Raw genomic sequence first — 42523 nt, 5'->3', positions numbered from 1 at the left:
CGGCAGGCCCGGCGCTGCGAGATGTCGTGATCCCGCATCGCTCTGAGCGCTGCCTCTCGCCGCTTGGTCAGCGTCGTCAGTTCTTTCCCAAAAGATCTTTCAGGACCACGTTGTCGAGCATCGTATCGGCCAGCAGGCGCTTGAGCTTGGTGTTCTCGTCTTCCAGCGCCTTCAGCCGGGCGGCTTCTGACACCTCCATGCCGCCGTATTTGGCTTTCAGCTTGTAAAACGTGGACGGGCTCAGCCCGTGACGACGGCACAGTTCGGCCGTCGGCATGCCCGCCTCTTGCTCCTTGATCATCCCGATAATCTGCGCCTCGGTAAAACGGCTCTTTCGCATTCGTCTGCTCCTTCAAGGTTGGGCAGACTCTACATCATGATGAGGGATTTCGCGGGGGGCAGGTCACGTCCTTAAGACGGGTCGAGGGCGCTCAGAGAAGCGCTTATAACTGCATCTGCGTTCAGGCTGTCGCTGGGGAACCTGAAGGAGCGTTTTCTTGTTTAGGCGGCTTGATCAAGAAGAACAGCGCATACAATACCGGCACCGCGACCAGTGTCAGGATCGAGGCGAACGCGAGGCCACCCATGATTGTGACAGCCATCGATGCGAAGAAGGCGTCTGATATGAGCGGAATCATACCGAAAATCGTTGTGCCCGCAGCCAGCACGACGGGCCTCAAACGGCTGACCGAGCCATCGATCACCGCCTGATAGTCCTCGACATCTTCGGCGCGTTGCTGATCGATTTCTTCCACCAGCACAATGGCGTTCTTCATCAGCATCCCGGAAAGGGACAAGAAGCCGAGAAGCGCCGTGAACGTGAACGGGAGCCCCGTGAACAGCAGACCGAGAACCATGCCTGTGACCGACATCGGTACGACGAGCCACAATATCAGCGGCTGGCGCACCTTGTTGAACATCAGGATCGAGATCGTCAGCATCACAATGAGGCTGATCGGAAGCTGCTTGCCGAGACTTTCGTTGGCCATCTGCTGGCTTTCGTATTCGCCACCCCACTCCATCGAATAGCCGTCGGGGAGCCGCATCGCTTCGATCTCGTCGCGCACGCTGTTGAAGGCTTCGTTCGCAGTCAGATCCGGTCGCGCGCCGCCAAGAGCCGTGATCGTTCGCGCCCGGTCGCGCCGGTGGATCAGCGCCTCGACGAGGCGGGGCTCAAAGCTGGAGACGAGGTTGGCCATCGGCACATAATCATTTGCCCCCGGCGACCAGACCGAGAGGTCGCGCAAACGGTCCAGCCCGTCGCGCTCGACCTCGGGAAGCCGCAGATACATAGGGATTTCGGCATCGCCTTCGCGCAGGGTGCCCACCCGCAGGCCCGAGGTGCCGTATTGCACGGTGTCGGAAATCGATCCGCGAGTCGCACCGGCCAACCGCATGCGAGCCTCGTCGACGATGGGTTCGACGAGAATTTCGCGCTGCCGCCAGTCTGTGCGCGGGTTTTTGATCGTGCCGGCCTCGTCGAAGATCGCAAGCGCGTTATCCGATAGCTGCCGGAGGACAACTGGATCGGGTCCGGAAAACCGGACGGCGACATCGGCCCCGGCAGGCGGACCGAAGACGATCTCCTCGACGCGGATAAGAGCATTGGGGAATTGCGCCGGCAGTTCACGATTGAGACGCGCCGCAACATCGGGGATGAGTGTGGCATCGGTCGCACGCACGATCAGCTGACCGTAGCTCGCATCGGCCTGCTCAGGGTTGTAGGTCAGCATGAAGCGGCTGGCCCCTCGCCCGACAAGCGTCGTCACGTCCGTCACGATCTCCTCGCCTAAGATGATCGCCTCCAGCCGAGCGATTTCTTCATTCGTGACTCGAATGTCCGTGCCTTGCGGCATCTGGAATTCGACGTAGAATATCGGGGTGTTCGACGCCGGAAAAAAAGCCTGTTTGACCTGACCAAAGGCCATGACCGACCAGACCGTGATTCCGACGATCGTCAGGACGACGAGCACACGGGCGCGCAGCGCCAGCCTGAGGAAACCGCGGTAGGCCGAATAGACGAAGCCGCGATAGGGGTCCTTGGAGGTGTTTTTTGGCGCCTTCAGAAGGAGCTTCCCAAGATAGGGTGTAACGGTCACGGCGAGGATCCAGCTCATCAGCAACGAAATCGCGATAACCGCGAAAAGCGAAAACAGAAATTCGCCGGTGGCATCTGGCGACAGTCCAATTCCAGAGAACGCCATGATCCCGATCACGGTAGCCCCAAGCAGAGGAAATGATGTCGCGGTCTCGGTATCGGCGGCGGCGTCTTCGGCGGACTTGCCCCGTGCCATGCCAATCAGCATGCCTTCGGCGATCACGATGGCGTTGTCGACCAGCATACCCATAGCGATGATCAGCGCCCCAAGACTGATCCGTTCCATCTCGATGCCGAAGACAGACATGAAAAACAGCGTGGAAAACACCGTTAGGCCCAGCGTGGCACCCACCACCAGACCCGCGCGCCAACCCATGGTCAGCATCAGCGCCCCGATGACGATGGCCACGGATTGACCGAGGCTGACAAGAAAGCTCGAGACCGCTTCGTCGACGACCTTATGCTGTTCATAGATCGGTACGATCTCGACGCCGTCCGGCAATTCGGTCTTCAGTTGGTCCAGTCGTGCCTCGACCGATCTGCCGACCTCGACAACGTTGCGGTCCACGAGCGCCGAGACCCCAAGAGTGAAAGCTCGCGTGCCATTGTGACGCACGATCTGGCTCGGCCGCTCTGTCTCCTCTCGGACCACGCGGGCGATGTCGTAGAGCGCAATCTGCCCGACCTCTCCGGGGGCGCCGAGCCGCAGCGCCTCAATGCCCTCGACGCTGACATAACCCGGCGGAACGGACACACCTAGCCGAGACAGCCCTTCGCTGATCTCGCCGTTGGAGAAAACCTGGTTCTCGTCGGCGATGATACCGAGGATCTGGTCCGGTGGCAGCCCCAGTTCGGTCAGGCGCGCCGAAGGGACCGAGATGATGATCTCCTCTTCCGCCAGCCCCTGAACCTCGATCTTGGCCACCCCGTCGACGGTGACAAAGCCGCGCCGCAGTTTAGTCGCGAGGTCTCGCTGTTCCGAGGCGCTCAACCCATCGGCCGTCACAGCGTAGAACATGCCGTAGACGTCGCCGAAATCGTCATTGATGATCGGAGACTGCGCACCGGAGGGGAACTCTCTTTCGATGTCGCGGATGCGGCGGCGCATTTCGTCCCAGACCTGTGGGATCTCGTCGGGCCCATAGGTCATCTCGATCTCGACCGTGATCTGGGCCATGCCCGGCATGGATTTCGATTCCACCCGGTCGAGCTGCTTCATCTGTTGGAGTGCGCTTTCCACGACATCGGTGACTTCCTCTTCCACCTCCATCGCCGTCGCGCCCGGATAGGGCACGAAAACGAGCGCCGTCTTGAGCGTGAAACTCGGGTCTTCGAGGCGTCCGACCGTGTTCAGCCCCCACAAACCGCCGAGAAGGCAAAAGATAATTGCCAGCCAAACGGCGACCGGACGTCGGATGCTTGCGCGGGAAATACTCATTGTCATGGTTTCGGTTTTCCGGTCCAGGATCGTTCAGAGGCCGCGAACCGCGACTGTTTCGTTTTCCTTCAGGCGCCACCACCCGCCGGACACAACCAGTTCGTCTCCGGAGAGCCCCTCAAGCACGACGATTTCGTCGTCGTTCGGCAGCCCCAGGCGGATCGTCTTACGGGACACCCGGCCGGTCCCCTCGTCATACAGCCAGATGGACGGCTCGCTCCGGCTCGTCGTGTCGATCGCCGAGACCGGGACGACTACCAACCGCGATTGCGCACCCTCCGCGGCGGCGGCTACGCGCACATTCGCCGTCATTCCGGGCAGCAATCTCGGGTCGATGGCGCCCTCGATTGCAAACTCTACGTCATAGGTTTGGGCTGTGGGGTCTGCATCGGTCACGAATGTCCGCAGATACAGAGTTGCGTCATACCCCGGCACGGCGGGGAAAGAGGCGGTTACCCTGAATGCATCGGGCTGGGCCCGTGCCATCGCAGCGAGTTCCTCGGGCAGCGAAATCCGCACCCGCATTTCACTGATGTCCTGCAACCTGGCAATCGGAGCCGCAGGGGTGACGTTCGAAAACTCCTCCAGAAAGATGCGCGCGACAATGGCGTCGAAGGGCGCGGTGATCGTGGCTTGAGCCAAGCGTCGCTCCGCTTCACGCAGGGCGACTTCTGCCTGAGCAAGCTGCGCGCGGTTCGTTTCAAGTCGGGCGTCGGTCGCCACCCCTTTCTCGGTCAGACTCAACGCACGATCGTATTCGGATTTTGCGAGGTCGAAAGAGGCCTGCGCCCGATCCACGGCCAATTCGAAATCGACTGGGTCGAGCGCGGCAATTAAATCGCCTTTCTCAACCCGAGTCCCGGCATCTACCGTGAGGTCGGAAAGCTGACCCGAAACCTGAAAGGCGATATCCACGGTCCGGGCGGGCTCCACGCGGCCTGCCAGGCTGCGCGCTCTATCGCTATCGCGAAGCTCGGCACGCGATACTTCGACCGTGACCGGCTGGGCCATATCTTGCTCGGCGCTTCCTTGCGCATCGGCACCGGAAACCTCATCCGTAGTCTGCGCGAAGACCTTGGATGCGATGTCCGGGTTGAATTGCACAAGAAGGACAATGGCGAGAAGGAGGGCGACCAATCCAGCGGCACCTCCTAGGAAGTATCTGGTTCTATTCAAGCTCATTTATCATGTCCCACAATCTGTCGATGGCGGCGTCTTGCTGATCGGCATCACCATCCGCGAGGCGAAGGAGCCTCTGGAAACGAAGACCCTGGATCGCCAAAAAGAGAACCATCGCCGCAGTGTCGTCCTGCGCGTCCGAACGGATGCGCTCGACATCACGGGACAGCTCTCTTCTCAGCGGGTCCAGAAGATTCGGATCCGACGCCGAAACCGCGAGAATAGCCATCGAAAGGTCATCATCGGTGCTTCTGGCTTGCAGAACTGTCTCGAGATGACCGCGCAGGGTGCGGGAACTGTGCCCTTCCGGGACCGACGCCAGACGTTCGCGGTGCTCCGCGAGCATTTCGTCGAGCAGCCCGGCCAGAAGCGCTTTCTTGGTGGGGAAGTTGTACAACACCCCACCCTTGCTGAGGCCGGATTCCCGAGCGACGGCGTCGATCGTGATCTTTCCCGCGCCTTCTCGCAGCGCAATCGCCCGCGCAGCGCCGAGAATCTTTGGCGAGGCGTTCTTCGGTTGCTTTTCCACTTGTGCAGTCACCCTGTACCGTCCGGTCGGTTAAGTCATTGGGCGAACTAATGCGCTGCCCCGTATTTGGCAAGCGAGCTCAATCTGAAAATTTGTCTCTGTGGCCGCTACCGTAAAGTCGCAGGAATGCAGCGACCGCTTCGCGCGCATGTTTCTCGCGGTGGACTGGTCGTTTCACTGCGAGAAGGCGCGGCATAAGTAGCCCCGAAACGCAAAGGTGTATGAAGTGATCGGACGCGCGCCGGGCGTCATCGACATCGAGCGCGCCTTCGCGCGTAAGGCGCTCCAGAACCCGCCCGACGAGTTCGCGGGCCGGTTTCGGGCCTGCGCGAAAATACACCTCACCCACTTCGGGAAGCGCCTCGGAGGCGCCGATGCACGTTCGCAGGAGACGGATGTAGGTGTCGTCCAAGATGAGGTCGACCATGCGCAGGGCGAGTTCTTCCAACCGGGCGCGCGGCTCCAAAGACGCGGTCAAGGGCCGGAGGATTTCGTCCGCAAGCCGACCGCACTCGGATTCAACCACGCTCAGGAACAGTTGCTCCTTGGTCGGGTAATACGAATACATGGTTGCCTTCGACACTTTTCCCTCGGCGGCAATCGCATCGACCGTGGCTCCTTCATAACCGCATCGGAAGAAGACCTCGCGCGCACCAACCATGACGTCGGCCAACTTTCTCTCGCGCATCTCGTTCTCTCTATCCCAGGCAGGACTAGGCGGTTACAAGCTTTACTGTACCGTCTAGTGAGTATAGTAGATAGAAGTTGATTTAGCAGCAAAGCGTAAAGCTGTGCGGATCTACCCCACCAAGCGCCGCTTGGCGGCTTTTTCTAGCGCCGTTTTCAATTCGTCATGAGCTTCGGGTCTGATTCTGCCTGAGTTGTTCTCGGGCGCGGGATTATCCCGCGAACAGGAGGGGTACCGTCATTCTGCCGCGCTTGCGGTCCCGACAAAGGCACCCTCGGCCTCCCAGCGGCGTGCGATCGAGCCAAGCTTGTCCAGCACGCCGCGCAGTTCCGCGCCGCGCTCAGTCAGTCCGTATGTGACAGCGGGTGGGATGGTCATGGCCTGCTCGCGCCAAACAACGCCAGCATGTTCCAGCATTCTCAGCCTCTCGGTCAGAACGCGAGTGGAAATTCCGGGCACCAAACGCTTGAGCGCGCCGAAACGCTGCGGTCCCTGCTCGGACAGAACCCAGAGTATATAGATCGTCCAAGGGCCTGTAATGACACGCAGAAGCGCCTCCATCGGGCATAAGGGGGGCTGGACGCTCTTCATCGTGGATTATCCTCGCGGTTAAAGTAATCTAGTTACTTTTAAGTGCCTACTTTCACGAACAATGCAAGACACCTAAAGGTACTTAGAGCGGAAACTGCGGCTGAACAAGCCCTTGCAAACAGGGAGTGCGGTGATGAGTGACAACGTGGCAAAGTATGTCTACTGGATCGCGACCGGCCTTGTGGCGCTGGTCTATCTGGGTGCGGCGACTTTCTACATCTCATCCCACGATATGGTCGCGGGCATGTATCGCGAGGTGTTGGGCTATCCCACATACATCATCTGGCCGCTCGCGATTTTGAAGATTGTCGGCGCGGTGGTGATTCTCTGGCGCCCTTCGGCGATGCTGGCGGACTGGGCTTACGCGGCGATGTTCTGGCATCTGGTGTTGGCGTTCGGGGCGCATGTCGGCGCGGGCGATCCAGGCTGGCCACCGGCTCTTGCGACCTGGGTGCTCCTGATCGCCTCGTGGATGACAGCCAATCGCGTGCGTGCGGTAAAGTCGGCATATGCGCCGACGTTTCCGACAGAGACGAATTAATCCGATGCGGAGTTGCCACGGCGCTGGCCATCCACCCTCGGGCTTGGGGTTCAAAAGGACGACAGAATGACCGAAAGGCAGCCGACAGTGTTTGTTCCCCATGGAGGCGGCCCTTGCTTCTTCATGGACTGGAACCCGCCTGACACCTGGGACAGGCACCGCAGATTCCTTGAGGCTTTGCCTGCGAGCCTGCCGGCAAAGCCCAAGGCGCTTCTCGTGATCTCAGGCCATTGGGAGGAACGGGTGTTTACCGTGCAGACCAACTCCGCGCCGCCGCTGCTGTTCGACTATCAGGGGTTTCCCCCCCATACTTATCAGCTGACCTGGCCCGCGCCAGGCGATCCTACGCTGGCGGCCCGTGCAAGCGAGCTATTGAAGAACGGCGCGGGTTTTGAAACCCGGGCCGACGCTACGCGTGGCTTCGATCATGGGGTGTTTGTTCCGCTAAAGGTGGCTTTGCCTGAGGCCGACATACCTACCGTCCAACTGAGCCTGCGCGACGATCTCGACGCTGAGGCGCATCTTGCTGCTGGTCGCGCGTTGGCGCCCTTGCGAGACGAAGGTGTTCTGATCATCGGGTCCGGCAACACCTATCACAACATGGGCAAGATGATGCGGGCGATGAGGGGCGGACCCGATGGCCCGGTGAACGGCGGCGACTTTGACCGATGGCTCACGGGTGCGGTGACCCATGAAGACCCCGGGGCGCGCCGCGCCATGCTGGCTGCTTGGGATCGGGCACCCGGCGCACGCGACGCCAATCCGCGCGAGGAACATCTAATTCCATTGCACGTCGTGGCCGGCGCCGCGCTTGCGGATCGGGGGGAAAAGACCCTCGAGGATCACGTATTGGGCGCGGTCGAAAGCGCGTTCAGATTTGGATAGGACCAGATATGTGCTTCGAACTTCCCTTGCGGCAGGGTCCGCGCCCCGAAACCACCGAGTGCGCCCCGCATGAGCAAGTGTCGCAGAACTCCTCGGCCGAGATTCACGCATTGTTCAAGCAGAAGGCCTTCGCCCTGCCCTTCGTCGAGCGTTGCCGATCGGGTATTTCGGTCCCCGGCGCCGAAGCATTAGTCCTGCCGCGGCCGCATGCCTGCGGCCCGCGCGAAGCCTTCATGATCGGACGCGAATTTGCGCATGTGCATCCCGCCTATGACGGGTCGTCGCACATGATGCTGCCGCTGGCGGCGGTTGAGGAACTCATCGCGAAGGGATGGGGCGAACAGCACCCGATGGCCTCGGCCGGATACATCCCGGCCAATGCGATCATGGCCTTTGCTCCACGCGATGAGGCAGAGGTCGATGTGATGATCAAAATCCTGACCACAAGCTGGGGTTTCGCGCGCGGCAAGCTGGCGAATCCCGCCCCCACCCAAATCCACGATTGATCGCAAGCGCGCTTGCAGAAACATCAAGATAAGAGAGATACCATGTCCAACATCCAGAACGGCCCCTTCATCGTGACCGGCGCGTCCGGACAACTTGGCCGGCAGGTAGTCGACCTGCTGGTTCAGGCAGGTGCCGGGCCGGTCATCGCGATCTCGCGCACTCCCGACAAGCTTGCCGATCTGGCGGGAAAAAGAGTCGAGGCGCGCGAGGGCGATTTCAACGACCCGGCTTCTCTTGAAGCAGCCTTCGCGGGCGGCAAGCGTCTCCTCATCATCTCCACCGACGATCTGGAGCCGGGCAAGCGGCTCGCAGCTCATTCCAATGCGATTGCTGCGGCCAAGATGGTAGGTATCGACCACATCGTCTATACCTCCTTCGCAGGCCCGGTCGCGGAAAGTCCGATCGGATTCGCTCAAGACCACGAAGGGACCGAGAAGCTGATCACGGAAAGTGGGGCGGATCATACGATCCTACGCAACAATATGTACACCGACTTTCTGTTGATGGGCGGCCAGCAGAGCGTCGCCATGGGCACGCATTTCTCTGCCGCAGCAGATGGCAAGACCGGATATGTGACACGCGCGGATTGCGCCCGTGCCGCAGCCGCGGCGCTAATGAAAGCTACGGGAAGGGAGACCCTCGATATCACCGGGCCGGAGACGGTCAGCCAGGCCGAGGTCGCGGCGATCTTGTCCGAAATTGCGGGTAAGGAAATCCCCTATGTCGCCCTGCCCGCCGAGGATCTGGTGCAGGCGATGATCGCAAATGGACTGCCGGAGTTCATGGCGAGGGTCTTTGCCTCCTTCGACGAAGCAATCGCGCAGGGCTATCTCGATGTGGCCAGCGGCGATCTCGAATCGCTCACCGGCAAGCCCGGACAGTCGGTGGCCGATTTCCTGGCCGCTAACCGCGCGGCGCTTCTTCAGGCGCCGCAGGAACAATAATGCTGGAAAATGTCATGAGGCTTTACAACGCGAACTTCTCACCGAATGCGCTGCGTGTACGGGCGGTGGCGCACGAACTGGGCGTGGAACTCGAAATCGTCGAGGTCGACATCCGTGCCGGGGACAACCGCGCGGCGGAATTTCTTGCCCGCAATTCAAATGCAAAGGTGCCTGTTTTGGAGGACGGGAATTTCGTGCTCTGGGAGTCCCGGGCGATCTGTGCCTATCTGGCCGGGATCCGGCCCGAGGCAGGGCTCTATCCTGATGGCCTCAAGACGCGGGCCCTCGTCGATCAGTGGGCCTGGTGGCAAGCCATCCACCTTGGCCCGGCGATGCAGAAGTTGTCCTTTGAGCTGTTCCTCAAAGAGAAATTCGGCATGGGCGATCCTGATCCTACTGTGGTCGAAGCGGAACGGAAAGCCACCGATCAGTTCCTTGCCGTTCTGGAAACCGGACTCGACGATAAGGATTGGATTGCAGGCGCACTCAGCCTTGCCGACTTCTATCTGGCGACGACATTCATGTATCGCGACCAAGCGGGGATTTCGCTGGACGAATTCCCCAGAATCGCGGGCTGGATCGGCCGGCTTGAAGCGCGTGACAGCTGGCAGAAGGCCGTAGCACCGCTTCTTGCGCTCTTCGCCTGACATCGCGCTCGCCGCGATGATTGAACGATCATCCCGATTTCGGACCAACCCTCTTCGGCATCCCAATAGTTTGCGATTTTTTACATCGCGTCCAACACCGACCCTCTGCCAGCTTTGGCCAGAGCGATCCGGCGGTCGTCGAAACTCCTTTGCGGTCAATGATGGCAGAACAGCATGTCCGGCAAAGCGAGGACTAACACCGGCTGACACGGGAAAAACGAGACTATTGAAGCGACCCGCCCCGCCCCAGCAACCGTTACCGAATGGCCGAGATGCAGCGTTGCCACGACCATGCGACGGCTGGTCGGGCTGGCTCCGGAGGAGACGGCACGGCCAGCGGTACGTCGCAGGGAGAGGCAGCGTTTCAGCTCGGGGAGGGCGGCTGCATGCAAGGGCATCGCATACGACCAGGTTCCGGTGAACGTGCTGGCCGGCGAGACGCGCCAGCCCGAGCACCTCGCCCGCCATCCCTTCGGCAAGGTGCCGGTGCTCGACATCGACGGGATGCGCCTGCGCGAGACCGAGGCGATCGCCCGTTATCTCGAGGCGCGCAACCCCGATCAGGCGATGTGGCCGGCCGATCCCAAGCGCCGCGCCAAGGCCGACGAGACGGCCGCGCTGATCGGCAACTACGGCTATGGCGCGATCATTGGCTTTGTCGCCTACCACCTGTTCCCTGATCTGGTCGGCGGCAAGAACGAAGATGCGCGGCGGCAGAACCTTGACGCCGCGGTGCGCCTTGCCGGGCTTGTGATCGAGAACCGGGGCGGTTCGCTCTGGCTCGCGGGGGATGCTCCGGGCTATGCTGATTATCTGCTTGGCCCGCTGGTCGCCTATGCCACGATGACAGAGGATGGCGGCGCGCTGATGGCGGTGCCGGGCATGTCCGACTGGTGGACGCAGCTGGCCGCCGATGCGGCCTTCACGGCCACCGCCCCGAACCTGGGCTGAACCGACCAAGGAGGTTATAATGATCACGCTGACGATCAACGGCGCGCGGCGCGAGGTATCTGCCGCGCCGGACACGCCGCTTCTGTGGGTGCTGCGCGACGAACTGGGCCTGACTGGCACCAAGTTCGGCTGCGGCGTGGCGTCCTGCGGCGCCTGCACGGTGCATCTGGACGGGGTGCCGGCGCGGTCCTGCCAGAGCGCGGTGGGCGATCTGGAGGGGGTGGAGATCACCACCATCGAGGGCGCGTCCGATGCCGCCGCAAAGGCGGTCCGCGCCGCCTGGGTCGAGATCGAGGTGCCGCAATGCGGCTATTGCCAGTCCGGGCAGATCCTGTCGGCCGCGGCGCTTCTGGCCGGGACGCCGAAGCCGACCGACGCCGACATCGACGCGGCGATGGAGGGCAACCTCTGCCGCTGCGCCACCTATGCGCGGATCCGCAAGGCGGTCCACCGCGCCGCTGAGATCATGGAGGGCTGACCATGCTGGACCGGATCATCGCGGGGGCCGTTCCCGCCGTTCGCGCCGCGCCGCTGTCGCGCCGTGGCTTCCTGAAACTTTCCGCCGGTGCCGCGGGCGGGCTGATGCTGGGCGCGGCGCTGCCCGTAGGGCGGGCGGCCGCCGAGGGGGCCGCCGAAGGGCTAGCCACGCCCTTCGTCCATATCCGCCCCGACAACAGGGTGGTGGTGATCGTCAAGCACCTCGACAAGGGCCAGGGCACGGCGACCGGGCTTGCCACGCTGGTGGCCGAGGAACTTGATGCCGATGCCGCGCAGGTCACGACCGAATTCGCCCCCGCCAATACCGCGCTTTATGCCAACACGTTGATGGGGGTGCAGGGCACCGGCGGCTCGACTGCCATGGCCAATTCCTGGCAGCAGTATCGCGAGGCGGGCGCCACCGCGCGGGCCATGCTGGTGGCCGCCGCGGCCGAGACCTGGGGCGTGGATCCTGCCGTCGTCACCGTGGCGGGCGGCCGGGTCAGCGCCGGGAACAACAGCGCCACCTTCGGCGACCTGGCCGAGGCCGCGGCGCGTCAGACGGTGCCCGGCGAGGTGACGCTTAAATCGCCCGATCAGTGGGTCTATATCGGCAAGTCTTTCCCCCGCGTCGATGTGACGCGCAAGACGGAAGGCAGCACGGGCATGTTCGGCATGGATGCGCGGATCGAGGGCATGGTCCATGCCGTCAGCCTGCGCAGCCCGCGCTTCGGCGGCACGCTTGCCACGCTCGACGACAGCGCCGCCCGCGCCATGCCCGGCGTGATCGACGTGATCCGCCTGCCCGACCGCGCCACCGTCATCGCCGAAACCACCTGGGCTGCGATCCGGGCGCGCGACGCGCTGGTGGCCGAGTGGGATTTCAGCGCGGCCGAGAACCGTGGCACCGAGGAGCTGCGCGCCGAATACGCGGCGCTTCTCGACCGCGAGGGCACGCAGTTCCACGCGGCCGAGCCCACGGGCCGAGAAGCCGCGCAGGTGATCGAGGCGGATTATTTCTTCCCCTATCTCGCCCATGCGCCGATGGAGCCGATCGACGTGACGGTCCGCTTAGACGGCACGGCAGCCACCTTCTGGACCGGCTCGCAGATCCAGACCCTCGATCAGAACATTGGCGCGCAGGTCCTGGGCATCGCCCCCGAGGCGGTGACGATCAACACGCTCTGGGGCGGGGGGTCGTTCGGGCGGCGGGCGATCTATGACAGCCACTACGTCGCCGAGGCGGCGATGGTGGCGAAGGCCTGGCTCGACGCGCATGGCGAGGCGCGCCCGATCAAGCTGGTGTGGACGCGCGAGGACGACATCCGCGGCGGCTACTACCGCCCGATGCACATGCACCGGGTCCGCGCCGGACTGGACGCCGAAGGCAACATAGCCTTCTGGCAGCACCGGGTAGTGGGTCAGGGCATAATGCTGGGAACGGCCTTCGAGCCTTTCGCAGTGAAGGACGGGGTGGACAGTTCCTCGGTCGAGGGGCTGGGCGAAAGCTCGCCCTATGCGATCCCGGGCTGGACGGCGGACGTGCATCATCCGCGCGTCGGCGTGCCGGTGCTGTGGTGGCGCTCGGTTGGCCATACCCACACCGCCTATGTCGTCGAGACGATGATGGACGAGCTGGCACAGGCGGCCGGTGCCGACCCGGTGGAATTCCGCCTGCGCTACCTTGCCGATCCCCGCGCGCGCGGCGTTCTGGAAATGGCCGCCGACAAGGCCGGCGCCCTGCCCGAGGGGCTGACGCGCGGCATCGCGGTGCACAAGAGTTTCGGCTCCTATGTGGCCGAGGTGGCCGACGTGAGGATGCGCGAGGACGGCAAGGTCAAGGTCGTGCGCGTGACCTGCGCGGTCGATTGCGGCGTACCGATCAACCCCTCGAACATCCGCGCCCAGATCGAAGGCGGTCTGGGCTACGGCCTGTCGGCGATCCTTCGCGAGGAGATCACCCTGACCGAGGGCGAAGTGGACCAGTCGAACTTCTACGACTACACGCCCCTGCGCATCACCGACATGCCCGAGGTCGAGGTGCATATCCTGCCTTCTACCCAGGCCCCCACCGGTATCGGAGAGCCCGGCACCCCGCCGATCGGCCCCGCCGTTGCCAATGCCGTGCGCCGGGCGACCGGGCAGGCGGTGCGCGAGCTGCCCTTTTCGCGGCACGGCCTGGCCTGACCCCGGTCGTAGGGCCGCAACGCCACGGGCGCACCCGGACCGGGTGCGCCCTTCCTTCTCATGCCAAAACACGGATGCAGATCATGCAGCTCAACACCAATTTCACGCGCCCGACGGTTGTCCACGGCAGCCGGCTCGATTGGGTGCCTAGCCCGGCCGCGGGGGTCGAGCGCAAGATGCTTTATCGCGACGGTGCCGAGGTCGCCCGCGCCACCTCGATCGTACGCTATGCCCCCGGCAGCGCCTTTCCCGAACATGTCCATACCGGCGGCGAGGAAATCCTGGTGCTGGTCGGCACCTTCCAGGACGAGCACGGCGACTATCCCGCCGGGAGCTATTTCCGCAACCCACCGGGCACTCGCCACAGCCCCGCCGCTGCCGAAGGCTGCGAGATCTTCGTGCGGCTCTGGCAGTTCCGCGCTGGCGATACTGCGCAGATCGCGTTGCCGCCCGGACAGGCTGAGGGTGTCCTCTTCGACGACGGGTTCGAACGGGTCGGCATCGAGACCTGGGACGGCACGATCCGGCGCGACAACCCGCGCGGGCTGGAAATGATGGTGCTGTCGGGCAGCCTGCGCGTCGGGGGCGAGGAACTGACCGCACAGAGCTGGCTGCGCCTGCCTGCCGGGCTTGCCCTGGTGGCCGAGGCCGAGGGCGCGGGGGTCTGGCTCAAGGATGCGCCGCTACAACACGCCGATGTGCTGCCCCTGCCGGGTGCGGCGGCATGACCGAAGGCCGCATCGCTGTCGTTGGGGCCGGGCTCGCTGGGCTGAACGCGGCCCGGCTGCTGTGGCGGGCCGGCGCGGATGTCCGGCTCTACGAAGCGCGGCCGCGCCTTGGCGGGCGTATCCTGACCGTCGGGGCGGATGGCGCACCCGGTGCCGGCTTCGATTTGGGCCCGTCCTGGTTCTGGCCCGACATGCAGCCCGAGATCGCCGCGCTGGTGGCGGAACTCGGCTTGGCCTGCCAGAGGCAGGATGAGGCTGGGCAGATGCTTTTCGAGCGCCATCCGCAGGAGCCACCTTTGCGCGTGCCCCATCCCGGTAGCGTCGCGTCCTGGCGGATCGCGGGCGGGACGGGGGCGCTTACGCAGGCGCTGGCCGCCGTGATCCCGCGCGACCGCATCCGCCTCGGCGCGCCGGTCCGGCGGCTGACGCGGGCCGAGGATGCGGTCGTCCTTACCCTGCCCGAGGGCGAGGTGCGGGCCGATCACGTCATCCTGGCACTGCCACCCCGGCTGATCGCGCAGGGCCTGACGCTCGATCCGGCACCCTCTCCGGGCGTGCTCGATCTGTGGCGCCGGACGCCGACCTGGATGGCTCCCCATGCCAAGTTCCTCGCCGTCTATCCGAGGCGCTTCTGGCGCGAGGCCGGCCTTTCGGGAGGGGCGCAAAGCCTGGTCGGCCCAATGACCGAGATCCACGACGCCACGAGCAGCGCGGGCGAGGCGGCGCTGTTCGGCTTCGTCGGGCTTTCCGCTGCCGGGCGTCAGCAGATCGGCGAGGCGGCGGTGATCGCGGCCTGCACCGCGCAGCTTGTGCGCCTGTTCGGATCGGCGGCCGCCGAGCCGCGGTCGGTGCGGCTGAAGGACTGGGCGGCGGACGTCCTGACCGCGACCCCGGGCGACCTGACTGACCCTGGCCATCCGGCGCCACAGGTCTTCGCCCTGCCTGCGCCCTGGTCGGATCGTCTGACCCTTGCCGGCAGCGAGACCGCGCCCCGCAATCCAGGCTACCTGAACGGCGCGGTAATCGCCGCGCATGCGGCGGCGGGCCGGGCCGCGGCGCTGTGCTCGGTCTGACCTCGGCCGGTCCGGCGGGCGCTCAGGTTCTGGCCCGCCACATGAACCAGGTCGGTACGAGCGCCAGAACGAAGATCGCGAACACTACCATGAAGCCGTCCTGAAACGCAGCGTTTGATGATTGGATCACCACGGTCTGCCCCAGAAATGAGGCTGCGGCCGGTAGGAGCTGCGTGTCTGGCAGCCCTGACGAATGCATCAGGCCGGCGACTTCGCGCAGAAGTTCCATCGTGGTGGTATTGTCGCTGGTTTGCGTGGCTGCAAAGGCATCGGCGTGCATGACTGTGCGCCGCTCAATGAACACAGTGAGCAAGTTGACCCCGAAGGCGCCGCCGAGCTGGCGGATGAAGTTCGATGCCCCAGAGCCCTGCCCCAGGAGATGCCGGGGCAATACTTTCAAAGCTCCTGAGGAAATTGCCGGGAACACCAGCCCTAGACCCACCCGGGAAATCACGGTCCACCAGGCAAGTGTCCAGAATGTCGTGTTGATATTCGCATCCGCCATCAGCCACGAGGACCAAGCGAAGATCGCCATGCCGATGCCGATCAGGATTGCGGCTGGAACCCTGTCGGACAGGCGCCCTGCGATCGGGAAAACGATAAGCATCACGAAGCCCGACGGCATCAGCAGAAGACCCGCTTGCGTCGGCGTCATGCCCTGGATCTGCTGGACAAAGACGGGCAAGAGATAGGTCGAGCCAAAAAGCCCTGCCCCCATGATGAAGGACACCACCGAGGCTGAAACGAAGGCAAAATTGGCAAAGAGCCGCATGTCGAGCATGGGTTTGTCGGTGTGAAGCTCCCATAGAATGAATCCTGCGGCCGAGGCTGCGGACACCATAAAGCCTACAAGTGTCATGTTCGAATCCCATCCCAGACGCTGAGCATTCGACAATGTGCTGAGGATGACTGCGAGAAAGACCGCAAGGATCGCGACGCCCGGGAAGTCGAAAGCGGGAAGCGGCCCGGTCTGCTCTCGACCTGGCAGAAAAAGGTTTGACAGCAGGATGGCGACCCCGGCGAAGGGAAGGCCCAGATAGAAGACGAAGCGCCAGTCGAAGGCGTCCATCAATACGCCGCCGATCCAGGGCCCGAGAGCGGGGGCGAGCACCACACCCACCCCGTAGATACCCATCGCCGCACCACGTTTGTCAGGGGGGAAGACCTTGAACAACATGATCATCGCCAGCGGCTGGACAATGCCTGCTGCGGCACCCTGGACGACGCGCGCCAACGTCAGCATGGTTTCATTCGGAGCAAGACCGCCGACGACCGAGCCGGCCAGAAAGACGCCCATCGCGGCATTCATGGTCAACCGCATGCCGAAGGCGCGGTCCGCCCAGTCGGCCAGCAGCATCGTGGCGGTCATGGCGGCAAGGAACCCCGTCGAAATCCATTGCGCCTGCACCGCGCTGATCCCGAAGGCGCCCATCACCGCCGGGATGGCGACGTTCACGATCGTGGTCGAGAGAACCACCGAGATGGTTGCCACCATGATAGTGCCGGTGGCGTACCACTTGTAGGCCGGACCATACCGCTCGAAAAAGCGATCAACCTGCGACATCGACATAGATCTCAACCATCATGCCCGGTCGCAGTTCCACACCATCGGCATCGATCGAGACGCGGATCGGCAGGCGCTGGGTGACCTTGGTGAAGTTGCCCGACGGGTTCGGGCTGGGCAGCAAGGCAAGCTGGCTGGTCGCCGCGCCGCCCATGCCGATCACCTCGCCCTCGAAGGTCCGACCGGGGAAGGCGTCGACAGTGATGCTGGCTCTGGACCCCACACGCAACCTGGAAAACTCGGTTTCCTTGACGTTGGCATCGATCCAGACATTCTCGGGCGCGTGATACATCACCAGTCTTGTTCCGGGGGTTACATACTCGCCGACATCAACGAAGGTCGCGTCAACAATACCGTCGAAGCTGGCGTCAATCGTACGGTGCGCGAGATCGATTTCCTTCAGCCGACGTTCCGCCTCGATCGCGACGCGCCCTGCCCTGACAGAATCGATCTGAGAGTCCAGTACAGCGATTTGGGCTGCGTCTGCTTCGACGATTGCAAGATCTGCCCGTGCGGCTTCTGTTGCGGCATAGGCTGCGCGCTCCTGTTGTGTCGCTGTGGCGAGGGCCGCGTTCACCTCATCAAGCGATTGTTGCGACGAAACATTCTGCTCGGCCAGTTTAACCACACGGTCGTGGCGGGTTTGCGTATTCTGCAGCACGGCAAGCGCGGCTTCATGGTTGGCTTCGGCAGCCGCGATGCCGGCATTGGCTGCTTCTCGCCGCGCAGCAAGCTGCTCGGTCAGCATGCCCTTGCGGTTTTCGAGTTCAGAAAGCTGGGCATCTGTCGCCGCCAGCTTTGCGATGACGGCATCGAGTTGCGGCTGCGACGATTCCTGGTCGATCGACGCTAGAACAGTTCCCGCAGCGACCGAATCCCCGACAAGCACCGGAAGTTCGGTCACGCGGCCAGCGACTTCGCTCGACACGGTCACGACGCTCGCTGCGATGCGGGCATCGTTGATATGGACCTGAGTGAACCGTGCTATGATCCACGGGGTTCCCAGCCAGGCCACGACCCCAAGGACTGCCGCCACGACCAACAGCCGGGTCCATTTAACCCGGCTGCGCCGCGCAGCCGGTTTTGGCAAATCCGGCACGGAGGTCTCGCCTGTCTCCTTTGCTTCGGGTGCTGCCGGTTTGATCTCATCCATTTTCGTCATTACCCATCTTCTCCAGCCGGGATGCAATCTGCGCCAGGACGCGGGTCGCGGTGCGAAGATCGTCCGCAGGAATGTCCTCAAGAACTTCCAAGCGACTATTTGCGGCGATCGACTTCATCCTCTCAAGAATCCTCATCGCTGCTTCAGTCAGGACCAGTTTCTTGGCGCGTCGGTCCTCGGCACTTGGGTGGCGCTCGACAAACCCCATTCTTTCAAGACCGTCCAGCAAGCGCACCAGGGTCGGCCCCTCGATGCCAAGGACGCGCGCCAGTTCGATCTGGGTCGCATCCTCGTGCCGGGACAGTTCTAAAATCACGCCCCAGCGTGCTTGTGAAAGACCCAGATGACGAAACTGTACGTCGAGCCTGCGCTTCCACTGGCGCGACACAATTGCCAGAGCGCGTGTGAAGGTCTCCGCCATGTCTGGTGCAGCAGTCATCAGCTCTTGCTTCTGGTTGTCTTGCAAAAAGATAGGAAGCTAATTAGTATGCAAGCAACCGTCTTGCAAGACTAAATTCGAGCCCGGAGGCCAAGCCGTGTATTCCAGAATCCTGCTCTGCTATGATGGCTCTCGCGAAGGGCGATTGGCGCTACGCGAGGGCGCGCGCCTTGCGCAGATCACGGGCGCTGCCGTGACTCTTCTGGCGGTGGTCGAGACAGCCTCGGGCAATGTCTACGCGATCGGGGCCGATACCGTTGCCCTGGGCCAGCAGAAGGCCGATCTGGACGCAATCCTGGAGGAGGGCCGCCAGCGGCTGACGGGGATGGGGCTTTCGCCGCAGGTCCGGATCGAGTTCGGCGATCCCGTCGCAACCATCACCAGGGTATCCGTTGAGACCGAGGCGGATCTTGTCGTTGTCGGACACCACCGGCACGGTTTCTGGACGCGCTGGTTGAGCCGCTCGATCGCGGCCGAACTAAGTGACAGTCTAGGGTGCAGCCTGCTTCTGGCGCAGAAGGTTGTCGAGGATTCGGAACTTTTTGGGAAGGCGTGAAAAGGATGGTGCCGCCGCTACGGCTTGTGCGTCATCTGGCGGTCCTAACCCGCGCTCACGATCGCTTCACCCCCTTCCAGAGGTGGCAGAGCCGCTGACCACGCCGACCCAGCGCGTGCCCGCCGGAAACCTTCGGCATAGAGGGCGCGCATATAGGCGGTATTGAACTCGAGGGTGTCGACATCGTCGGGCGCGACCATGTCAATAGAGGTGACATGGAAGCCGATTCCGGCAGCGTGTGCAAAGTCATGGGTCGCGTTGACCTGGCGCAGCATTTGGTACTTCAGCAACGTCGAAACCGAGCGGGCGGTGATCGCGCTCGGTCGCACCGCCACGACGTTGAATTCCGGTTCGAGATTGACATTCATCAGCATGTGGATGTCGGTCAGCGCCGCCCCGACCGCGCGCTGTCCCTGGAACGAGAACAGCACAGTCTCGGGCAATGTGAAGACGTTCGACACGACGGCACCGTCTCCGTGCAGTTCCTCGAAGGTGCGGCCGTCAGCGGTCTGCCCGCGAATACGGATCGGCGGAAATGCACCCGGGATCGCGGCCGAGGCCATCAGGACGTCCTCAAACAAGGACAGAGCGCCCGGATCGCCGCTGCCCGCAATCGCACCCATGTTCCAGATCACCCCGAGCTGGGCGTCCAGATCGGTCGTGAATACGAAGAGGCGTCGGCCTCGGGCATGTTCTTGCGCGACTCCACGCAGCAGCGAGGGTGAGACGAAAAATTCGACCAGTTGGCGCAGCGGCTGGGGATCGACAAGCGCACCCCGCGTAAGCAACCCCAGCAGCGAGGGCTTGCCGCCGATGCCCTCGGCAACGCCGCCGGTATAGAGATTGCGCAGCGTAACATCATGTTCGGGGCCCAGAAACGCGAGCGGTGCGATCAGCGCCCCGGTGCTGACGCCGCTTATGACCGAGAAGGTCGGTCGCGTTCCGGAAGCGGTCCAGCCCGCCAGGACACCCGCGCCAAAGGCACCGTTTGCGCCACCCCCGGAAATGGCCAGGTAATGCGACCGTCCGTTCTCGCGAAACCTCGGGCCCAGGTCCGGTGGATAGTCCTCTATCGCCGCGTCCGTGCGGATGCGATAGGGTGCACCCAGCAACGGTGTCGCGGCCCTGTCATCCGGGCGGTATGGGATGCGCGGTTCTACACCGCAGGCGCTTACCGCCGCAGCTCCCATCAGTGCGAGCGTCGCCCGCCTTGTCGGTATGCCCTGCCGCCTTTCGGTCACCTCAGGAGCCCGTGGAACCGACGCAGTGCAATGGAAAACATAGCGGTGCCGATCAGCGCCAGTGCCAGAAGTTGCGGCCAGACCACCGAAAGCCCCGCGCCGCGGAACAGGACCGACTGCGAAAGGGCGATAAAATGCGTGTTGGGCGCCGCGAGCATTGCGTACTGCACCGCCTCGGGCATGGATTCGCGCGGGGTCATGCCGCCCGACAGGATTTCCAGCGGCAAGAGGACTAGCAACAGCAGCATGGCAAATTGCGGCATCGAGCCGGAGATCGTGGCCAGCAGGATACCCAGAGAGGTGGTGGCGAAAAGATGCAGCGCCACCCCGACAAGAAACAGGGTGACCGAGCCGGCTATCGGCACCTCCAGCACCCCCTGGACCATGAAGTTCAGCGACAGCCCGGTTGCCACAAGCACCACCGCGCCCATGCTGAGAACCTTGCTTGTCATGATCTCGGCCGGCGTGACAGGCATCACCAGCAGGTGTTCGACCGTGCCGTGTTCGCGTTCGCGGATCAGGGCTGCGCCCGACAGGATGATCGAAAGCATGGTGACGGCACTGATCACCGCTGTAAGGGCGCCGAACCAGCCGGGGTCCAGCGCCGGGTTGAACCGCGCCCGCACAGCCAGATCGACCGGAGGCGCAGCCGCAGCGGCATCGCGGGCGGCCCAACCGGTAATTTCCTGATCGACGATCGCCTGGATATAGCCGGCGCCGGTGAAGGCCTGGCTGACCCGTGTGGCATCGACGTTCAGTTGCAGCTCCGGCCGGTCGCCCGCCAGCAGGTCGCGCTGGAAATCGGGGGGGATCACCAGCGAGAACGTGTCGATCCCGGCATCCATCCGCGCATCCATCTCGGCCAGGCCAATCTGCGCCGGCGGCACGAAATAGGGTGCGAGGAAGGCATCTGCCATGCGGCGCGTGAGCGGCGAGGCATCCTCGTCCACGATGCCGATGGTGGCGCGGTTCAGCGTCTCGGGCATGGCGGTGGCGTGGGTGTATATGTCTAGCGTGAACGCGTAGACCACCAAAACCATGAGAAGCGGGTCGTGCAACAGGCCGCGCAATTCTTTCACGGCAAGATGTATCACATGTCTTGGTCGCAACCCCTATTTCTCCTGCTTGCGAACGAACACCGCGCCGAGCGCCACCACCACCGGCACCAGGGCAAGCATCGGCAAGAAGGATCCCCCTAGATCGCCTAAGCCGAGCGCCTTGGCGAAGGTGCCGCGTGAAATCGTGACGAAATGGCTGGTCGGGAAGACCTCGCCAATCACCCGGCCCATGCCTTCCAGCGACGACACCGGGTCGATAATGCCGCCATATTGCGTCGCCGGGATAAGCGTCGCGAGCGCAGTGAAGAACAGCGCCGCCACCTGGCTGCGGGTGAAGGCGGAAATCAGCAGCCCGAGCCCGGTCGCCAGCACGACATAGACCAGCGCACCGGCAGACAGCGCCAGAAGGCTGCCCTTGACCGGTACGCCGAAGACCAGGACTGCCAGCGCCAGCAGCAGCAGGTAGTTGACGAAGCCGAGGGCGACATAGGGCACCTGCTTGCCCAGCAGGAACTCGAGCCGCCGGGCAGGCGTGACATAGAGGTTGACGATGGAGCCCGTCTCCTTCTCGCGCGAGACGGACAGCACGGCCAGCATGGCCGGGATCAGCATGAGCAGAAGCGGAATGACCGCGGGGACCATGGCGGCAAGGCTTTCCACATCGGGATTGTAGCGAAAGCGCACCTCCAGCGCATAGTCGCCAGCCACGGCGTCCTCTCCGTAGGCTTGGCGGAGCTGGTCCGTTAGCCAATGCACATGCATCCCCTGGACGTAGCCGCGCACCGTCTCGGCTCGCATCGGCATCGCGCCGTCGAACCAAGCGCCGATCTCGACCGGGCGGTCCCGGGCGAGGTCGGCGGCAAAGCCGGGCGGGATCTCAAGTGCAAGGCTGATTTCGCCCGCGCGCATTCGCGCGTCGAGATCGTCGTAGCCCGTCAGAGGGGGCGCTTCGTGGAAATAGCGCGATCCGGCAAGGTCGTTGACATAGGACTGGCTGAGAATAGTCTGATCGAGGTCGAGCACCGCGAATTTCAGGTTCTGAACATCCATGGAGATGCCGTAACCCAGCACGATCATGAGGATCACGCTGCCGACACTGGCCAGCGTTAGGCGGATTGGATCCCGGCGCAGCTCCAGCGCCTCGCGCCAGGAAAAGCCGAACAGTCGGGCCAGGCTGAAGCGCCCGGGCGGTCGGGTCTCTCGGCCGTTCGGCTGTGCAACAATGGTCGCGGGTGGATGGGCTGCGCCGTCATCCGCAGCCCGACGAAGATGGTGGACAAAGGCATCGTCCAGCGTTGCCGCACCGACCTCCTGCCGGATTGTTTCGGGCGCGCCCGAGACCAGCACACGGCCGGCGTGCATGAACGAGACGCGATCACAGCGCGCGGCTTCCGACATGTAGTGCGTGGACAGGAAGATCGTCACGCCGTCCTTGCGCGACAGGTCAGCCAGCGCTTGCCAGAACTGGTCGCGCGCCACCGGATCGACGCCCGAAGTTGGCTCGTCGAGGATCAGGATCTCGGGCTGATGGATCAGCGCAACCGCCAACGACAGCCGCTGCCGGACCCCTAGCGGAAGAGCTGCGGGCAGGCTGTCCAGCACGTCCTCTAGATCGAAGCGCCGCGCCAGTTCGGCGATGCGCGGGGCGATCTCGGCCGGGGCCATGTCGAACAGCCGCCCGTGCAGGTCGAGGTTCTGCCGCACCGTCAGTTCGGAATAGAGCGAGAAGCTCTGCGTCATGTAGCCGATGCGCTTGCGCGTTTCCATGTCGCGGGCATCGATCTTGCGGCCATAGAGGCGCGTGCTGCCCTCGGACAGTTCCAGAAGCCCGGTCAGGACCTTCATCGTCGTGGTCTTGCCGCAGCCGTTCGACCCGAGGAAGCCGAAGATCTCGCCCGGCTGAATGCGGAAGCTGACGTTGTCAACTGCGGTGAAGTCGCCGAAGCGGACGGTCAGATTCTCGGCCTCGATCACAGGGCCGTTCACAGCTTCGCGCTTGCGCGGCGGGATGACCAGTTCATGATGGCGGGCGCGCCGTTCCTCGGGCAGAAGCGCGATGAAGGCCGCGTCGAGATCCTCCGAGCCGGTCTGGGCCAGCAGGTCGGCGGGACTGCCGGTGGCCAACACCCGCCCTTCGTCCATCGCCACGAGGTGATCGAAGTTCGCAGCTTCCTCCATGTAGGCGCTGGCCACGATCAGGCTCATGCCGGGGCTACCAGCACGGATGCGGCCGATCAGCGCCCAGAACTCCCGCCGCGACAGCGGATCGACGCCTGTGGTCGGCTCGTCGAGGATCAGCAGGTCGGGTTCGTGGATCAGCGCGCAGCACAGGCCCAGTTTCTGCTTCATGCCGCCCGACAGCTTGGCCGCCGGGCGGTTGGCGAAGGCGTCGAGATCGGTCGCTTGAAGCAGGTCGGCGATCCGGCGGTCCCGTTCCGCCCGGCCTTCGCCGAAAAGGCGCCCGAAGAACTCCACGTTCTCGCGCACCGAAAGCGTCGGGTAGAGGTTCCGCCCCAGACCCTGTGGCATGTAGGCGATACGTGGGCAGATGCGCGCCCGGTGGCGGGCGCGCGCCATGTCGCCCTCCAAGACCTCAAGCCGCCCTTCCTGAAGCTTGCGGGCCCCAGAAATCAGCGCAAGCAGGCTGGACTTCCCCGCCCCGTCCGGGCCGATCAGCCCGACGACGCAGCCTGCCGGAAGATCAAGCGTCACCCGATCAAGTGCTGTGACCCGGCCGTAGCGAAGCGACAAGCCGTCGGCCCGCACGACGGGGGCGGTCGGCGTCATTCGAGGACGCGCCCGTCGGCCTCAGCAGGCCAGGGGGCAGCGGGGTCGAGCCGGACCCAGGTGACCCCGGGCAGGCCGGTCTTGGTGTAGTCGGCATATTTCGCCAGCAGTTCCGGCGCGATGCGGGCGCGGACGCGGAACATCAGCTTATCGCGCTCGACCTCGGTCTCGACGGTGCGGGGCGTGAACTGCGCCACGTCCGAGACGAAGTACACCTCGGCCGGCACGACGATGCCCGGGGCCGCGTCCATGATGAGCCGCACTTCGGTGCCCAGCCCGATCCGGCCGACAGCCGCGGTCGGCAGGAAGAAGGTCATGTAGACCTCGCCCAGATCGACCATGTTGACGATCCGGCCGCCCGCGCCGACCACCTCGCCCTCGCGCGCCACGATGAACTGCACGCGGCCGTCGCGCGGTGCCGTCAGGGTGCTGTCCTCGATCTGGACGTCGATCGCCTCGACGGCGGCCGTCGCTGCCGCGACCGCCGCCTCGGCGCCGATCACCGAGGCCTTGGCCGAGGTCACGCCGGCCCGCGCCGCCGCCAGGGCGGCCTCGGCCGAGGCGACAGCCGCCTGGGCCCCGAGCGCGTTCGACCGATCAAGTTCCAGGGCGCGCTCGGACGTGACGTTTCCAGCGGTCAGCGCCTCTGACCGTTCCAACTGGCGTCGGGCCACGACCTCCGCCGACTCTCGCTGAGCCAGAACCGCCTCGGCGGCCCGTACCTCGGCCGCACGCTGTTCGACCAGCAGCCTGGCATTCTCGACCGCGATCTCGGCTCTCTGGCGCTCGGCCTCGGCCTGATGACGCGCAGCCTGCAACTGCCGGACATCCAGTTCAGCCAGCGGATCGCCGGCTGCGACCAATTGTCCCTCACGCACCTGGATGCGCGCAATCCGCCCCGGGCGCGTGGCCGCCACGTCGATCTCCACCGCCTCGATTCGCCCGTTTCCACGAGCAAATCCGTCGGGGGTCGTCCCGGTGCCGTCGCCGCGCCAGAGGAAGAACCCCGCCCCAACAAGGGCCAGCCCCGCGATTAGTACAAGAACGGAATTGAAGCGTGTCATCAGTCCCTCGCCCGACCGGAAACCGGCATTCCAACGAATCTGCCAGGTCGCCTTGACCCCATGTGGAGGCGACGCTGTCTCGCCGCTCACCTATACCGACCGGATGGTACAGTCTTGATGCAGGAATAGAAAAGCGCGCGCCGGAATGCAAGTCTGCGGATCCTTGCCGCGGCGCGTGCGATTGCCGCGCGCGAGGGCGTTGCGCACACCTCCTTCGAGGCGGTCGCCCGCGAAGCGGGGCTGTCGAAGGGAGGTGTCCTCTACAATTTCCCGACGAAGCGCGGCCTCATGGCGGCGCTCTTGAAGGAGATGCTGGCCGAACACGATGCGCTCGAGGCCGGCCTGCCGCAGGATGCGCAGCACCGCACGCTGCGCCGGCATCTGGCATCGCTGAACGGCCTGGACACTGCGGATTCGGACCTGTCGATGTCGATACTGGCGGTCGCTGCGGCGCGCGCTGGACGCCGATCTTGCGCGCATCGAGGCCGAGGCGACGGACGCAAACCTTGGTCGTCTCGCGGTCGTCGGCCTCTGACGGCGGGCGCTTTGGCCGTCGTCCAACGAACTGCGGAACGGGAGAATGACCGGCATGGCATCCGACACGGTTGATGCAGCACGCATGAGTATTGCGCGGGGCGCCATTCGTCGCCCCGTGGCCGTCTGGCTGGCGATCCTGTTCTGCCTGTTCGGTGGGCTCTGGGGGCTTGCCAATGTCGGCCGGCTCGAGGACCCGCCGCTACCAGCGCCGCCGCGACAGGTTCCGCGTCAACCTGACCAAGGCGGCTGGACTGTAACTGGTCAGCCGTCGTTCAGATAGGCCATAAGGTCTTGATGGGTATGCAGGATACGGATGATCTCGACCCCCTGCCCTTCCCGCCGGTAGATCACCAGATGCGACCCGCTGGGATGGATGCGCACCGGCGGCGTGAATTCTTCCCGCTCCCGGGCCATCTCTTTTCAGCGAGCTATGCTGGGAAATGGGTGACGGTGTTTGAGAAGGCGGCGTATCGTGGCGGGTGTCGAAGCCTGCCAGAACTTCCAGAAGGAACGATACGCCTATGACGAAGAATACCGACATCATCGCCCTGCGTCAGCCGGAATCTGTTGACGATCCGCTGACCGAGATTGCCCGGGATGGGGCGCGCCGGATGCTGGCCGCTGCACTTCGGGCAGAGGCTGACGCCTTCGTCGCTCAGCATGCCGAAGAGGTCCTGCCGGATGGCCGGCAGCGTATCGTCCGGCATGGGTATGGGCCGGAGCGAAGCATCCAGACCGGGATCGGCGCGCTTGATGTGCGCCGCCCGAAGGTGCGAGACCGCGCGGCCGGACCTGCTGACGAGAAGGTGCGGTTCAGCTCCGCCATCCTGCCGAAATGGGCGCGGCGGTCGCGCAGCCTCGATGCCCTGCTGCCAGTCCTCTACCTGCGCGGCATTTCCACCGGCGACTTCCGGGAGGCGCTCTCTGCGATCTTGGGGGCGGAGGCGCCAAACCTGTCGCCGGGCGTAATCTCGCGCCTGACCGGGGAATGGCAGCAGGAACATGACCGCTGGCAGCGCCGTGATCTTTCGGCGCGGCGGTATGTCTACATCTGGGCGGACGGCGTCTACCTCCAGGCCCGGATGGAGCCGCAGGCCGAGTGCATGCTGGTCATTCTGGGCGCCACGCCCGAAGGGAAGAAGGAACTGGTCGGCTTCCAGATCGGCGTTCGGGAAAGCGCGCAGAGTTGGCGCGAGTTGCCGGTCGACATCAAGGCCCGCGGCCTTGCCGTCCCGCCGGAGATCGCCGTGGGAGACGGGGCCATGGGGTTCTGGAAGGCGCTCGACGAGGTCTTCCCCGGCACGCGTCATCAGCGCTGTTGGGTCCACAAGATCGCCAACGTGCTGAACAAGTTCCCGAAATCGATGCAGCCGACGGTGAAGGCCGACCTGCGCGAGATATGGCAGGCCGAGACCCGCGCTAAGGCCAAGGCCGCCATGGACATCTTCGCCGAGAAATATGGGATCAAATACGAGAAGGCGGTAAACTGCCTGACAAAAGACCGCGACGCGCTGCTGGCGTTCTATGACTTCCCGGCCGACCATTGGGATCACCTGCGCACGGGCAACCCAATCGAAAGCGTCTTCGCCACCGTCCGGCACAGGACCGTCCGAACCAAGGGGGCGCTGTCGCAAACGACAGCGAAGCTGATGGTGTTCAAGCTCGTTCAGACCGCCGCCAAAACATGGCGCCGCCTGAAGGGCGCGAACCAGTTGCCTTTGGTCATCGAAGGCGTCACATTCACCGACGGTGTCGCCGAGAACGACACCGAAAACCGCGCCGCGTGATCAAGCCGCATCACCCAGATTTCAGCATAGCTCTGGATAAGCTGCAAGCAAGTCAAAGAGCGCGAACAGGCCATCTGCGTAGCGCTCGGCTTGACTCATGTCCCATTCCGCCGCGCCCTGGATCCAAATGTCCGCAAGATCGGCTTCCGCTGCAGGACGGATGGTCCATCTGCTATTTTCCGGCATGCTTCGCGTGCATCCGGGCCTTGAACGCGTTGCAGTCAAACGACTTTGCCGGGCCGCTGGCGATTCCGGCATCAACCGCTGCCTGGATTTCAGCGATTGCATCGTGCCGCATCCTGTCGCGCCGGATCAGGTCACGGACATAATCGCTCGAGTTGGCGTAGCGTCCCGACTTCGCCTGATCCTCGACCCAGGACTTCATCGGATCCGGCAGCGAGATGTTCATGGTGCCCATGGCTGTCTCCTTCGCGGCGAGGATATGGCAAGCTTTGCCATCAAGCAACCGTCTCCCCCTGCCCTGCTCGGCCAATCCGTCAATTGACGACATGTTCCGCTGTTGCAGAGAGCTAGTGAAAGGGAAGCCCTGGTGCTGGGCTTAAAAGGATAGAGAGAGTCTCTTCCGGGTCCGGCCTCAAGGTCCCTTGCCATGGCTAAGACCACAAACCACTCGAAATCCGCCACTGCGAAGAAGAGCGAAACCACCAGATCGGTCGCGCCTGACGGCGCAGCCGACATCCGGATAATGCCGCTCGATTAGCTAGAGCCAAGCCAGTTGGACGTCCTTAAATTGGCCGCGAACGCCAAGGACGAAGCAGAGCTTTTCGCCAGCAACCGCGAGACTGGCATCAAGCAGAAACCGGTGATCCTTGCGTATAGAAGACGCATCTTGTTGTCGATGCCGGTGGACGTCGGCTCAAGACTTTGTAACAGTTCGCAAAGAATTGCGTGCTTCCGGCAGATGTGCGACGGGCAGCTAAGAGACCTGATCGACATATTGCATGAACGGTTTAGGTCGGTCACGTTGAAGGACGCCCTCAGAAACGCTCATTCCGTTTTCGGCGAAGCCCCCTGCCCTACCGCACCTCACGAATCTCGCTAGTCAGAACTTCCGAACGCAGCAGCCTCGAACGCATCGCGCGGGCGCTCATCGCAGCAGGCAAGCCGGTGCTTGGCAATTTGGCCACGACCAATTTGCAATGGCGTGGGATCAAATGGCTTGGTCCGGCAAATTCGCTATCACTTGCGGGCATTTTTGCAGCAGAGCGAGGACGATCCTGATCCGCCGCAATGGGCCCCTGCCCCGCTGGCGATGGTCACCGACAATCGCGGCTAGGTCGCTGGATGCGCGCGCACCCTACTAGACCCGTCCACCAGCAGTTAGGCCGCGATCAAGCTCCCCAAACGGATCCTCGGGTAGCTTCAGGGCCACGCCATCCGTTTCTGGTCCGGCAAGCGGCGTCCCGATCTCATCTTCGGCGAAGGTCTCAGGAGCGCCTCCTCGATCGGCAAAGCTATACCGGAGTTTGCGCTCGCCTTCTGTCTGACCGCTAGCCATCTTTGCCCCCTGCCCCGGCCTGTCGAAGTCGAATTCGCACGGCGACGTACTCGAGACCACCATCGGCCTCCCCACGGGCAGTCAACTGGAATCCGTCTCAATGAGATGCTCTGGTCCTTGACCTCGAACTGCATCAAATTCACCAGCGCCGACATCGAAACCGGCAAGGGCGTCGGCTCCATCTCGACCCTGACCTTCGATCTCGACATCACGGTCGAACCCGTCGGGAGCGCGAACCCGATGGCCCCCACGCACCGCGTCCTCGGCCGTTCCCCACGAGGCAAGCTCGTCGAGTGCGGCGACATCTGGAAGAAGCAGAACAATGAGGCCGGCGCCGACTACTACATGCTGACCATCCGCGACCACGGCTTCAACGCCAACCTCGGCAAGGCCGCGAACCAGGACGATCTGCCCTGCAGGACGTCATCCCCTGGGGGGCCGAAGGACGCCGCCTAAATCATCGGCCAGACCGCTTCGGCGGCCTGGCTGCACCAGGCTTCGACTTTTTGCACGCGTGCAAAATCACCTCGGCGGCTCAGGTTGTCGTCCGCATTTTCGCTCGGTGTAGCCCATATTGTGCGCCGGAAATCCGGTAGGCGTACAATATCTGTACATTTCCTTAAAAACCGTGCTATTTACAACTCGGTGCGATTCCGTGAGAGAATCGAAAAGAGAGCGGTGCAATGGGCGGCAGTATAGAACAGTTCCTTCAAGAGCTCGAGCGGGGCCTTGGCCGGACCATGGTTTCGGTCAATAAGGAGTTGACGATGCGTGAGCGCATCAAACGCTCTTGGTCGATGCGCCAATGTGCTCGCTTCCTGAACATTAGCCATCAGCATCTGACGAAGTTCGCTAAGGACAATGAGGATTTTCCTGCCGGCAAGCATGTAGGGCGCGAGCGTGTTTTCACCCTGACGGAGCTGATGCACATCAGGGCTTTGATGGCTGCCTCATCAAAGCGGCCTGAGCATTTTCTTGCTTGGCGCAAACCCGACGATCCTTTGCCCGTCATTTCATTTGCAAGTCAGAAAGGTGGAACTGCGAAGTCGCTTAGTGCTGCGCACTTCGCTCAGTACCTGAGTCTGCACTACGGCATGCGAGTCGGCGTCATGGACGCTGACCCCCAGAGCACGATCACTCTCTACTTTGTCGGCGGCGAAGAAATGCCAACTTTGCCAGATGACGAAACTCCGACGATGGTTGACTTCGCGGGGCTGTTTCAGACCGACGAGGCCATCGCTTACACTGACTATGATGCGGAGACGCTTGACGGGTTCTTCAAGAAAACCTCCTGGCCGGGCGTGCGGCTAGTACCTGCACATGGCGAAACCTCCGAAGGCGAAATTCAGATCGCGAGGTTGCTGCGAGCGGGCACCCCGGAGAAGCGGTTTTACAGGTTCCTAAGAGACGCCATAGATCGGTGGAAAGAGGGGCATCCACCGGTCAGCCGTCCTAATGAGCTTGTGAGCAACGGTAGGGTCGACCAAGCGAAGCTTGAAAGTGCCCTGAACGAGACCTTGGATTGCATCATTATCGACTATCAGCCTGCGCTGACACTGTTCCAGCTGAACAATGTGATGGCGTCTACTTCGTTGATTATCCCGCAGACGATGAAGGGGTTCGACATTGCGACCTTGTCCACCTTTGTGACTGGTCTCCTCACCATGCTGCGCCACATTTTCGCGACGGATCGGATCGATATGGGCGGTGCGGCGCATATGCTGTTGCCCACGATCGTTCAGAGAACAAATGAGCAAGATCTCACACAGGTCGGCAACCTGCTCGAAAACTGCCCAGATGAGGTGCTGCCGGTATTCTATCTTCGCTCCGATGCTATTTCGAACGCGTCGGACGTTTATCAGTCCGTCTACGAGTACGACCCAGATACGCCAGGCAAGCGAAAAGGCATCAACAGGTTCATCGAGAATGCGGACGCAGTGAATGACGCCATCGTCTCACGCCTCTGGCCAGGTCTTGAGCGTGGCTATGCCGAGGATTGGATGCAGAACTTCTACAATTTCGAGGAGGAAGCCGAATGAAGCGAACATTGAGCAGCTCGGTCCTCAAGAAAAAGTCCTCGCGCCCAGATGAGGATGTGTCTGCGGCTCCTGGATCTGGTGCAAGCGAACAGCTCCACGAAGACGAAGCGAAACTGGTTGGTGGGGTTAAGCCAAGACTTGGCGGCTCTGGCAGTGCTTGGAAGGCTGGAGCGCTTTCAGACGCCAGCCAGATGCTTCAAGTTGAGCGTGCACAGGTCGTGGAGCGCATTCTCGCGGGTCGACATGAGTTGCAGATTGATCCGTCTCAAATTGTGGACGTGATTGGATCGGACCGGCGTGAAGATTGGCGGGACCAAGAGGCATTCGAGAAGCTCAAAGAGAGTATCGAGAAGAATGGTCAAGATACGCCCATTCATGTTCGGCCAGCGGATCCTGACTGGCGACCGGATGAACGTGAGCCCGAGAACGTAGAAGGCGTGACATTCCAGTTGATCGTGGGTCGGCGACGCCATGCGATCCTTGAAGCTTTGGGATTGCCTGTCCGCGCCATTCTGATTCCACAATCCCATCGGGGTTTCCGTGAAGAGCAGTTCGAGATGCTATTCATGCGCTTCCGGGAGAATGAGGAACGTGAAAACCTCAGCGCTTTCGAGCGTCTGGTTTCGATAGGCGAAATGTTCGAGCGGCTACAAGATGCCAAACCGGACGAGAAGATAACTGCAACCGAGTTCGCCAAACGTGTGGGTGTCCATAACAGCGCGGTATCACGTGGTCGCGCTGTCTATGCCGCTAGAGGTGAGATTTTGCACGCGTGCAAAGATGTCTACAATCTTAGCCACCGTGACCTCGAAAAGGTTCTTGGCGACCTGACTGAAAAGCCGTCCAAGCCTGCAAAAAAGAAATCGCAGAGCCCAAAGAGACTCACGGTACAGCGAAAGATCGGTTCGCGGAAATTGAGTGTTACAGGGCAGGGCGGGAAGCTCTCAGTCGCTGCCACGGGGCTAACATTGGACGAGGACATTCTCAAAGGTTTGAGTGATGTCATCGCTGAGTACTTGGAGAAACACGGATCGAAGTAAGAGGCAGGAGCCGCGGAGACGGTGGTCTTCGATCCAAACGAGGTAAGAAACAGGAGCGGATATGCTTTGAGATAACGGCAAAAGAAAAGCCCCCAAGCTGAGGGCCTGAGAGCTTATCAAGATTAGTTTGGTCGCTATCAAGATAGTTCTCCGGCGAATCACTGTCAACAGCAACGCTCCTGAGCGAACGGGATTCTTTTGCCCTCCATCAAGCAGAGGAGGCGAGAACTATCCATGAAACATACAGGTTGGCGCAAGCCGACACCGGGTCTTGGCATTGCAGAGCAGCTTGCCCAAGCCGGTGAACAGGTAGCTATACCCAAAACGCGGGCCTTCGTGGCCGTCAAGCGGGTAGGAGCCTACATTGGCCTCAAGGCCGGAGACATGATGCTCCTCGACACGCTCGGGGCCTTCACCCAGGCCCAGGATTGGGAGGAGGGGCAGCGCCCGATCGTCTGGGCGTCAAACGCCTATCTGATGGAGCAGACCGGGTTCTCGCTCTCCGCGCTCAAGCGCCATGCACGGCGTCTGGCCGAGATTGGCGTGATCTCCTTCCAGGACAGCCCCAACGGCAAACGCTGGGGGCGCAGGGATGCCGAGGGGCGCATCGTCGAGGCCTATGGCTTTGATTTGTCGCCGCTGTCGGCGCGTGTCGAGGAGTTCGAGGAGCTCCATGCCGATTTGCAGGCCGAGCGCGAGCTCTGCCAGCGCCTGAAGCGCCAGATCACGGTGGCACGCCGTATGATCCGCGCTCGGATCGAGGCCGCCGTCAGCAGCGCGCTACGAGGGCCTTGGACGCAATTCACGGGTCTCTTCGAGGAACTTCTGGACCGGCTTCCTCGCCGCCGCGAAGCTTCCCAGCAGCTTGCCCGGCTGCTGACGTGGTTCAAGGAGCTTCAGGAGCGTGTTGAGGCGGCCTATCTCAAGGCAACCGAGGTTGTCCAGTCTGTGGAAAACACGCCGGAAACCAAGGAACAAGCTTCTGAGAAGACTCAAGAAATGAACCCCAGGGAGGTCATTTTTGACCCTCATATACTAATTACAAACCAACTTGATCCTGTAATCTGTAATTCCTCAGGAGATGAGGAAGTCGCGGCCGTGGTGCCCAATGCTCAGCCCGAGGATCAGGTTGATAGGGAGCTGGAAGAATGGGTTGCCGAGGTGCGCAAGAAACGCGCCGCACTGGATCTACCGACTGTCATGCAAGCCTGTCCTGAATTCGCGTCCTGGGCGCGCAATATGGGCGGGTTCCTGAAGGATTGGGGCGATCTGCATCGGGTTGCCGGGCAGCTCAGGCCGATGATCGGAGTGTCCGAGCATGCCTGGAACGTGGCGCAGGACCGTTTGGGCAAACAAGTGGCGACAGCGGCGTTTGCACTTGTGTTTGAGAAGCATAGCGCAGGTGAAGTTTCCTCGCCGGGCGGCTATCTGCGCGGCATGGTCGAGAAGGCCGGGGCAGGGGAGCTGCATCTTGAGCGCAGCTTCTACGGCAGGCTCAGCGGGCAGGCGGCGTGATGGAGCAGGGGGTCAGAGACCGGCGGCCTTGGTCAGGTTCACCCGGAACCGATCGCGCCGGCGCTGGTAGCGGCGGGTCATCTCGGCAGAGGCGTGTCCGAGCTGTTTCTGGACATAGCGTTCGTCGACCTCGGCGGAACTGGCAAGGCCGGCACGCAGCGAGTGGCCAGAGAACAGCGCCAGGCGCTCCTTCTCGGGCAGTTCGGATCGGATACCGGCATCCAGAACCGTGCGCTTGATCAGCCGCGCGACATGCTTGTCGTTGAGCCGTGTATCGAGGGCGCGCTTGCCATCGCGAGAGGTCCCTACAAAGACAGGGCCGAAGTCGATCTTCGCAAAGTGCAGCCAGTGCTCGAGAGCATGCACGGGGCAGGTCTGATCCTTAGAGCCGCGGCCGATCTCGACCTCGCGCCAACCTGTCTTCGCATTGAGGGTCAGGAGGGCGCCTTTCTCCATGATCTCAATCCAGCCGCCGGAATCTGCCGTGTCATCTTTATGTACATCGAGGCTCACGATTTCCGAGCGGCGGAGGCCTCCGGTGTATCCGAGCAGCAGGATCGCGCGGTCCCGCAGCCCGCGAAGATCGTAGGACAGGGTGGCAACCATTGCGAGGATGTCCTCGGCCTGGATCGCTTCCTTCTGCACCGGCGGGCGCGCGTGCTTGCGCTTGATCCCCGCCAAGACCGAAGCAATGTGGCGGTTCTTGCGATCGAGAGTGAACCCCCGTTGCGCATAGTTCCATGCCAGACCTGAGAGGCGACGCTCGATGGTGCTGACCGAGAGGGTAGGGGACCCGTTGGTCGGCGCGGCCAGGTCGGCCAGATACAAGCCGATCATCTCTGAAGACGGAGGTAGGGGCTCCGCACCCTTCAGCCTGCACCAACGCGCGAAGTGCTTCCAGTCGGCGGCATAGGCCTTGTTCGTGTTCTCGGCCGTCGAGGCTTTGGCGTAGTCCCGAGCGGTGTCGACCAGGCGGTCGAGTGTGCCGGAACCGGCGACATGCACGGGCAGGGTAATCCGATCGTCATCCTCCCTCATAGTAGAACCTCTCTCGTTGAGCTGAAGGCCTTCGGCCGGACATGGGTGCGCGCAGGTCGACGAGAGAGCATGCCAAAATACCAGGAAGCGTCCGAACCACCGCCAGTCTCACGAATACTGCTCCACCCAGTCTCATGAACCCCGGCTCGAATTTGGTCCGCTTCGGGCTGGTTTGGCATTTAGTCAGGAGTCCAGTGTTTGAGCTAAAGCCTTGCCCACCAATGAAATATGAACGAGGTCGACGAGAGGGGCGATTTCGGGCGAGTCCAGTGATGAAACATGAGCTGAAGACCATGTTTCGCAGCATATCACTATCACGTCCGATAATGCAAACTTATTGGACATGATCTGGAGCCACAGGGTGGGGCGGTTTGCACATCATATTGTGGACGAAAGCGCCGCGAGAGACTAGTGTTGTTATATGACATACCAGCCGACAGCCATCTCGAACGACTTGGACAAGTTACCGCACCTGCCGGGCTGGGTCACCTCAGGACGTGCGGAAACCCTTGAAACTGTGGCCTTTCGGTCGGGGTCGGCGCTGACGGTGCTCGATTATCTAGTCGGTGATCCCAGGCATGGTGTGCCCGTGAAGCTGCTCGCCAACCGGTTGGCGCTGAGCGCCGCAACGGCGACCTCGAAACTGGAAGGGCGGCTGGCGCGGGAGGCGGACATCCGCGACGCTTTCCACCTGACGCCGCCAGGCGAAGCACGGGGTCCGGATGGCGATCTGTTGGCGTTCTGGCGCGAAGGCGTCCGGCTTCGTGCAGGCCGGACGGGCGAGATCGCCGACTTCGTTGGTGCGGAGTTCGCGGGCGAGGTGGGCGCTTGGCTCGACGTGGGATTGGAGCGCGCACGGACCCATGGCCCGTTGTCGGGTTGCGTCGCCGCCCTGCGCGCCGTGCTCGAAGTCGACGACCGGGCAGAGCGCACCGCCTGCCTTCTCTCGGACGTCGTCCTGGCGTGGGCGCAGAACTGGAAGCAGGTACTGTCCGTGACTGCGCAGCGTTTGACAAAGGCGGTTCTGCGCGACCTGACCGCAAAAGGGCAGGGGGCCGATCTCGCAGTCGAGGTGCGGATCTTCGAGGCTATCGAAGAGTCGATCCGGGTGGCGCGGGATCTGGCCCGACGCGCCGAGGCCCTTCGCGCCGTTGCGCCGAAGCTGCGGGCCAAAGGGTCGGACGCGGCGGTCGAGCTGTTCCTGACCGAAGATGCGGTAGCCCCGGCGTCGATGCTGTCGCCGCGTATTCGCGGGACCTCGATCTCCATGACCGATCGCGCCGCGCGGCGTTTCTGCGATCGGCTGGTCGAGCTGGGTGTCGCACGAGAACTGACCGGGCGGCCGACCTTCCGACTCTACGGGATCGCATCATGACGGTCGCGACCCGGAAGCGGAAACCGGCGGAGGAGGGCGGCGCCGTCTTTGACCGGGATCTGGACGACCTGCCGCAGGAGCTGCGCTGGCGCGAATGGATGGGGCGGATCGAAGCGGTGCTGTTCGCCAGCGCCTCGCCGGTCGGATGTGAGGATCTTGCGCGTGTAGTGGGGCAGGGGGCCTCGGTCGAGATGTTGATCGAGGACATCCAGGCCGAGTTGAACGGCCGCCCTTACGTGCTGGTACAGGTAGCCGGCGGGTGGATGTTCCGGACTAGGGCCCAGTTCGCGGACGCGATCAAGGCCGCCGCTGATCTTGGTGAGCAGTCGTTGGCCTTCACCGAAATGGAGATGGGCGTGCTCTGCGCGATCGCCTATCATCAGCCGATCGACCGGGCGGGGCTGGCCGACATCTTCGGCAAGGAGGTCAGCCGCGATCTGCTGGCCCGGCTGCGCTACAAGGATCTGATTACGAGCGGGCCCAGGTCGCCGCGTCCCGGAGCGCCGCATACCTTCGTGACCACGGAGACTTTCCTGGTGACGTTTGATCTGCAAAGCTTGCGTGACCTGCCAGAACTGCAACTCCAAAGAAATGAGGGTTGAGTGGCATTGAATGGCGAACACGAATGACAACCGAATGGGAGTGGATCGTCCCCTTCAAGGGGCGAAACCACTCAGGGTCCGTCGAACAGAACTTTCTCTGCAGAGCAGGTAATGTCTACGTGATGGACAATCATCGTGCGGCCCTGTGGTGCTGGCTGCAGGAACTCGATCTCACCGCACCCCATTCCCTCATGCACATCGACCGTCATCCCGACGCGCTTCAGAGCCGTTTGGACGAGTGGCTTAAGCATTTGCCAAGTTGGACCGCTGGGATCGATGCTTATCTCGAAAAGACCTATCGGAGCGACGACTTCGATTGTCCTGTCATCCGCTGGGACAACTATCTCTCCATCTATTTGCGGGAGTTCGGGGACAGCCTCACAAGCTTCCGATGCCTAACCCATGAAGATGGGGACTCACCCAACTTCGGCCGTCCGATGTACAGTTCGCCATGGGAACTACCCGAGAATCTCTCGTATTGGCTTGCCGAGCGGGAAGCGCCATGGATCGTCAACATCGACCTGGACTATTTCTACTGCCAGTTCGTGTCTGACATTCGCAAGATGGTCTCCGATGACTACATTGATGCCGTCGCTTCAGGCCTCAAGGATGCGATGGATCGTGGCACGATCGGAGTTCTTACCCTTTGCCTGACGCCGGATAGCTTTACACCAGGCTGGGCGGCGACTGAGGCTCTGGCTGCCCGGATTCTGGAGCGGCTGGATCTGGAATTCCAGCTTCCGAATGCTGTCGAACCCACATAACGAGAATGATATCGCCCGCCGGAGATTATCGAACCCCCAGCCCTTTGGTACCCTAGTGCAATGAGCCGCATCGACCCCGCCAACTTCCGACAGGACAGCATTTCCGACAGGTACGTCTGCACAAAGTGCTTTGGCGACGAAGATCTCAAGGACGTCATCCGGAATGATGGGGCCCCCGGCAGGTGCAGCTATTGCAACGCGCGTCGCCGGAAGGTTTTGCCCCTTGAAGAAATCGCGGAGTTCATCGAGGGTCGGATGGGAACATTCTACGGTACCGCGGTCGACCAGCTGCCCTACAATTCCCGTGAAGGTGGTTACCTGGGGTCGCATTGGGATACACAAGAGCTGCTTTTCGACGAGATTGGTCTGGCTATCGAAGCTCGGGATCACGACCGGCTGATGGACGATCTGCTCGGCGAGATCGAGGACGATGTCTGGTGCGAGTACGACTGGCTTTCCCTCGAATTCGACGACAGCATGGCGTTTAGCTGGCGCGATTTCCGGCGCGTCACGATGTCGGAGCGAAGGTTCTTCTTTCACTCTGTCGGCGCAAGCGATGTGTCGCACCCGGATGAACGCTCTGCCGGCATGTTTCTCGTGGAACTCGCAGAGCTTGTCGAAGAACTGGGATTGGTGCGCTCGGTACCTGTCGGGCAATCGTACTATCGGGTGCGAAATCAGACCGTGCCGCCGTTCGAACCCTCGGCTGCCGCCCTTGGCCCGCCGCCCGCCCGCATCTGTCTGCAGTCAAACCGAATGAACCCGCCGGGGATCCCCATGTTCTACGGGGCTGAAGATGCGCCTTCCGCGATCGCCGAGGCCCGCGCTGGCGAGCCTGTCTTAGCGCGTTTCCAAACCGAGATCCCGATCATCCTGCTCGACCTTGCCGAGCTTCCACGGATCCCGGGGTTTTTTTCGAATGCGCCCCGGAGGTATCTTCAAGGCCTGTCGTTTCTGCGCCAACTGACTCGAGGGATGGCGGAGCCGGTCGAGCAGGATGATCGAGTGAATGTCGACTACATCCCGACCCAGATCGTTACAGAGTTCTTCAGGGACTGGACATTCTCTGCAGGAAGCCCCGACGGCATCCGCTACGTTTCGGCTTTGGGGGCTGCGGCTGCCAATGTCGGGCTGTTTGCCGGTCCTGAAAATGTCGTCGATGCTGATACGTCCGAAGATGGTGCTTGGCTGCGGCTCGTCGAAGTAGAACTTCTGTGACCTGTCCTTCCGGCTCCTCAGGAGATGGAGGTTTCTTAGCGGCACTTGATCCGCGTCGTCACCATCCGGTGGAACGCAATGCCGCCGCTATCGCACCCGACGCAGCAGGTTGTCGATGAGCTGATTGGGCAAGAAGACCGCCTTGTCGTTCCGCCAAAGCGTCAATGCCGTTTCAAGCAACTTGGGATCGCAAAGGCTGTCCCTCAGTAGTTGCTCGACCACCCATAGAACGCCATGCGCGGCGATCCCGTCGTCCTCGGCGACGCGCCGCAGCAAACGGTCTCCGGTGAGCAAGATGGCTTCCGCATGCACCCGTGCCGTCACGAGACAGAAGCAATCGTTCGCTGACAGTCGCCCGTGCTGCTTCTTGATGTCGAATGCCTGGCCAACTTGGGCCGGCGGCAGGTCGTATGTCGCCATGCCGCTGCCGTCGAGGATCGCCCATTCCTGAGGTGTGAAATCCAGGATCTCGCTCGCGCGCACGGGAAGCGGTACGATGAACTCGTAGGGTAGGGCGCATAGGACGTGCAGCAACCGACCCTTCCGAAGATCGATCAAACAGCTGGCATCGTTGACGATCACGCGGGCCACGAGACGAACTATCCCCTGATATTCTCTTCAACGGTGGACAGCGATAGGTGCAGCATCTGAGCGGCGCGTACCGGCGAGATCAATTCCTCACCGAGCGCTCGCCAGACCAGGCGCTCAAACCGCTGCGGATGCTCGAAAGCACCGAACCCCTCATCATCCCGTATCTCGTCCGGTTCGCTGGTGCGCCAGCGCCGTGCATAGGTCCGAAACGCGTAGTCGATCATCGACTGGGGCAGGATGCCAACCTGTCCGAGACGCATTAGCATCGCGGCTGCCGACACGCCATAGAGCCGCTTCAGTCGCATGATCTCCAAATAGGTCATGCCGCTGCGCGAGGGACCGGCCTCCTCGATCAGGTGATCGGTGGGTATCAGGAACGCACCGGCGAAACGGTTCATCGCCTTCTCGAGCTTGATCGCCGAGTTTCCGGTCGCCCGAATGACACGGTGCGCCAGTTCATGTGCCAGATTGAACCGCCTGCGCTCGATATTGGTGCGGCTTGAAACCACCACGACATCGGTGGAACTTCGACCCTCGCTGCGCCGCACCTCGCAGGCCAACCCATCGAAGCGCTCGGCGAAATCGGCTTCGATGACCTTGATGCCCTTGTCCTCAAGCAGCCGCGACATGCTGGGAATTGGATCGTTTCCGAGCTTCCAATGCCTTCGCAGCTTGCGCGCGAGCAGGTCCAGATCTTCGTACCTCTCGACAACATCGGTCACCAGATCGCCGAACGGGTCGTCTGGCGGTGCGATTTCCAGGATGTCCTCGATCGCCAGGTAGTCCTCCAGCCGCTCGATGACGACGGCTTCCGCATGAGCGCGGTCCCTTGCGGAGGTGCTGGAATGCTTGCGGAATTCGACGCCGACAAGCTCTTCGACCTGACCCCCCATCAGGAAATCGAGCGACACGCCCAGAGCCTTGCTCAGACCGACCAACACCGAGGAGGACGGATTCATCTTGTCCGCCTCGTACTTGCTGATGGCCTGCGCGGTGATCCTTGGCGAGGTGCGGTCGGCAAGCGCCTGCATCGACAAACCCGCCTTCTTGCGGGCCAGTCGCAACCGTTGTCCAAACATGGTCTGCTCCCGTGAAAACGTCGGTTGATAAACGACATTTCTTGATGTATATATCAACACAAGATTGACGAATCGTCAAGGAAAAAAGGTACTTGGAGATCAAAATGACCAAGAAAAATCAGCATGTTGTTCCCCACAAGGACGGTTGGGCCGTGAAAGGCGCGGGAAACGCAAAGGCAACGGCCATCCACCCGACGCAGCAATCCGCGATCACCCAGGCGCGTGACATCGCCCGCAATCAGGGCACGGAAATGCTCATCCACGGAACCAACGGTCGCATCCGCGAGCGCAACACCTACGGCAAAGACCCCTACCCCCCGGAAGGCTAAGTAAATCATGAGACGTATCCTGTGCATCGATGGCGGTGGCATAAAAGGCACCCAACCCGCGGCCTTTCTGGCGGGTTTGGAAGAAGACCTTGATGAACCGATTGGCCGCTACTTCGACCTGATTGCGGGAACGTCAACCGGGGGCATTCTCGCGATCGGCCTCGCCCTCGGCATCCCGGCCAAAACCCTCCTCGAACTCTACGAAAATCGCGGGCCGACGATCTTCGGGCAAGCGGGGGACAAGAACTGGCTCGGACAAAAGGCCCGGGACGCGCGTGCCGCCCTGCGTCACCTGGTCAAGCCCAAGCACGAAGCATCCACGCTTCGGGACGAGCTCCGCGCCGTCCTCGGTGACAAGCTCATCGGCGAAGCGGAGACCCGGTTGCTCATCCCGGCCTGGGATGCCGATCAGCGCAGCGTCTACATCTACAAGACGTCACATCATCCGCGGCTCACCAAGGATTACCGGAAGCCGGCCCTCGACGCCGCGATGGCGACGTCAGCCGCTCCGACCTATTTCGCGCGCCACAAGACGGTGGATGATGTCGGGCTCCTCGATGGCGGCACCTGGTGCAACAATCCGGTGGGCGTCGCGACCGTCGAAGCGATTTCGATGCTTGGCTGGTCTCCGCAGGACCTGCACATCCTAAGCCTCGGCTGTGTCGACGAGGTCTACATGCTGCCTGAATCCCCCGGCAAGGCCGGTCTCGGGTTGAAGGCCCTGAGTCTTTTCATGGACGGGCAATCCCGTGGAGCGCTCGGCATTGCCCGTCATCTGACAGGCGATCCGCACGACCGGACGGCTGTGTACCGGTACTCGCCGAGCGTGCCGGAGGGTTTCTTTTCCCTCGATGACACCACCAAGATTCAGAGGCTCAAGGGGCTTGGCGCCTCGAGTGCCCGGCACGCGAGCCCCACACTGACCCCCATCTTCTTCCAGCAACCTGCCGAGCCGTTCGTGCCCGTGCATCAACTCGAACGGAACGCGGCATGAACCAGATCTTCTCGCACCTCCTCACCGATACCGCCATTCAGCGGCGGGCGCAGGTCTTCACGATCCTCGAAGAAATCTGCCAGGAGCTGGAATGGACGCAGACCCAGTTCGAGAAGGCCCGCACCAGCTACGAGGCGGTCGCGAACTGGTTGGCCGGATCGAGCGACCCGATGCTTGCTTCCCTCCATGTCTACCTGCACGGTTCCGGCGCGCTTGGAACTTCGATCAAACCGATCGGGCGCGACGAGTTCGATGTCGACCTGATCAGCTTCATTCTCGGCCTTGGCCCGGCAATCGCACCGGCACGCCTGAAGGCTGCGATTGGCAAGCGCCTGCGCGAACATGCCTACTACGCGTCGATCCTGGAAGAAAAGAAGCGCTGCTGGCGCCTGAACTACGCCGGTGACTTTCACCTCGACATCTCCCCGACCATTGCCAACCCGAACTGCATGAACGGCGGTGAGCTGGTGCCCGATCGCAAGCTGCGAGACTGGCATGCTACGAATCCTCGGGCCTATCGGGCCCTCTTCGACGAACGGGCTGCCCTGGTTCCGAGAATGACGCAGTCGATCATCGCGGCACAACGCGATGCGGCGACGACAGAGCCTTTCCCGGTACGTCAGTCCGTAAAGGGCATTCTGCGGCGGACCGTGCAGCTTCTGAAGCGTCACCGGGATCTGGAATTCCTGCATGTTCAGGAGGAGATCGCGCCGATCTCGATCATCATCACGACCCTGGCCATGCGATCCTATGAGGTGTGCG

At 62.5% G+C, this 42523-nt stretch carries 41 protein-coding genes and 1 pseudogene; 24 read left to right on the top strand and 18 right to left on the bottom strand.

The annotated features are described in order from the left end of the window. From M4578_RS19760 to M4578_RS19735, 6 genes and pseudogenes are all read right to left on the bottom strand, one after another. Window positions 1-340: pseudogene (locus tag M4578_RS19760) on the bottom strand (transposase); the annotation flags it as partial. Between the two features lie 121 nt (window positions 341-461). After that, the gene (locus tag M4578_RS19755; protein WP_083545804.1) at window positions 462-3542 is read right to left on the bottom strand and encodes an efflux RND transporter permease subunit; all 3081 of its coding nucleotides are present in this window, start codon (window positions 3540-3542) and stop codon (window positions 462-464) included. Window positions 3543-3569: 27 nt separating this feature from the next. Continuing rightward, window positions 3570-4673 (bottom strand): efflux RND transporter periplasmic adaptor subunit, encoded by a 1104-nt coding sequence (locus M4578_RS19750; protein WP_237267656.1) that lies wholly within the window; start codon window positions 4671-4673, stop codon window positions 3570-3572. A gap of 31 nt (window positions 4674-4704) precedes the next feature. Continuing rightward, window positions 4705-5256, bottom strand: coding sequence for a TetR/AcrR family transcriptional regulator (locus M4578_RS25750; RefSeq protein WP_027264295.1), 552 nt, complete (start codon window positions 5254-5256; stop codon window positions 4705-4707). A gap of 67 nt (window positions 5257-5323) precedes the next feature. Next, window positions 5324-5932 (bottom strand): TetR/AcrR family transcriptional regulator, encoded by a 609-nt coding sequence (locus M4578_RS19740; protein ID WP_036051549.1) that lies wholly within the window; start codon window positions 5930-5932, stop codon window positions 5324-5326. A 237-nt stretch (window positions 5933-6169) separates the two neighbouring features. Then, the gene (locus M4578_RS19735; protein WP_027264294.1) at window positions 6170-6523 is read right to left on the bottom strand and encodes a winged helix-turn-helix transcriptional regulator; all 354 of its coding nucleotides are present in this window, start codon (window positions 6521-6523) and stop codon (window positions 6170-6172) included. 133 nt (window positions 6524-6656) lie between these two features. Between M4578_RS19735 and M4578_RS19730 the strand changes: the two genes are divergently transcribed. The 10 genes from M4578_RS19730 to M4578_RS19680 all read left to right on the top strand — a co-directional run bounded on the left by M4578_RS19730 (window position 6657) and on the right by M4578_RS19680 (window position 15463). Next, window positions 6657-7064, top strand: a complete 408-nt coding sequence (locus M4578_RS19730) for a DoxX family protein (protein ID WP_036051544.1) — start codon at window positions 6657-6659, stop codon at window positions 7062-7064. A 66-nt stretch (window positions 7065-7130) separates the two neighbouring features. Further along, window positions 7131-7949 carry a DODA-type extradiol aromatic ring-opening family dioxygenase gene (locus M4578_RS19725; protein WP_027264292.1) on the top strand — a complete coding sequence of 273 codons (819 nt, stop codon included), beginning with the start codon at window positions 7131-7133 and terminating at the stop codon, window positions 7947-7949. 8 nt (window positions 7950-7957) lie between these two features. Next, window positions 7958-8455: a luciferase domain-containing protein gene (locus M4578_RS19720; protein WP_036051542.1), complete on the top strand. Its 498-nt coding sequence runs from the start codon at window positions 7958-7960 to the stop codon at window positions 8453-8455. Between the two features lie 42 nt (window positions 8456-8497). Beyond that, window positions 8498-9400 carry an SDR family oxidoreductase gene (locus M4578_RS19715; RefSeq protein WP_027264291.1) on the top strand — a complete coding sequence of 301 codons (903 nt, stop codon included), beginning with the start codon at window positions 8498-8500 and terminating at the stop codon, window positions 9398-9400. Continuing rightward, complete coding sequence (locus M4578_RS19710) at window positions 9400-10047, top strand: glutathione S-transferase family protein (protein ID WP_051372683.1); 648 nt, start codon at window positions 9400-9402, stop codon at window positions 10045-10047. Before M4578_RS19715 ends, M4578_RS19710 begins: the two co-directional genes overlap by 1 nt. Before the next feature lie 291 nt (window positions 10048-10338). Then, the gene (locus tag M4578_RS19705) at window positions 10339-10998 is read left to right on the top strand and encodes a glutathione S-transferase family protein (RefSeq protein ID WP_081710583.1); all 660 of its coding nucleotides are present in this window, start codon (window positions 10339-10341) and stop codon (window positions 10996-10998) included. 19 nt (window positions 10999-11017) lie between these two features. After that, the gene (locus tag M4578_RS19700; RefSeq protein WP_027264289.1) at window positions 11018-11476 is read left to right on the top strand and encodes a (2Fe-2S)-binding protein; all 459 of its coding nucleotides are present in this window, start codon (window positions 11018-11020) and stop codon (window positions 11474-11476) included. A 2-nt stretch (window positions 11477-11478) separates the two neighbouring features. Beyond that, window positions 11479-13662, top strand: a complete 2184-nt coding sequence (locus M4578_RS19695) for a xanthine dehydrogenase family protein molybdopterin-binding subunit (protein ID WP_027264288.1) — start codon at window positions 11479-11481, stop codon at window positions 13660-13662. A gap of 83 nt (window positions 13663-13745) precedes the next feature. Next, the gene (locus M4578_RS19690) at window positions 13746-14390 is read left to right on the top strand and encodes a cupin domain-containing protein (protein WP_027264287.1); all 645 of its coding nucleotides are present in this window, start codon (window positions 13746-13748) and stop codon (window positions 14388-14390) included. Next, complete coding sequence (locus M4578_RS19680; protein WP_027264286.1) at window positions 14387-15463, top strand: flavin monoamine oxidase family protein; 1077 nt, start codon at window positions 14387-14389, stop codon at window positions 15461-15463. Before M4578_RS19690 ends, M4578_RS19680 begins: the two co-directional genes overlap by 4 nt. 22 nt (window positions 15464-15485) lie before the next feature. Here the strand turns inward: M4578_RS19680 and M4578_RS19675 are convergent, their stop codons facing one another. From M4578_RS19675 to M4578_RS19665, 3 genes are read right to left on the bottom strand one after another with little or no spacing between them, the layout of a single operon-like run. After that, on the bottom strand, window positions 15486-17033 hold the full coding sequence (locus M4578_RS19675) for a DHA2 family efflux MFS transporter permease subunit (protein WP_027264285.1): 1548 nt from the start codon (window positions 17031-17033) through the stop codon (window positions 15486-15488). Further along, a complete protein-coding gene (locus tag M4578_RS19670; RefSeq protein ID WP_245601548.1) occupies window positions 17014-18189 on the bottom strand; it encodes an HlyD family secretion protein in 1176 nt (391 codons plus the stop codon). The genes M4578_RS19675 and M4578_RS19670 overlap by 20 nt, the downstream gene beginning before the upstream one ends. Continuing rightward, window positions 18173-18628, bottom strand: a complete 456-nt coding sequence (locus M4578_RS19665) for a MarR family winged helix-turn-helix transcriptional regulator (protein WP_051372705.1) — start codon at window positions 18626-18628, stop codon at window positions 18173-18175. The genes M4578_RS19670 and M4578_RS19665 overlap by 17 nt, the downstream gene beginning before the upstream one ends. Window positions 18629-18725: 97 nt before the next feature. Here M4578_RS19665 and M4578_RS19660 point away from each other — a divergent pair, with 97 nt between their 5' ends. Continuing rightward, window positions 18726-19184: a universal stress protein gene (locus M4578_RS19660; RefSeq protein WP_027264282.1), complete on the top strand. Its 459-nt coding sequence runs from the start codon at window positions 18726-18728 to the stop codon at window positions 19182-19184. 44 nt (window positions 19185-19228) lie between these two features. Here the strand turns inward: M4578_RS19660 and M4578_RS19655 are convergent, their stop codons facing one another. The 4 genes from M4578_RS19655 to M4578_RS19640 form a co-directional block, all read right to left on the bottom strand. Next, window positions 19229-20296 carry a patatin-like phospholipase family protein gene (locus tag M4578_RS19655; RefSeq protein WP_157815109.1) on the bottom strand — a complete coding sequence of 356 codons (1068 nt, stop codon included), beginning with the start codon at window positions 20294-20296 and terminating at the stop codon, window positions 19229-19231. A 125-nt stretch (window positions 20297-20421) separates the two neighbouring features. Continuing rightward, window positions 20422-21504, bottom strand: a complete 1083-nt coding sequence (locus M4578_RS19650) for an ABC transporter permease (RefSeq protein WP_442439582.1) — start codon at window positions 21502-21504, stop codon at window positions 20422-20424. A 33-nt stretch (window positions 21505-21537) separates the two neighbouring features. Further along, window positions 21538-24270: a ribosome-associated ATPase/putative transporter RbbA gene (rbbA, locus tag M4578_RS19645; RefSeq protein WP_027264280.1), complete on the bottom strand. Its 2733-nt coding sequence runs from the start codon at window positions 24268-24270 to the stop codon at window positions 21538-21540. After that, window positions 24267-25334, bottom strand: a complete 1068-nt coding sequence (locus M4578_RS19640; RefSeq protein ID WP_027264279.1) for an HlyD family secretion protein — start codon at window positions 25332-25334, stop codon at window positions 24267-24269. Before M4578_RS19640 ends, rbbA begins: the two co-directional genes overlap by 4 nt. 153 nt (window positions 25335-25487) lie before the next feature. Between M4578_RS19640 and M4578_RS25820 the strand changes: the two genes are divergently transcribed. Then, a complete protein-coding gene (locus M4578_RS25820) occupies window positions 25488-25943 on the top strand; it encodes a TetR/AcrR family transcriptional regulator (RefSeq protein WP_081710581.1) in 456 nt (151 codons plus the stop codon). A gap of 189 nt (window positions 25944-26132) precedes the next feature. On the opposite strand, the gene M4578_RS19630 is transcribed toward M4578_RS25820, so the two are convergent. Next, window positions 26133-26285, bottom strand: a complete 153-nt coding sequence (locus tag M4578_RS19630) for a type II toxin-antitoxin system RelE/ParE family toxin (protein ID WP_154665592.1) — start codon at window positions 26283-26285, stop codon at window positions 26133-26135. Between the two features lie 107 nt (window positions 26286-26392). Between M4578_RS19630 and M4578_RS19625 the strand changes: the two genes are divergently transcribed. Continuing rightward, window positions 26393-27658, top strand: coding sequence for an IS256 family transposase (locus tag M4578_RS19625; protein ID WP_027264277.1), 1266 nt, complete (start codon window positions 26393-26395; stop codon window positions 27656-27658). Between the two features lie 172 nt (window positions 27659-27830). Here the strand turns inward: M4578_RS19625 and M4578_RS19620 are convergent, their stop codons facing one another. Then, window positions 27831-28076: a type II toxin-antitoxin system ParD family antitoxin gene (locus tag M4578_RS19620; RefSeq protein WP_027264276.1), complete on the bottom strand. Its 246-nt coding sequence runs from the start codon at window positions 28074-28076 to the stop codon at window positions 27831-27833. Window positions 28077-29294: 1218 nt separating this feature from the next. Between M4578_RS19620 and M4578_RS19615 the strand changes: the two genes are divergently transcribed. The 4 genes from M4578_RS19615 to repC all read left to right on the top strand — a co-directional run bounded on the left by M4578_RS19615 (window position 29295) and on the right by repC (window position 33771). Next, window positions 29295-29633 carry a DUF736 domain-containing protein gene (locus M4578_RS19615; protein ID WP_258094949.1) on the top strand — a complete coding sequence of 113 codons (339 nt, stop codon included), beginning with the start codon at window positions 29295-29297 and terminating at the stop codon, window positions 29631-29633. Between the two features lie 227 nt (window positions 29634-29860). Continuing rightward, window positions 29861-31216, top strand: a complete 1356-nt coding sequence (locus M4578_RS19610; RefSeq protein WP_258094948.1) for a ParA family protein — start codon at window positions 29861-29863, stop codon at window positions 31214-31216. Beyond that, window positions 31213-32256 (top strand): ParB N-terminal domain-containing protein, encoded by a 1044-nt coding sequence (locus tag M4578_RS19605; protein ID WP_258094947.1) that lies wholly within the window; start codon window positions 31213-31215, stop codon window positions 32254-32256. Before M4578_RS19610 ends, M4578_RS19605 begins: the two co-directional genes overlap by 4 nt. Before the next feature lie 234 nt (window positions 32257-32490). Next, window positions 32491-33771: a plasmid replication protein RepC gene (gene repC / locus M4578_RS19600; RefSeq protein WP_258094946.1), complete on the top strand. Its 1281-nt coding sequence runs from the start codon at window positions 32491-32493 to the stop codon at window positions 33769-33771. Between the two features lie 12 nt (window positions 33772-33783). Here repC and M4578_RS19595 read toward each other — a convergent pair whose 3' ends face one another. Continuing rightward, window positions 33784-34809: a tyrosine-type recombinase/integrase gene (locus M4578_RS19595; RefSeq protein ID WP_258094945.1), complete on the bottom strand. Its 1026-nt coding sequence runs from the start codon at window positions 34807-34809 to the stop codon at window positions 33784-33786. A 421-nt stretch (window positions 34810-35230) separates the two neighbouring features. Here M4578_RS19595 and M4578_RS19590 point away from each other — a divergent pair, with 421 nt between their 5' ends. The 4 genes from M4578_RS19590 to M4578_RS19575 are packed head-to-tail and all read left to right on the top strand — an operon-like array spanning window position 35231 to window position 38768. Beyond that, complete coding sequence (locus M4578_RS19590; RefSeq protein WP_258094944.1) at window positions 35231-36184, top strand: DUF1403 family protein; 954 nt, start codon at window positions 35231-35233, stop codon at window positions 36182-36184. Next, window positions 36181-36786, top strand: coding sequence for an SMC-Scp complex subunit ScpB (gene scpB, locus M4578_RS19585; RefSeq protein ID WP_258094943.1), 606 nt, complete (start codon window positions 36181-36183; stop codon window positions 36784-36786). Before M4578_RS19590 ends, scpB begins: the two co-directional genes overlap by 4 nt. Before the next feature lie 23 nt (window positions 36787-36809). Continuing rightward, window positions 36810-37550, top strand: a complete 741-nt coding sequence (locus M4578_RS19580) for a peptide arginase family protein (protein WP_258094942.1) — start codon at window positions 36810-36812, stop codon at window positions 37548-37550. Window positions 37551-37610: 60 nt separating this feature from the next. Further along, window positions 37611-38768 carry a HEPN-associated N-terminal domain-containing protein gene (locus M4578_RS19575; protein ID WP_258094941.1) on the top strand — a complete coding sequence of 386 codons (1158 nt, stop codon included), beginning with the start codon at window positions 37611-37613 and terminating at the stop codon, window positions 38766-38768. Window positions 38769-38855: 87 nt separating this feature from the next. On the opposite strand, the gene M4578_RS19570 is transcribed toward M4578_RS19575, so the two are convergent. Together M4578_RS19570 and M4578_RS19565 are read right to left on the bottom strand one after the other, a co-directional pair. Then, window positions 38856-39359, bottom strand: a complete 504-nt coding sequence (locus tag M4578_RS19570; protein WP_258094940.1) for a PIN domain-containing protein — start codon at window positions 39357-39359, stop codon at window positions 38856-38858. An 8-nt stretch (window positions 39360-39367) separates the two neighbouring features. Next, complete coding sequence (locus M4578_RS19565) at window positions 39368-40438, bottom strand: helix-turn-helix domain-containing protein (RefSeq protein WP_258094939.1); 1071 nt, start codon at window positions 40436-40438, stop codon at window positions 39368-39370. Window positions 40439-40542: 104 nt separating this feature from the next. Here M4578_RS19565 and M4578_RS19560 point away from each other — a divergent pair, with 104 nt between their 5' ends. From M4578_RS19560 to M4578_RS19550, 3 genes are all read left to right on the top strand, one after another. Next, window positions 40543-40767 (top strand): DUF2188 domain-containing protein, encoded by a 225-nt coding sequence (locus M4578_RS19560; RefSeq protein ID WP_258094938.1) that lies wholly within the window; start codon window positions 40543-40545, stop codon window positions 40765-40767. A 7-nt stretch (window positions 40768-40774) separates the two neighbouring features. Next, window positions 40775-41761, top strand: coding sequence for a CBASS cGAMP-activated phospholipase (locus M4578_RS19555; protein WP_258094937.1), 987 nt, complete (start codon window positions 40775-40777; stop codon window positions 41759-41761). After that, a partial coding sequence (locus tag M4578_RS19550) for a nucleotidyltransferase domain-containing protein (protein WP_258094936.1) occupies window positions 41758-42523 on the top strand: 766 nt, incomplete at its 3' end. The genes M4578_RS19555 and M4578_RS19550, both read left to right, overlap by 4 nt.

Source organism: Salipiger pentaromativorans (assembly GCF_024721115.1).
GTDB lineage: Bacteria > Pseudomonadota > Alphaproteobacteria > Rhodobacterales > Rhodobacteraceae > Salipiger > Salipiger pentaromativorans.
Note: the sequence above shows the minus strand (reverse complement) of the source record. Positions and strands in the feature narration are given on the sequence as shown.

What these genes read in the sequence shown, in the direction of transcription:
- M4578_RS19755 (WP_083545804.1), bottom strand. Translation starts at nt 3,542, where the DNA reads ATGACAATGAGTATTTCCCGCGCAAGCATCCGACGTCCGGTCGCCGTT.
- M4578_RS19740 (WP_036051549.1), bottom strand. Translation starts at nt 5,932, where the DNA reads ATGCGCGAGAGAAAGTTGGCCGACGTCATGGTTGGTGCGCGCGAGGTC.
- M4578_RS19735 (WP_027264294.1), bottom strand. Translation starts at nt 6,523, where the DNA reads ATGAAGAGCGTCCAGCCCCCCTTATGCCCGATGGAGGCGCTTCTGCGT.
- M4578_RS19730 (WP_036051544.1), top strand. Translation starts at nt 6,657, where the DNA reads ATGAGTGACAACGTGGCAAAGTATGTCTACTGGATCGCGACCGGCCTT.
- M4578_RS19725 (WP_027264292.1), top strand. Translation starts at nt 7,131, where the DNA reads ATGACCGAAAGGCAGCCGACAGTGTTTGTTCCCCATGGAGGCGGCCCT.
- M4578_RS19720 (WP_036051542.1), top strand. Translation starts at nt 7,958, where the DNA reads ATGTGCTTCGAACTTCCCTTGCGGCAGGGTCCGCGCCCCGAAACCACC.
- M4578_RS19715 (WP_027264291.1), top strand. Translation starts at nt 8,498, where the DNA reads ATGTCCAACATCCAGAACGGCCCCTTCATCGTGACCGGCGCGTCCGGA.
- M4578_RS19710 (WP_051372683.1), top strand. Translation starts at nt 9,400, where the DNA reads ATGCTGGAAAATGTCATGAGGCTTTACAACGCGAACTTCTCACCGAAT.
- M4578_RS19705 (WP_081710583.1), top strand. Translation starts at nt 10,339, where the DNA reads ATGCGACGGCTGGTCGGGCTGGCTCCGGAGGAGACGGCACGGCCAGCG.
- M4578_RS19700 (WP_027264289.1), top strand. Translation starts at nt 11,018, where the DNA reads ATGATCACGCTGACGATCAACGGCGCGCGGCGCGAGGTATCTGCCGCG.
- M4578_RS19695 (WP_027264288.1), top strand. Translation starts at nt 11,479, where the DNA reads ATGCTGGACCGGATCATCGCGGGGGCCGTTCCCGCCGTTCGCGCCGCG.
- M4578_RS19690 (WP_027264287.1), top strand. Translation starts at nt 13,746, where the DNA reads ATGCAGCTCAACACCAATTTCACGCGCCCGACGGTTGTCCACGGCAGC.
- M4578_RS19680 (WP_027264286.1), top strand. Translation starts at nt 14,387, where the DNA reads ATGACCGAAGGCCGCATCGCTGTCGTTGGGGCCGGGCTCGCTGGGCTG.
- M4578_RS19675 (WP_027264285.1), bottom strand. Translation starts at nt 17,033, where the DNA reads ATGTCGATGTCGCAGGTTGATCGCTTTTTCGAGCGGTATGGTCCGGCC.
- M4578_RS19670 (WP_245601548.1), bottom strand. Translation starts at nt 18,189, where the DNA reads ATGACGAAAATGGATGAGATCAAACCGGCAGCACCCGAAGCAAAGGAG.
- M4578_RS19665 (WP_051372705.1), bottom strand. Translation starts at nt 18,628, where the DNA reads ATGACTGCTGCACCAGACATGGCGGAGACCTTCACACGCGCTCTGGCA.
- rbbA (WP_027264280.1), bottom strand. Translation starts at nt 24,270, where the DNA reads ATGACGCCGACCGCCCCCGTCGTGCGGGCCGACGGCTTGTCGCTTCGC.
- M4578_RS19640 (WP_027264279.1), bottom strand. Translation starts at nt 25,334, where the DNA reads ATGACACGCTTCAATTCCGTTCTTGTACTAATCGCGGGGCTGGCCCTT.
- M4578_RS19630 (WP_154665592.1), bottom strand. Translation starts at nt 26,285, where the DNA reads ATGGCCCGGGAGCGGGAAGAATTCACGCCGCCGGTGCGCATCCATCCC.
- M4578_RS19625 (WP_027264277.1), top strand. Translation starts at nt 26,393, where the DNA reads ATGACGAAGAATACCGACATCATCGCCCTGCGTCAGCCGGAATCTGTT.
- M4578_RS19620 (WP_027264276.1), bottom strand. Translation starts at nt 28,076, where the DNA reads ATGGGCACCATGAACATCTCGCTGCCGGATCCGATGAAGTCCTGGGTC.
- M4578_RS19610 (WP_258094948.1), top strand. Translation starts at nt 29,861, where the DNA reads ATGGGCGGCAGTATAGAACAGTTCCTTCAAGAGCTCGAGCGGGGCCTT.
- M4578_RS19605 (WP_258094947.1), top strand. Translation starts at nt 31,213, where the DNA reads ATGAAGCGAACATTGAGCAGCTCGGTCCTCAAGAAAAAGTCCTCGCGC.
- repC (WP_258094946.1), top strand. Translation starts at nt 32,491, where the DNA reads ATGAAACATACAGGTTGGCGCAAGCCGACACCGGGTCTTGGCATTGCA.
- M4578_RS19595 (WP_258094945.1), bottom strand. Translation starts at nt 34,809, where the DNA reads ATGAGGGAGGATGACGATCGGATTACCCTGCCCGTGCATGTCGCCGGT.
- M4578_RS19590 (WP_258094944.1), top strand. Translation starts at nt 35,231, where the DNA reads ATGACATACCAGCCGACAGCCATCTCGAACGACTTGGACAAGTTACCG.
- scpB (WP_258094943.1), top strand. Translation starts at nt 36,181, where the DNA reads ATGACGGTCGCGACCCGGAAGCGGAAACCGGCGGAGGAGGGCGGCGCC.
- M4578_RS19580 (WP_258094942.1), top strand. Translation starts at nt 36,810, where the DNA reads ATGACAACCGAATGGGAGTGGATCGTCCCCTTCAAGGGGCGAAACCAC.
- M4578_RS19575 (WP_258094941.1), top strand. Translation starts at nt 37,611, where the DNA reads ATGAGCCGCATCGACCCCGCCAACTTCCGACAGGACAGCATTTCCGAC.
- M4578_RS19565 (WP_258094939.1), bottom strand. Translation starts at nt 40,438, where the DNA reads ATGTTTGGACAACGGTTGCGACTGGCCCGCAAGAAGGCGGGTTTGTCG.
- M4578_RS19560 (WP_258094938.1), top strand. Translation starts at nt 40,543, where the DNA reads ATGACCAAGAAAAATCAGCATGTTGTTCCCCACAAGGACGGTTGGGCC.
- M4578_RS19555 (WP_258094937.1), top strand. Translation starts at nt 40,775, where the DNA reads ATGAGACGTATCCTGTGCATCGATGGCGGTGGCATAAAAGGCACCCAA.